General features: G+C 69.3%; 58 protein-coding genes (2 of these 58 only partly in view). 32 read left to right on the top strand and 26 right to left on the bottom strand.

Annotation, left to right across the window (positions count from 1 at the left end; translation table 11 throughout):
- A protein-coding gene (locus tag QRN19_RS18515; RefSeq protein WP_350224034.1) for a GrpB family protein crosses the window boundary here: on the bottom strand, window positions 1-644 show its 5' portion. It extends 430 nt beyond the left edge of the window; the window shows 644 of its 1,074 coding nt (coding positions 1-644); the start codon lies at window positions 642-644; its stop codon lies beyond the left edge, outside the window.
- 59 nt (window positions 645-703) lie between these two features.
- Here QRN19_RS18515 and QRN19_RS10690 point away from each other — a divergent pair, with 59 nt between their 5' ends.
- Window positions 704-1,288, top strand: a complete 585-nt coding sequence (locus QRN19_RS10690) for an NADPH-dependent FMN reductase (RefSeq protein ID WP_285026853.1) — start codon at window positions 704-706, stop codon at window positions 1,286-1,288.
- 114 nt (window positions 1,289-1,402) lie between these two features.
- Here QRN19_RS10690 and QRN19_RS10695 read toward each other — a convergent pair whose 3' ends face one another.
- Entirely contained in the window at window positions 1,403-2,518 is a 1,116-nt protein-coding gene (locus QRN19_RS10695; RefSeq protein ID WP_285026855.1) for a zinc-binding alcohol dehydrogenase family protein, read from the bottom strand.
- Between the two features lie 100 nt (window positions 2,519-2,618).
- Between QRN19_RS10695 and QRN19_RS10700 the strand changes: the two genes are divergently transcribed.
- Complete coding sequence (locus tag QRN19_RS10700; protein ID WP_285026856.1) at window positions 2,619-3,185, top strand: TetR family transcriptional regulator; 567 nt, start codon at window positions 2,619-2,621, stop codon at window positions 3,183-3,185.
- Here QRN19_RS10700 and QRN19_RS10705 read toward each other — a convergent pair.
- Window positions 3,182-3,382: a hypothetical protein gene (locus QRN19_RS10705; protein WP_285026857.1), complete on the bottom strand. Its 201-nt coding sequence runs from the start codon at window positions 3,380-3,382 to the stop codon at window positions 3,182-3,184. The two genes, QRN19_RS10700 and QRN19_RS10705, sit on opposite strands and share 4 nt — an antisense overlap.
- A gap of 100 nt (window positions 3,383-3,482) precedes the next feature.
- On the bottom strand, window positions 3,483-4,628 hold the full coding sequence (locus QRN19_RS10710) for a hypothetical protein (protein ID WP_285026858.1): 1,146 nt from the start codon (window positions 4,626-4,628) through the stop codon (window positions 3,483-3,485).
- Window positions 4,629-4,701: 73 nt separating this feature from the next.
- Between QRN19_RS10710 and QRN19_RS10715 the strand changes: the two genes are divergently transcribed.
- Window positions 4,702-5,298 carry a hypothetical protein gene (locus QRN19_RS10715; protein ID WP_285026859.1) on the top strand — a complete coding sequence of 199 codons (597 nt, stop codon included), beginning with the start codon at window positions 4,702-4,704 and terminating at the stop codon, window positions 5,296-5,298.
- 27 nt (window positions 5,299-5,325) lie between these two features.
- On the opposite strand, the gene QRN19_RS10720 is transcribed toward QRN19_RS10715, so the two are convergent.
- Complete coding sequence (locus QRN19_RS10720; protein WP_285026860.1) at window positions 5,326-5,595, bottom strand: hypothetical protein; 270 nt, start codon at window positions 5,593-5,595, stop codon at window positions 5,326-5,328.
- Window positions 5,596-5,665: 70 nt separating this feature from the next.
- On the bottom strand, window positions 5,666-6,712 hold the full coding sequence (locus QRN19_RS10725; protein WP_285026861.1) for a LacI family DNA-binding transcriptional regulator: 1,047 nt from the start codon (window positions 6,710-6,712) through the stop codon (window positions 5,666-5,668).
- Window positions 6,713-6,871: 159 nt separating this feature from the next.
- On the opposite strand from QRN19_RS10725, the gene QRN19_RS10730 reads away from it, so the two are divergent.
- The 5 genes from QRN19_RS10730 to QRN19_RS10750 all read left to right on the top strand — a co-directional run bounded on the left by QRN19_RS10730 (window position 6,872) and on the right by QRN19_RS10750 (window position 12,888).
- On the top strand, window positions 6,872-8,167 hold the full coding sequence (locus QRN19_RS10730) for an ABC transporter substrate-binding protein (RefSeq protein ID WP_285026862.1): 1,296 nt from the start codon (window positions 6,872-6,874) through the stop codon (window positions 8,165-8,167).
- 75 nt (window positions 8,168-8,242) lie between these two features.
- Window positions 8,243-9,160 (top strand): carbohydrate ABC transporter permease, encoded by a 918-nt coding sequence (locus QRN19_RS10735; RefSeq protein ID WP_285026863.1) that lies wholly within the window; start codon window positions 8,243-8,245, stop codon window positions 9,158-9,160.
- A gap of 2 nt (window positions 9,161-9,162) precedes the next feature.
- A complete protein-coding gene (locus QRN19_RS10740) occupies window positions 9,163-10,086 on the top strand; it encodes a carbohydrate ABC transporter permease (RefSeq protein WP_350224035.1) in 924 nt (307 codons plus the stop codon).
- Window positions 10,087-10,088: 2 nt separating this feature from the next.
- Window positions 10,089-12,068: a glycoside hydrolase family 127 protein gene (locus QRN19_RS10745; RefSeq protein WP_285026864.1), complete on the top strand. Its 1,980-nt coding sequence runs from the start codon at window positions 10,089-10,091 to the stop codon at window positions 12,066-12,068.
- A 52-nt stretch (window positions 12,069-12,120) separates the two neighbouring features.
- Entirely contained in the window at window positions 12,121-12,888 is a 768-nt protein-coding gene (locus QRN19_RS10750) for a DUF805 domain-containing protein (RefSeq protein ID WP_285026866.1), read from the top strand.
- A gap of 8 nt (window positions 12,889-12,896) precedes the next feature.
- On the opposite strand, the gene QRN19_RS10755 is transcribed toward QRN19_RS10750, so the two are convergent.
- Window positions 12,897-14,156, bottom strand: a complete 1,260-nt coding sequence (locus tag QRN19_RS10755) for an RNA polymerase sigma factor (protein ID WP_285027070.1) — start codon at window positions 14,154-14,156, stop codon at window positions 12,897-12,899.
- A gap of 37 nt (window positions 14,157-14,193) precedes the next feature.
- Entirely contained in the window at window positions 14,194-14,637 is a 444-nt protein-coding gene (locus QRN19_RS10760) for a YciI family protein (RefSeq protein ID WP_285026868.1), read from the bottom strand.
- A 214-nt stretch (window positions 14,638-14,851) separates the two neighbouring features.
- On the opposite strand from QRN19_RS10760, the gene QRN19_RS10765 reads away from it, so the two are divergent.
- Window positions 14,852-15,055, top strand: coding sequence for a three-helix bundle dimerization domain-containing protein (locus QRN19_RS10765; protein ID WP_064295795.1), 204 nt, complete (start codon window positions 14,852-14,854; stop codon window positions 15,053-15,055).
- Window positions 15,056-15,090: 35 nt separating this feature from the next.
- Here the strand turns inward: QRN19_RS10765 and QRN19_RS10770 are convergent, their stop codons facing one another.
- Entirely contained in the window at window positions 15,091-15,279 is a 189-nt protein-coding gene (locus QRN19_RS10770; RefSeq protein ID WP_285026871.1) for a hypothetical protein, read from the bottom strand.
- Between the two features lie 188 nt (window positions 15,280-15,467).
- Between QRN19_RS10770 and QRN19_RS10775 the strand changes: the two genes are divergently transcribed.
- Window positions 15,468-16,268: a sugar phosphate isomerase/epimerase family protein gene (locus tag QRN19_RS10775; protein ID WP_285026873.1), complete on the top strand. Its 801-nt coding sequence runs from the start codon at window positions 15,468-15,470 to the stop codon at window positions 16,266-16,268.
- 245 nt (window positions 16,269-16,513) lie between these two features.
- Here QRN19_RS10775 and QRN19_RS10780 read toward each other — a convergent pair whose 3' ends face one another.
- Window positions 16,514-17,803 (bottom strand): HNH endonuclease signature motif containing protein, encoded by a 1,290-nt coding sequence (locus tag QRN19_RS10780; RefSeq protein ID WP_285026875.1) that lies wholly within the window; start codon window positions 17,801-17,803, stop codon window positions 16,514-16,516.
- Between the two features lie 313 nt (window positions 17,804-18,116).
- Complete coding sequence (locus QRN19_RS10785; RefSeq protein WP_285026877.1) at window positions 18,117-20,153, bottom strand: beta-galactosidase; 2,037 nt, start codon at window positions 20,151-20,153, stop codon at window positions 18,117-18,119.
- Between the two features lie 228 nt (window positions 20,154-20,381).
- On the opposite strand from QRN19_RS10785, the gene QRN19_RS10790 reads away from it, so the two are divergent.
- The 5 genes from QRN19_RS10790 to QRN19_RS10810 all read left to right on the top strand — a co-directional run bounded on the left by QRN19_RS10790 (window position 20,382) and on the right by QRN19_RS10810 (window position 26,323).
- On the top strand, window positions 20,382-21,683 hold the full coding sequence (locus tag QRN19_RS10790; protein ID WP_285026879.1) for an ABC transporter substrate-binding protein: 1,302 nt from the start codon (window positions 20,382-20,384) through the stop codon (window positions 21,681-21,683).
- Between the two features lie 184 nt (window positions 21,684-21,867).
- On the top strand, window positions 21,868-22,737 hold the full coding sequence (locus tag QRN19_RS10795) for a carbohydrate ABC transporter permease (RefSeq protein WP_285027071.1): 870 nt from the start codon (window positions 21,868-21,870) through the stop codon (window positions 22,735-22,737).
- A 4-nt stretch (window positions 22,738-22,741) separates the two neighbouring features.
- Window positions 22,742-23,644 (top strand): carbohydrate ABC transporter permease, encoded by a 903-nt coding sequence (locus tag QRN19_RS10800; protein WP_079000706.1) that lies wholly within the window; start codon window positions 22,742-22,744, stop codon window positions 23,642-23,644.
- 73 nt (window positions 23,645-23,717) lie between these two features.
- Window positions 23,718-24,731 carry a LacI family DNA-binding transcriptional regulator gene (locus QRN19_RS10805; protein WP_138945928.1) on the top strand — a complete coding sequence of 338 codons (1,014 nt, stop codon included), beginning with the start codon at window positions 23,718-23,720 and terminating at the stop codon, window positions 24,729-24,731.
- Window positions 24,732-24,886: 155 nt separating this feature from the next.
- The gene (locus QRN19_RS10810) at window positions 24,887-26,323 is read left to right on the top strand and encodes a glucose-6-phosphate dehydrogenase (RefSeq protein ID WP_285026882.1); all 1,437 of its coding nucleotides are present in this window, start codon (window positions 24,887-24,889) and stop codon (window positions 26,321-26,323) included.
- A gap of 155 nt (window positions 26,324-26,478) precedes the next feature.
- Here the strand turns inward: QRN19_RS10810 and QRN19_RS10815 are convergent, their stop codons facing one another.
- Both QRN19_RS10815 and QRN19_RS10820 read right to left on the bottom strand, forming a co-directional pair.
- A complete protein-coding gene (locus QRN19_RS10815) occupies window positions 26,479-27,660 on the bottom strand; it encodes an alcohol dehydrogenase catalytic domain-containing protein (protein ID WP_285026884.1) in 1,182 nt (393 codons plus the stop codon).
- Window positions 27,661-27,750: 90 nt separating this feature from the next.
- The gene (locus QRN19_RS10820; protein WP_285026885.1) at window positions 27,751-28,674 is read right to left on the bottom strand and encodes a LysR family transcriptional regulator; all 924 of its coding nucleotides are present in this window, start codon (window positions 28,672-28,674) and stop codon (window positions 27,751-27,753) included.
- Window positions 28,675-28,746: 72 nt separating this feature from the next.
- Between QRN19_RS10820 and QRN19_RS10825 the strand changes: the two genes are divergently transcribed.
- On the top strand, window positions 28,747-29,685 hold the full coding sequence (locus QRN19_RS10825; protein ID WP_285026887.1) for a DMT family transporter: 939 nt from the start codon (window positions 28,747-28,749) through the stop codon (window positions 29,683-29,685).
- A 6-nt stretch (window positions 29,686-29,691) separates the two neighbouring features.
- Here QRN19_RS10825 and QRN19_RS10830 read toward each other — a convergent pair whose 3' ends face one another.
- Genes QRN19_RS10830 through QRN19_RS10845 form a run of 4 tightly spaced genes read right to left on the bottom strand, consistent with a single transcriptional unit; the run spans window position 29,692 to window position 31,550 of the window.
- Entirely contained in the window at window positions 29,692-30,075 is a 384-nt protein-coding gene (locus tag QRN19_RS10830) for a hypothetical protein (protein WP_285026889.1), read from the bottom strand.
- Window positions 30,075-30,692: an Asp23/Gls24 family envelope stress response protein gene (locus QRN19_RS10835; RefSeq protein ID WP_285026891.1), complete on the bottom strand. Its 618-nt coding sequence runs from the start codon at window positions 30,690-30,692 to the stop codon at window positions 30,075-30,077. Before QRN19_RS10835 ends, QRN19_RS10830 begins: the two co-directional genes overlap by 1 nt.
- Window positions 30,689-31,240, bottom strand: coding sequence for an RNA polymerase sigma factor (locus QRN19_RS10840; RefSeq protein ID WP_285026892.1), 552 nt, complete (start codon window positions 31,238-31,240; stop codon window positions 30,689-30,691). Before QRN19_RS10840 ends, QRN19_RS10835 begins: the two co-directional genes overlap by 4 nt.
- 7 nt (window positions 31,241-31,247) lie before the next feature.
- On the bottom strand, window positions 31,248-31,550 hold the full coding sequence (locus QRN19_RS10845) for a hypothetical protein (protein WP_285026893.1): 303 nt from the start codon (window positions 31,548-31,550) through the stop codon (window positions 31,248-31,250).
- A gap of 131 nt (window positions 31,551-31,681) precedes the next feature.
- On the opposite strand from QRN19_RS10845, the gene QRN19_RS10850 reads away from it, so the two are divergent.
- Complete coding sequence (locus QRN19_RS10850; protein ID WP_285026894.1) at window positions 31,682-32,203, top strand: MarR family winged helix-turn-helix transcriptional regulator; 522 nt, start codon at window positions 31,682-31,684, stop codon at window positions 32,201-32,203.
- Between the two features lie 284 nt (window positions 32,204-32,487).
- Here the strand turns inward: QRN19_RS10850 and QRN19_RS10855 are convergent, their stop codons facing one another.
- Together QRN19_RS10855 and QRN19_RS10860 are read right to left on the bottom strand one after the other, a co-directional pair.
- On the bottom strand, window positions 32,488-32,844 hold the full coding sequence (locus QRN19_RS10855; protein WP_285026895.1) for a DUF7882 family protein: 357 nt from the start codon (window positions 32,842-32,844) through the stop codon (window positions 32,488-32,490).
- A gap of 62 nt (window positions 32,845-32,906) precedes the next feature.
- Window positions 32,907-33,221, bottom strand: coding sequence for an ArsR/SmtB family transcription factor (locus QRN19_RS10860; protein WP_285026896.1), 315 nt, complete (start codon window positions 33,219-33,221; stop codon window positions 32,907-32,909).
- Window positions 33,222-33,304: 83 nt separating this feature from the next.
- On the opposite strand from QRN19_RS10860, the gene QRN19_RS10865 reads away from it, so the two are divergent.
- Window positions 33,305-34,540, top strand: a complete 1,236-nt coding sequence (locus QRN19_RS10865; protein ID WP_285026897.1) for an MFS transporter — start codon at window positions 33,305-33,307, stop codon at window positions 34,538-34,540.
- Between the two features lie 5 nt (window positions 34,541-34,545).
- Here QRN19_RS10865 and QRN19_RS10870 read toward each other — a convergent pair whose 3' ends face one another.
- On the bottom strand, window positions 34,546-35,037 hold the full coding sequence (locus QRN19_RS10870) for an Lrp/AsnC family transcriptional regulator (protein ID WP_285026898.1): 492 nt from the start codon (window positions 35,035-35,037) through the stop codon (window positions 34,546-34,548).
- A 91-nt stretch (window positions 35,038-35,128) separates the two neighbouring features.
- On the opposite strand from QRN19_RS10870, the gene QRN19_RS10875 reads away from it, so the two are divergent.
- Window positions 35,129-35,770, top strand: coding sequence for a YitT family protein (locus QRN19_RS10875; protein ID WP_285026899.1), 642 nt, complete (start codon window positions 35,129-35,131; stop codon window positions 35,768-35,770).
- A 33-nt stretch (window positions 35,771-35,803) separates the two neighbouring features.
- Here the strand turns inward: QRN19_RS10875 and QRN19_RS10880 are convergent, their stop codons facing one another.
- Window positions 35,804-37,030 carry a pyridoxal phosphate-dependent aminotransferase gene (locus tag QRN19_RS10880; RefSeq protein WP_285026900.1) on the bottom strand — a complete coding sequence of 409 codons (1,227 nt, stop codon included), beginning with the start codon at window positions 37,028-37,030 and terminating at the stop codon, window positions 35,804-35,806.
- A gap of 78 nt (window positions 37,031-37,108) precedes the next feature.
- Window positions 37,109-38,182, bottom strand: a complete 1,074-nt coding sequence (locus QRN19_RS10885) for an ankyrin repeat domain-containing protein (protein WP_285026901.1) — start codon at window positions 38,180-38,182, stop codon at window positions 37,109-37,111.
- Window positions 38,183-38,410: 228 nt separating this feature from the next.
- Between QRN19_RS10885 and QRN19_RS10890 the strand changes: the two genes are divergently transcribed.
- The 5 genes from QRN19_RS10890 to QRN19_RS10910 all read left to right on the top strand — a co-directional run bounded on the left by QRN19_RS10890 (window position 38,411) and on the right by QRN19_RS10910 (window position 45,132).
- A complete protein-coding gene (locus QRN19_RS10890) occupies window positions 38,411-39,397 on the top strand; it encodes a 3-oxoacyl-ACP synthase III (RefSeq protein WP_194718740.1) in 987 nt (328 codons plus the stop codon).
- The gene (locus QRN19_RS10895; protein ID WP_350224036.1) at window positions 39,391-42,069 is read left to right on the top strand and encodes an alpha/beta fold hydrolase; all 2,679 of its coding nucleotides are present in this window, start codon (window positions 39,391-39,393) and stop codon (window positions 42,067-42,069) included. Before QRN19_RS10890 ends, QRN19_RS10895 begins: the two co-directional genes overlap by 7 nt.
- A complete protein-coding gene (locus tag QRN19_RS10900; protein WP_285026902.1) occupies window positions 42,066-43,034 on the top strand; it encodes an NAD-dependent epimerase/dehydratase family protein in 969 nt (322 codons plus the stop codon). Before QRN19_RS10895 ends, QRN19_RS10900 begins: the two co-directional genes overlap by 4 nt.
- Before the next feature lie 257 nt (window positions 43,035-43,291).
- Complete coding sequence (locus QRN19_RS10905) at window positions 43,292-44,569, top strand: alpha/beta fold hydrolase (RefSeq protein ID WP_285026905.1); 1,278 nt, start codon at window positions 43,292-43,294, stop codon at window positions 44,567-44,569.
- 26 nt (window positions 44,570-44,595) lie between these two features.
- Complete coding sequence (locus QRN19_RS10910; protein WP_285026907.1) at window positions 44,596-45,132, top strand: GNAT family N-acetyltransferase; 537 nt, start codon at window positions 44,596-44,598, stop codon at window positions 45,130-45,132.
- Here the strand turns inward: QRN19_RS10910 and QRN19_RS10915 are convergent.
- Together QRN19_RS10915 and QRN19_RS10920 are read right to left on the bottom strand one after the other, a co-directional pair.
- Complete coding sequence (locus QRN19_RS10915) at window positions 45,129-45,713, bottom strand: hypothetical protein (protein WP_285026909.1); 585 nt, start codon at window positions 45,711-45,713, stop codon at window positions 45,129-45,131. The genes QRN19_RS10910 and QRN19_RS10915 overlap by 4 nt on opposite strands.
- Window positions 45,710-46,291, bottom strand: coding sequence for a helix-turn-helix domain-containing protein (locus QRN19_RS10920; protein WP_285026911.1), 582 nt, complete (start codon window positions 46,289-46,291; stop codon window positions 45,710-45,712). Before QRN19_RS10920 ends, QRN19_RS10915 begins: the two co-directional genes overlap by 4 nt.
- Before the next feature lie 109 nt (window positions 46,292-46,400).
- Between QRN19_RS10920 and QRN19_RS10925 the strand changes: the two genes are divergently transcribed.
- The gene (locus QRN19_RS10925) at window positions 46,401-47,531 is read left to right on the top strand and encodes an epoxide hydrolase family protein (RefSeq protein WP_285026913.1); all 1,131 of its coding nucleotides are present in this window, start codon (window positions 46,401-46,403) and stop codon (window positions 47,529-47,531) included.
- A gap of 8 nt (window positions 47,532-47,539) precedes the next feature.
- Here QRN19_RS10925 and QRN19_RS10930 read toward each other — a convergent pair whose 3' ends face one another.
- On the bottom strand, window positions 47,540-47,986 hold the full coding sequence (locus QRN19_RS10930; protein WP_285026915.1) for a MarR family winged helix-turn-helix transcriptional regulator: 447 nt from the start codon (window positions 47,984-47,986) through the stop codon (window positions 47,540-47,542).
- 63 nt (window positions 47,987-48,049) lie between these two features.
- On the opposite strand from QRN19_RS10930, the gene QRN19_RS10935 reads away from it, so the two are divergent.
- On the top strand, window positions 48,050-48,418 hold the full coding sequence (locus QRN19_RS10935; protein WP_285026917.1) for a VOC family protein: 369 nt from the start codon (window positions 48,050-48,052) through the stop codon (window positions 48,416-48,418).
- Window positions 48,419-48,530: 112 nt separating this feature from the next.
- Here the strand turns inward: QRN19_RS10935 and QRN19_RS10940 are convergent, their stop codons facing one another.
- Window positions 48,531-49,763 carry a Rab family GTPase gene (locus QRN19_RS10940; RefSeq protein WP_285026919.1) on the bottom strand — a complete coding sequence of 411 codons (1,233 nt, stop codon included), beginning with the start codon at window positions 49,761-49,763 and terminating at the stop codon, window positions 48,531-48,533.
- 124 nt (window positions 49,764-49,887) lie between these two features.
- On the opposite strand from QRN19_RS10940, the gene QRN19_RS10945 reads away from it, so the two are divergent.
- The 6 genes from QRN19_RS10945 to QRN19_RS10970 all read left to right on the top strand — a co-directional run.
- Entirely contained in the window at window positions 49,888-50,421 is a 534-nt protein-coding gene (locus tag QRN19_RS10945; RefSeq protein WP_285026921.1) for an AAA family ATPase, read from the top strand.
- A gap of 143 nt (window positions 50,422-50,564) precedes the next feature.
- Window positions 50,565-51,611, top strand: a complete 1,047-nt coding sequence (locus QRN19_RS10950) for an NAD(P)-dependent alcohol dehydrogenase (protein WP_285026923.1) — start codon at window positions 50,565-50,567, stop codon at window positions 51,609-51,611.
- A gap of 192 nt (window positions 51,612-51,803) precedes the next feature.
- Complete coding sequence (glnT, locus tag QRN19_RS10955) at window positions 51,804-53,165, top strand: type III glutamate--ammonia ligase (protein ID WP_064295821.1); 1,362 nt, start codon at window positions 51,804-51,806, stop codon at window positions 53,163-53,165.
- Between the two features lie 5 nt (window positions 53,166-53,170).
- On the top strand, window positions 53,171-54,169 hold the full coding sequence (locus tag QRN19_RS10960) for an alpha/beta fold hydrolase (protein WP_285026926.1): 999 nt from the start codon (window positions 53,171-53,173) through the stop codon (window positions 54,167-54,169).
- Between the two features lie 101 nt (window positions 54,170-54,270).
- Window positions 54,271-54,660, top strand: coding sequence for a hypothetical protein (locus QRN19_RS10965; RefSeq protein WP_285026928.1), 390 nt, complete (start codon window positions 54,271-54,273; stop codon window positions 54,658-54,660).
- Window positions 54,660-54,825: the beginning of an RES domain-containing protein gene (locus tag QRN19_RS10970; RefSeq protein WP_285026930.1), read on the top strand. 566 nt of this gene lie beyond the right edge of the window; 166 of the gene's 732 nt are visible here — the first part of the coding sequence; its start codon is at window positions 54,660-54,662; its stop codon lies beyond the right edge, outside the window. Before QRN19_RS10965 ends, QRN19_RS10970 begins: the two co-directional genes overlap by 1 nt.

Raw genomic sequence — 54,825 nt, forward strand, 5'->3', positions numbered from 1 at the left:
ATGCACCGCCGGTGACGGTCGAACTGCTCCGGCCACTGCGGGTCGGCCTCATGCAGCTCGACCCGGACCGGCTCGGGGCCTCCGACCAGCTCGAGTGTCGTGACGTCCGGGCGGCGGGGGCGTCGGCCCAAGCCGTTCTGGATGGCGCGGATGTTGTCGCCCAGCACCCCCGATGCCAGGAGACCGGAGCCGAGCGGACCCGACGGATCGGTTCCGAGGCCTGGGAGGAGCCGGAGTGCCGAGCGGACCGGGTCGCTCAGGTGGTCGAGCTGCCAGGCGATCTCGGCCGTGCCTGCTCCGGCCTGATGCAGCTCGGCGGCCTTCGCCGCGTAGGCGGCGGCGCCGAGCGCGTGGGCGCCCATGTGCGCGACACCTGCTGCCTGCCCGGCCGACCACGCGGCGGCTTTGGCGGCGGGTGAGGACACCACCTGCGAGGCCCGGTTGGCGACGAAGCGTCGGCGGATCTCCCCGGCGGTGTCGAGGTCACCGGATGCGAACGCGCGAGCGCGCGCGATGGCGTCACTCGGACGATCGTCGTCCGGCGCCTCCGCTTCGAACAGCGGCAGGACCCGCTCGGCGCAGTCCGCGGCCCAAGCGGCGACGAGACGGCGGTCGGCTTCACTGAGGGACTGCGGGGAGAGCATGCTCCACCCTCGCACACTCGCCGCGGTCGGAGCATGGGCAGGGGGGTTAGCGTAGAGGGATGGCCGCCCTGAACCTGCCCGTGATCTCCTGCAGCCTCGATCCGGCGAGTCGAAGCCGGACCCTCGCTTCGGCGAGCGGCGAGCTGTTGCGCGAGCAAGGCCATGACTCGTCCGTCATCGATCTGGCCGAGATGGAGCTGCCGGCGTTCGACAACGACCGGGTCTTCGCGAGCCCCGCGTTCCGGAGGCTGCACGAGCTGATCACCGCGGCCGACGGGGTCGTCCTCGCCTTCCCGGTCTACAACTGGGCGCCGGCCGCGTCGGTGAAGTCGCTCATCGAGGCGACCGGCGCGACCGGCGAGGACGGCAGGGTCGCCGCCTGGTTCGACAAGGTCGTGACCTTCGTCTGCGCCGCCGGCCTGCCGCACAGCTACATGGCGACCGCCGCGCTCGGGCAGTCGCTCATGCTGGACTTCAAGTGCGTCATCAACCCGTACACGGCCTACCTGTCGGAGCGGGATTGGGAGGCGGCCGGCCTGCTGAAGACGGATCGTGCCGAGCGGCTCGCCAAGACGATGACCGTGCATGCGGAGTTGTCTGCGCTCCTCGCCGAGCGGAGCTACCGCTCGGTGTGGGAGGTGTGAGACCTGGTCTCGCCAGGACGATGAGCGTGCATGCGGAGCTGTCCGGGCTCCTCGCCGAGCGGAGCTACCGCTCGGTGTGGGAGGTGTGAGGGCGGAGCGTCACGATCCAGTGCCTCACAGGCGCACGACGAGCTTGCGGGCTGAGACGCCGTCATGGAGTCGGTCCAGGGCCGGCTGGATCGCCTCGAGGCCGTCGCCCACCACCTCGGGAGCGGGCGCGCAGACGTGGCGTCCATCGGCGAGGGCGCTCGGCAGGTAGTCCTCCCACAGCATCGGCCCGACCTCGTTGGTCATGAGCGAGCTGCCCCACACGTACCGTGCCGAGATCCCCGCCCGACGGGCGCGGACCTGGAGCGCGACGTTGGCCGCGACGAGCCGGGTCATGGTGCGGACGAACGTCAGGCTCGGACCGGCCCGACGCGGCAGCGATCCGAATGACACCGACGGGCTCGCGAGCGCGACGCGGCGTGCACCCGTGGCGGCGGCGACGGCGACGGCTGGTTCTGCGGAGCCGGTCCCGACGGCGAGGACGCCGACGACCGAGGAGCCGCGGAGGGCGCTGATGAGATCCGCCACGACGGTCGGGCTGCGGTAGTCGAACACGAGGTCGGCGCCGAGCTCGCGCACGCGGTCGTGGTTGTGCGGAGAGGCGGTGGTCGCGACCCGGTGGCCGGAGGCGACCGCGAGCTGGATGGCGTTGCTCCCGACGCTCGTGGCGCCGCCCCAGACGACGACGGTCGTCCCGGTGGGCGACGGGTGCTCCGAAGGGTGGGGGAGTGCGAGGTGGTCGCTCTGGAAGAGCGCGGTCGCGGCGGTCGAGATCCCGAGCGGGAGGACGACCGCGTCCTCGTCGCGCAGTGCGTCCGGGATCGGGGCCGCGAGGTCCGCTCGCACGACGGTGAACTGCTGGAACCCGCCCTCGGCGTCATGGCGCCGTCCGCGCTCCATGCCGACCGCGTACGCCACGACGCGGTCGCCCACCGCGAAACGATCGACACCGGGCCCGATGGCCACGACCTCGCCCGCGATGTCCTCACCGAGCACGGCGGGCGAGGGGAGCCAGCGGTACATGAGGTTGCCGGTCCGCTGTTTGACGTCGTCGAGCGGGTTCACCGCGACCGCGCGGTTCCGGATGAGGAGTTCGCCCGGGCCGGGTTCGTGCATCGCGGCCGGACCGACGACGAGGTCCGCGCGGGGTGCTGGCAGCCAGGCTGCGGTGTTCGTCGGCATGAGGTCTCCAAGGGTGTTGCGGATTGGCGTGGTGATGATGACACGGTGTGCCATCACTCTACACCCGACGACACGACGTGTCATCGGCTATCCTGATCGCATGGCACGCTGGGCTCCCGACGCCGCTCTCCGACTCGAGGGCGCTGCGATGGCGCTCTTCGCCGAGCGGGGCTTCGCAGCGACGACGGTCCCGGAGATCGCCGAAGCCGCCGGGCTCACCACCCGCACGTTCTTCCGTCATTTCGCCGACAAGCGCGACGTGCTCTTCCTCCGCGAGCGCGAGCTCCCGACCGTGGTCGGACGGCTGGTCGCCGCGGCGCCACCAGGACTCGACCCGCTCGCGCTGGTGATGTCCGGCCTCGAGACCGTGGCCGCCGGCGAGCTGCAGCGCTGGCGGGACGACATCGCCGCCCGCCGTGCTGTCATCCGGTCGGAACCGCAGCTGCGCGAGCGGGAACGGCTGAAGTCGGCGGTCCTCACCGACGCGATGCGCGATGGCCTCATGGAGAGTGGTGTCACATCAGCCGACGCGGCGCTCGCAGCGTCCATCGGTTCGGCACTCTTCGACGCCTCCCTCGAGCAGTGGCTCGCCGGACCGGACGACGCGCTCCTCGTCGACGTGCTCCGCGCGATGCGCGCCCGACTCGGCGACCTGGCGGGTCGCTAGGGCCAATCACGGCTCCGCGCCTGCTGCTCCGGGAGCCCGACCTGCCACAGGATGAACGCCACCGCGCTGCAGACCGCGAGCGCGGCGCCGATGATCAGTGCAGCCGTGCCGGTGGAGGCGAGCCAGTCGTGGTGGCTGATCCAGCCGGGATCGTCCTGCGGGAAGTCGAGGAACGAAGCGTAGGTCGAGATGCTCACGACGCCTGCCCCCAGGAACGCCGCGGCCAAGACTGATGCGCACCAGGACAGGGTCAGCCAGCCTCGGGAACGGCCCGCGCTTCGGGTCATCGGTAGCTTCTCACTCGTGCCGACCGACACCCGGACAGGCTGGCGCCTGGGCGAGCCACCAGGCTGCGATCGCCCGATCGGCCTCGCTGGGGTCGCGTGGTGCGTCCAGCTCGTCGTCGGCGGTGCCGCACGGCTGGGCCGTGAAGCCGGCGATCCGCGGATTGTCGGCGCTCATCGTGAACGAGATGGCCGTCTCCGAGGCGTTCGCGAGCGTCGTCACCTGCTGGTAAGCCGCCCACTGCGGACTCGCCTGCAGTTCCGCGAAGGGCATTCCCCCCAATGGTGTGTCCTCGGGGAACACGACCGAGACGTTCAGCTGATCGGGCCGGTTGCTGCCTGCGCCGCGTTGCTCCGCGTACCAGTCGATGGCTGCCACCGAGCCACCGAGGGGCGCGAGGACGGCGGTCGTCCCCTCGATCGCCGCGATGGTCTCCAGCACGGATGCCGGCACCGGCAGGCCCCATGCCAGGACGTGCGCGCCCGCCGATCCGGGGTCGAGGTTGGTCAACACGAGCGAGGTCTCCGCCGACGCCAGCGGCTTCGGGAGCTCTGCCTGGAATCCGCCCAGGAGTCGCGCGGCATCCGTCGGCGTCAGCGGGTCGTCGTACAGGAACAGGACCTTGAGCTCGGACGATGCCGGCCGGATCTCGTGGGCGGCGATCGCGATGAGCTCGACCTCGACGGATGCGACCCGGACCGCATCGACCTCGACCGGATCCGTGTCGGCCGCCCAGTCGCGCCAGGCCGTCACGGTCGCATCGATCGTCTTCGCTGGTGCACCGGTGTCGAATCGGACGGAACCCCCTGCTGCGTCCTCGATGATCAACTCGCCGGATTCCTTGCCGTCGGTCGCCTGGGCCGCCGCCGCCGCGACGCCGGTGTAGGACTCGGGTGGAGCGCCGCCGGCCATCTCGACGGTGATCCTGGCGCTGTAATACGTCTCGAGCCCGCCGCCGTTCGACGCCTCGACCGTCCCGGTGACGTCCGCCACATCGGGCAGACCCTCGACGGCCTCGACGAGCGACGCTCGTGCCCCATCGGCGTCAGCGCTCGAACCGCATCCGGTCAGCAGGACGGCGGCTGTGATCGCCCCGAGTCCGACGGCGATCGCCCGGCGTGCGTTCCGGCGCGCGCGGGCGCCTCGTGATTCCCCCATGCAGGGAGGCTATCGCGACGCCGCGCTCGTCGTCCGGCGGGCGGCGGGGCATCCGATGGTCGAGGATGGAGCCATGCCGAACCGGGAGTCGTCCACCACCAACCCGTATCGGATGAGCCGTCGTCGCATCACGACGTGGACTGGCGCGCTCATCGCCTCCGTGGTGCTGCTCGTCGTCGTCGCGATCGTCTTGGCCGCAATCGGCGGCGACAGTGCAGAGTCCTGGGTCGCGATCGTCCTGTTCGTGGCGTTCGGCGTACCCGTCGCCGCGGCCGCCGTCATGGGCGGGTTGGCGATCGCCTCATGGGGGTGGGTGGCCGGCACGGTGTTCGGTGTGGGGTGGCTGACGCTGCTCGTCGTCATCGTGAACAACGGGTTCCATCTGCTCTTCGACGGGCAGGCCGTGGGGCCCGTGATCTACGACGAGGCGATCTGGCAGATCGGCGGAGTGGGCGGGCTGGTCGTCGGTGGGGTGTTGTTCTTCGTCGCCGGCTGGCAGGGCGATGTCCCGATGTGGATCGGCGGGCCGGCCGGGGGTATCGACATCTCGCGCAGGCGCTTGTCGGGTAGAGGCGACGATTCGACAGGCTCTGGCGCGGTGGTCCCGCCACCGAAGCGGAAGCCGCGTCCGAAACCGAAGCGTCGCCCGAAGCAGCAGCGACGTCGCTGACGATCTGGCGTGGTCCGGGCCGACCGATCAGTCGCCGCCGCCCCCGCCGCCCCCGTCTCCGCCGCCGCCGGAGTCGCCGCTGCTCCCACCGTCCCAACCGCCGGAGTCGCTTCCGCCGTGGTGGCCGCCGCCGTGGTGACCGTCGCTGCCGACGATGAACGGCATACCGGAGTCCGACGTCGTACCACCGCGATGCTTCGACCCGCCGGCACGTCGTCTGGCCTGCACGGTGATCGTGAAGACGATGACCGCGACGGCGGCGAGGACCACGAGCATGATGACGGTTGAGCTGTCCATGGCTCGACCGTAGCGATGTCCGACGGCTGTCGCATCTCCCGCGCGGCGAGTATCGGCGTCCGACCGGACCTCAGCGCCTCGGGATCGTGGAACCGCGGAGGACGAGGCGGCCCGGCAGGTACTCGACCCCCTGCGCGACCTCCGTGCCCTCGATCGCCTCGAAGATGCGGGTGGCGGCGAGTCGGCCGAGCTGTTGCAGGTTGGCATCGATCGACGACAGCTCCGGGCGGGAGTTGGTGGCCAGGATCTCCCAGTTGTCGAAGCTGACGACCGCGACGTCGCTCGGGACGTCGCGCCCGAGGTCGCGGACGGTGTCGAGCACGCCGCGGGCGATCTGGTCGGAACCGGCGACGATGCCGTCGATCTCCGGGTGCTGTGCGAGCAGCATCGCCGCCGCATCGCGACCCCAGTGCTCGGTCCACTCTGAGAACATCGGCGTACCGACGAGGTCCAGACCCGCCGCGGCGAGGGCGTTCTGCACGCCCGTCACGCGGTCCCTGGCCGCCGCGTACTGCGGTTCACCCGTGATCATCGCGATGCGGGAACGCCCGCACGCGATCAGGTGCTCGACGGCGAGGCGCCCGCCGTCGCGGTTGTCGGGGGTGATCGACACGTCGGTCGGGTCGTCGGACGGCGCGTACGCGTAGACGACCGGGACGGGCAGTTTGTGGCCGAGCGAGGGGCGTGGGTCCGTCGTGCGGCCCACGACGATGATGCCGTCGACGCGCCGGGTGAGGAGGGCGTTCAGGTGATGCTGCTCGCGGATGGCGTCCCCGCGGGCGTCGCACAGGAACACGTTGACCTGCCCGGCGCCGAACGCGTCCTCGGCGCCCATGAGGATGGGGATGACGAAGCGGCCCTCGAGGTCGCTCGTCAGGAGACCGACGGTGCCGGTGCGCCCGTTGATGAGACTGCGGGCCAGCTCGTTCGGGGTGAAGGCGACTTCCTTCGCGGCGTCGAGCACCCGCTGCCGGGTCTTCGGGGCGACCTCGCTCCGTCCGTTGATGGCCTTCGAGGCGGTGGCCATCGAGACGCCTGCAATCCGTGCGACGTCGCCCAGGGTCGCCGCTCGGCCGGGGGTACCGGTTGCCGACGCACCGACATCACTGTCTGGCATTGCTCCCCCTCTTCGTTTCCGAAACGTTACCGGACTTCGCTCTTGACGCTACACCGATCCCAGGCTAGCTTTACCGAAAGGCGTTTCGAGAGTTTCGAAAACCTCCCATGCACCGCCGGACCCGACCGGTCCGCTCAACGATGAGTCAGAGGAGTCACCATGCGCAGCACGCACACCAGACGGATGCAGCGGGTCGGAGGGGTGTTGGCCGCCAGCGCCCTCCTCGTCGGCCTCGCCGCCTGTTCCTCCGGGGGCGTCGGGAGTTCCCCACTCGCCAGTGCCGGGCCCGAGGGCGTCGACGACGGGTCCGAGCTCACGCTCTGGACCCGCGCCCCACTCGAGAAGCAGGCGAAGCTCCTCGTGGAGGCCTACAACGCCTCGCACGAGAACCAGGTGAAGCTCACCGTGGTCCCGAACGACGACTACGTCGCGAAGGTCGGCGCGGCGGCCGGCTCCGACAGCCTCCCCGACCTGTTCGCCGCCGACATCGTGTACGTCCCGAACTGGGTCGAACAGGGCCTCTTCCAGGACCTCACTGCGAACATCGACGGGCTCGACTTCAAGGACGAGATCAACCAGGGCCACCTCGCCGCCGGCACCGCGGACGGGAAGGAACACGTGCTCCCGTTCGTCCTCGACCTCTCGATGCTGTTCTGGAACAAGGAGCTCTACAAGGAGGCCGGCCTCGACCCCGAGCAGGGCCCGACCACGTTGGCCGAGTTCGCCGAGGACGCGAAGGCCGTCCAGGCCCTGAACAAGCCCGACACCTACGGCACCGCCACCGGCCTCAACTGCGGCGGCTGCCTCGTCTTCACCTGGTTCCCCAGCGTGTGGGCCGACGGCGAGCAGGTCATGAACAAGGAAGGCACCGAGTCCCTCCTCGCCGAGGACGGCGCGAAGGAGGTCTACAGCACGTGGGCCGACCTCTGGAAGTCCGGCGCCGTGCTCCCGTCCTCGAAGGACGAGGCCGGACCGACCTGGACCGCCGGCTTCACCGAGGGCAAGGTCGGCGTCATGCCGTACCCGGCGACCCTGCTCTCCTCCACGCCATTCGACGTGGGTGTGTCCGGCATCCCCGGACCGAAGGGCGGTGACTCGACCTTCGTCGGTGGCGACGGCATCGGTGTCTCGAAGGACAGCAAGAAGGCCGCCCAGTCGTGGAACTTCCTCAGCTGGCTGATGTCCGAGGACGCCCAGGTCGGCGTCCTCGCGAAGGACAACGACGTCGTCTCCCGCTCCGACCTCGCCGAGAACGAGTACTCGAGCAAGGACCCGCGCCTCGTCACGATCAACGAGGTCGCCTCGAAGGGCGACACCCCGTACTCGCTGAACTTCCAGGAGGCCTTCAACTCGCCGACCAGCCCATGGCTGACGCTCGTGCGGAACGCGGTCCTCGAGGGCACCGACACCGTCGACGCCGACAACCATGCCATCACGGACGTGCTCTCGCAGTAGTCCGATCCGCCGGTGCGCCGCCGTATCCTCACCGCGACGGCGCACCGGCACCCACCCGCTTCGAAAGGTCCACCCATGAGTACCACCCTCGCCAGACGAGGCCCGACGGACTCGGTCGGTGCCCGGAAGCGTCGAGCCGTGCACGCCCGCACCGGCTGGCTGTTCGCGCTCCCCACCGCCGTGTTCGTCGTCCTCCTGTTCCTCGTCCCGCTGGGGCTCGTGTTCCAGATGGCGGGCTCGGACTGGCCGCTCCTCGGTGGCAACCAGGGGTGGAACCTCCCCGAGAACTTCCCGAAGGCCATCGACAACCGCTTCTTCCTCGACTCGGTGGTCTTCACGCTCAAGTACACGGCCATCGCGACGGTCCTGCTCATCGGACTCGGCCTCGGTCTCGCGCTCCTCGTGCAGGAGTCCAGCCGGTGGAAGGGCTTCCTCCGCACCGCGTTCCTCATCCCGAGCGCCCTCGGCCTCGCCTCGGCGTCGCTCCTCTTCTACGTGCTGTACTCGCCGATCGCTGGTCCCTTCGCCGGGCTGACCAAGGCGATGGGGTTCACGTTCCTCGGCACGCCCGACGCGGCGCTCTGGTCGACGGTGTTCCTCATCGTCTGGCGCTTCGCCGGCTTCTACATGCTGCTCATGCTCGTGGGCCTGCAGGGCATCCCGGAGGAGGTCTACGAGGCGGCGCGCATCGACGGTGCATCACGCTGGCAGACCTTCCGCGACATCACGGTCCCGCTGCTCAAGCCGACACTCGCGCTCACGACGGTGATGTGCGTCACCGGCTCACTCCTCGCGTTCGAGCAGTTCTACATCCTCACCAAGGGCGGGCCCGACAACAGCACGATCACCATCGTCCAGCTCATCTACAACGTGGCGTTCCAGGGCCCGAACAACCTCGGCGTCGCCGGCGCGCTGTCGGTCATCGTGCTCGCCGCGCTCATCGTCATCAACATCGTGCAGATCCGCGCGTTCAGCAAGAAGGTCGAGAACTGAGCATGACCATCACCCGAAAGGAACCGGCCACCGTCACCTCGACGATGCCCGACGTCCGTGGTCACGGACGAACTCGCGGCCGCGGACGAGACGGGAAGCCGACGAACTTCTTCGGTATCGCCGTCCGGATGCCGTTCTGGATCTTCACCGCCGCGCTCGCCGTGATCTTCCTCTACCCGCTGGTCTGGACCGCCGTCCGCTCGGTGTCGCCGCTCGCCGGTACGAACCAGACCGAGGGCTGGGGGCTTGGCAACTACATCACCCTCGCCGGGTACCAGGACGGCATCCTGCAGTACATCGGCAACTCCGCGTTCGTCTCGCTGCTGACCGTGGTCCTGACGCTCGTCATCTCGCTCTTCGGCGGGTACGCGTTCGCCAGGTTCCAGTTCCGCGGCAAGAACGCCCTGTTCCTCGCCACCATCGCGATCCTCATGGTCCCGTACGCGACGCTGCTCATCCCGCTGTACGTGCTCCTCAACCTGGTCGGGCTGTCGAACTCACTCGTCGGCGTGGCGCTCGTGCTCACCATGTTCCAACTGCCGTTCTCGACCTTCATGATGCGCATCGCATTCGAGTCGATCCCGAAGGAGCTCGACGAGGCCGCGATGGTCGACGGCTGCACATCCTGGAGTGTGCTGTGGAAGGTCCTCGTGCCGGCCGTGAAGCCGGGGCTGATCACGGTCGGCCTGTTCGCGTTCCTCGCGGCGTGGAACGACTTCATGGCGCCACTCATCCTCATCAACGACTCGGCGAAGATGACCCTGCCGCTCGCGGTCTCGAACCTGCGCGGCCAGGTCCAGGGCGTCGTCGACTACGGCGCGACCGAAGCCGGCGTCGTGGTCCTCGCGCTGCCGTGCATCCTCCTCTTCCTCATCCTCCAACGTCACTACGTGCGCGGCTTCATGTCCGGCGCCTTCAAGGGGTAACCATGACCACCACCACCACACCCACCACGTCCACTACGCCAACGACGTCGGTGACCGTCGCAGCCCCGGTCGTCCCCACCACCGGCGCGCTCACGCCGCTCGGCCTCGACGAGGTGCGCATCACCGACGGCTTCTGGGCCGACCGTCAGCGGGTCAACGGCACGGCGACGCTGCCGCACGTCGAGCACTGGCTCGAGCGGGAGGGCTGGCTCCGCAACTTCGACCTCGCCGCCGCCGGGACGCTTCCCGAGGGCCGCCGCGGACGCGAGTTCGCCGACTCCGAGGTCTACAAGTACGTCGAGGCCGTCGCGTGGGAGCTCGGACGGCTCGGTGGTGACGAAGCGCTCGAGTCGCGGTTCCGCGCGATCGTCGACCGGGTCGCCGCCGCGCAGGAAGCCGACGGCTACGTGAACACCCGCTTCGGTCGCCCGGGCCAGGGTGAGCGCTGGTCGGACCTCGAGTGGGGGCACGAGCTGTACTGCCTCGGCCACCTCTTCCAGGCGGCCGTCGCCCGGGAGCGGACGAGCCCTGGCTCCGACGACGGGCTCCTCGGGATCGCGACCCGGGCCGCCGACCTCATCTGCGAGGTCTTCGGCACCGACGGCATCCAGTCCGTGTGCGGGCACGCCGAGGTCGAGGTGGGCCTCGCGGAGCTGTCGCGGGTGACGGGCGAGCCGCGCTACCTCGAACTCGCGTCGCTGTTCGTCGAGCGTCGCGGCACCGGCGTGCTCCAGGACATCGAGTGGGGCCGTGCGTACTTCCAGGACGACGTCCCGATCCGCGAGGCGGAGGCGTTGCGTGGCCACGCGGTCCGCGCGAACTACCTCGCGGCCGGTGCCACCGACATCGCCGTCGAGCACGGTGACCAGGGCCTGCTCGACGCCCTCCGCGGTCAGTGGGACCGGACGATCGCCCGCCGCACCTACCTGACCGGCGGGCAGGGATCGCACCACCAGGACGAGGCGTTCGGCGAGGACTTCGAGCTCCCGTCCGATCGCGCGTACTCCGAGACCTGTGCCGGCATCGCGTCGATCATGTTCAGTTGGCGGCTGCTGCTGGAGGACCGCGACGTCCGCTACGCCGACCACATCGAGCGCGTCCTCTACAACGTCGTCGCGACCTCACCGTCGGCCGCCGGTACCGCGTTCTTCTACGCCAACACCCTGCACCAGCGCACGCCGGGGAAGTCGAGCCCGGACGACGAGGTGTCGCCGCGGGCGTCGTCCTCCGAGCGTGCGCCGTGGTTCGACGTGTCGTGCTGTCCACCGAACGTGGCGCGGACACTCGCGAGCCTGGCGGCGTTCGTCGCCACGAGCGACGACCACGGTGTGCAGATCCACCAGTTCGCGTCGGCGTCGATCGACACGACCATCGGCGGTGAGCACGGCGGGCGGTTCCGGGCTGAGCTCGTGACCGACTACCCGCGCTCCGGCGTCGTCACCATGCGCATCGTGGAGGCGCCCAGCGGACCGGTGACTGTCTCGTTGCGCGTCCCGTCGTGGGCGGATGACGCGGTGGTGACCGTCCGGCCCGCCGCGGGCGAGTCCACGGATCGCGCTGTCACCCCCGGCTACGCCGACGTCGAGCGGTCCTTCGTCCCCGGTGACGTCGTGGAGCTGACCTTCAGCCTGCGTCCTCGGGTGACCCGGCCGGACCCTCGCATCGACGCCATCCGCGGCAGCGTGGCGATCGAGCGGGGGCCGGAGGTGTACTGCGTCGAATCGGTGGACCTCCCGGGTGGTGACGAGGCGATCGCTTGCATCGAGATCGATGCGGACGCGGGGATCGAGGAAGCGGTCGACGGGCGTCTGTCCGTCGCGCTCCGTGCGCGCCCCGCCGTTGACGCAGCCTGGCCGTACGGCGAGGCGTTCGACACGGCACATGACGCCGAAGCGTTCTCCGCGACGATCGCGCCGTACCATTCCTGGGCCGAGCGCGGGCCGTCCACGATGCGTGTCTGGATCCCGATCACCCGGGCGTGAGGGCGGGTCACGTCATACTGGTGTCTCGTCGACCAGCGATCCGGAAGCAGCCATGACGTATCCTCCGAACCCTCAGGTCCCCTCCGGCCAGCCGTCGTATGGCCAGCCACAGTCCGGCCAGGCGCCTTACGGGCAACCGTACGGACAGCCCCAGTACGGCCAAGCACCCTCCGGCCAGCCGCAGTACGGCCAGCCGCAGTACGGCCAGCCGCAGTACGGCCAGCCGCAGTACGGCCAGGCACCGTACGGTCAGTCGCAGTACATCGCGCCCCCGCCCCGCGGCGCCAGCTCGCCGGACGACCTCTCCCTGCCGCTCTACGGGGCGACATTCGGCCAGGCCAGGAAGCGGTTCTTCAAGCAGTACGCGAACTTCTCGGGTCGCGCGTCGCTCAGCGAGTACTGGTGGAGTTCCTTGTTCACCACCATCATCATGCTCGTGCCGACGCTGTTGGTCACCATCGGTGCGATTCTCGTCACAGTCACCGCCACGACGACGGCCGTGCAGCAGCAGGCTCGATATGACAACGGGTACGTCGGGGAGTTCGACGGGGTCGACCTGGGTGCCACGGGCATCGGTGTCAGCGCGGTCGTCCTCATCGTCGGGGTGGTTCTGACGCTCATCGCCTGGGTTGCGCTCTTCGTGCCGAGCCTCGCGATCACGTGGCGGCGCCTGCACGACGCCGGCTTCCCCGGCACCTACTACTTCCTCACCCTCGTACCATCGGTGGGCAGCGTGATCCTGCTCGTCCTCGTGCTGTTGCCGTCGAAGCCGGAAGGGCAGCGGTTCGACGTGCCGGCCCAGGTGCCGGCCAAGAGCTGAGCCGCACCTCACGCCGGCAGTTCGGAGACCTTCCGCAGCAGGACCTCGCGCTCGCGGTCGTTCGCGGCGAGGTGCGCGGCGGTCAGGAGTTCCGAGCGCGCCTCCTCGGTGCGCCCCAGTCGTGCGAGTAGTTCGCCGCGAACGCTCGGGATGAGGTGCGAGCCCCGCAGCGATGGATCGTCGGCGAGGCCGTCCACGATGCGGAGTGCCGTCGCCGGGCCGGTCGCCATCGACACCGCGATCGCGCGGTTGAGTTCGACGACCGGATTGGGGGCGATCCGTCCGAGTGCCTCATAGAGGATCACGATCTGCTCCCAGTCGGTCGCCCCCACGCTCGGCGCGACCGAGTGGCACTGCGCGATGGCCGCCTGCAGTGCGTAGGCACCGCGACCCCGGCCGAGGGCGTCGGCGCGGCTGAGCGCCGCCGTCCCACGGAAGATCTGCGCCCGGTCCCAGCGGTCGCGGTGTTGGTCGGCGAGCAGGATCGCGGAGCCGTCGGGTGCGACGCGGGCGGCGAATCGTGAGGCCTGGAACTCCATGAGGGCGACGAGCGCGTGCGCCTCCGGCTCGCGCGGGACGAGCGCGACGAGGCGTCGGCCCAGCCGCAGGGCCTCGTTCGCGAGGTCGCCGCGGATCCAGGTCGGTCCGCTCGTCGCCGCATACCCCTCGGTGAAGAGCAGGTAGACGACGCCGAGGACGGCCGACAGGCGCCGGGGCCACTCGGCCGGGTCCGGCGCCTCGAAGTGGACGTTCGCCGCGGCGAGCGTCTTCTTGGCGCGGGTGATCCTCGCCTGCACCGTCGGCACCGGGACGAGGAGCATCCGGGCGATCTCCTGCGTGGTGAGCCCGCTGACGACTCGCAGCGTCAGCGCCACCTGCGACTCCCGCGACAGCACCGGGTGGCAGGCGGTGAAGACGAGCCGCAGGACGTCGTCCCCGATCGGCTCCCAGTCGAGGTCGCTCGCCTGCTCCAGGTCACGGGCGAGCGAGCGGTACCGCTCGTCCAAGGCTGCCCGGCGTCGCCAGCCGTCGATCGCGCGACGCTTCGCCACCATCGTCAGCCACGCACCCGGGTTACGCGGCACGCCGTCACGCGGCCACTGCTCGAGGGCCTCGAGGAGGGCTTCCTGGGCGAGGTCTTCGGCGAGACCGAGGTCGCCGGTCAGCTTCGTGAGGGTGGCGACGATCTGTGCGCTCTCGATCCGCCAGACGCCGTCGACCACGCGGCGGGCGGCTTCGTCGCCGTCCGCCGCGTCGGTTGCGGTCATGTCGGCGTCGGTCATGTCCGTCTCGAGTCGGTCGTGCTCAGGCCGGGTCGGCTGCGGACTTCGCCGCGCCCTCCTTCGCCCGCCACTCCTGCTCCTTCTGGAGGTACTCGTTGTCGGCGTGGTCGGCGAAGTCCGTCTCGTCGGTCACGCGGCGCACCTCGATCTTGTTGCCGGGGCCGAGCGGCGCACGGCTGGCCCATTCGATCGCCTCCTCGCGCGTGGCGACCTCGATGGTCCAGAACCCGTTGAAGAGTTCGTGGAGTTCACCGTAGGGGCCGTCGGTGACGATCGGGGCCTCGGTCGTGAACTCGACGACGGCGCCCTGGGCGGCATCGGTGAGGCCGTCGCCGCCGACCATCACACCGGCGCCGATCATCGACTCGTTGTAGGCGCCCATCGCGTTGATGACCGCTTCGACGTCCATGTCCTCGAGCTTCTCGACGGACCCGCTGTTGCGCATGATGAGCATGTATTTCGACATCGTCTTCTCCTGTCGTCAGGGGCGCTGATCGCCCGCCTCACTCTGACGTCGAACGGCGAACACGGAGATCGACATCGCGGTCAGAATATCCTCGGCGGGTACCCGATGGGGAGGGTGAACGGATCGCGGCGGCCAGGTGTCCGGCGGGAGAACAGCGGCGGACGCAAGTCGCGATTCACAGCCCAGGCAACAACTGTGGGTCGATACTGAGTCCATGGCAACTGAAATCGACCACGAAGAGATCATCCGTCAGCTCACCGCGAAGCTGAGCGAGAAGTACTCGGGGGTCGATTCCGCTCGGATCGGCGAGCTCGTGCGCGAAGAGGTCAGCGCACTCGCCGAGCGTCCGGTCCAGGATTACGTGACCGTCCTCGCCGAGCGTGCGGTCAAGAAGTCCCTCAAGCGCTCAGAGAAGTAAGCGCTCCGAGAAGTAACGGTCCCGCCACCGGTCGGCTACGGCCGATCGGGTCTGCTCGTGAGTGCCTCGATCGAGACCACGATCACGATGCAGACGACGAGCAGGGTGAACACGTTCGGATTCAGGGTCAGTCCGTAGACGACGACGGCGATCAGGACCAGGACGCCGATGATGACGATCGCGCGCAGGGGTGATCTCCGCCTCGTCCGGTTCAGGTCTGACATGGTGCCCCCTCGCTGATGGTCGGTCGAATCCCCAGACTATGAGTGCCCGGCGACCCGCGCGTCCAGTCGCTGTCGATAGACTCACCTCGGGTACTTTTGTCGATGAGTCGACAGAAGCGGTTCCGTGCCGTGTGGAACACGCGGGGAAGCGCCCCTCGGTGCCCGCCCGAAGCTACGAAGGAGTACCCATGAGCGCACCGTCCGTGCAGCTGTACACCGTCCGCGACGCCATCGCCGAGGACCTGCAGGGCGCCGTCGCCCGCATCGCCGAGATCGGTTTCACGAAGGTCGAGCCCTACGCGTTCGTCGAGCGCGCGGCCGAGTTCGAGACCGCCTTCACCGCCGCCGGTGTCACGGCCCCGTCCGGCCACGCGCCCGTCATCGACACCGCCGACCCTGCGGTCGCGTTCGACGCGGCGTCGCGGCTCGGGATCGGGACGGTCATCGACCCCTTCATCCCCACCGACCGCTGGCAGACCGCCGACGACGCCGCACGTCTCGCCGAGCGCGTCAACGAGCTCGCTGTCCAGGCGGCGGCATCCGGCCTGAAGTTCGGGTACCACAACCACAACTGGGAGTTCTCGACCCACGTCGACGGCCGCCCGATCTTCGAGCTCTTCGTCGAGCAGCTGTCGCCCGAGGTCGTCCTCGAGATCGACACCTTCTGGTCGACGGTCGGCGGTGCTGACACCCCGGCGTTCCTCCGTTCGCTCGGTGACCGCGTGCAGTTCCTGCACATCAAGGACGGCATCATCTCCGGCGACATCGCCACCGCGCTGCCGAGCAGCGAGAGTGCGCTCGTCGTGCCCGACGCGCTCGCCCAGGCGTTCGCGAACCAGCAGCCCGCGGGTCAGGGGCAGGTCGACATCCCGGCGATTCTCGCTGCCGCACCGCACGCGACCCGTGTCGTGGAGTTCGACGGCTACAGCAAGGAGATCTTCGGCGGCGTCGCCGAGTCCTACGCCTGGCTCGCTGAGAACGACAAGTAGGCGCGCAGCTCGACAGGCTCGGTGACCGGGGCGCCCGTTCCCTGAGCTGCGCCGCACTGAGCCTGTCGACGTGTCGAAGGGCCCGCGGGGATGCGTGTTCTGGCCGTGGAGGTGTGTTCGGGGGCACTTCGACAAGCTCGGTGACCGAGGGCGCCTCGGTCACCGAGGTTGGCTCAGTGACCGGGGTCGGTTCGGTGAGCGGATTCCGGGTGGCTCGGGATCGACCGCGAGGACGGCGCACGCACTCAGAACGGCGGGACCGTGTCCGGTTCCGTGCGGTGTCGCCTGCCGTCGGGTGTGGTCCAGTCGAGGACGCCATCGGGTCGATGGTCGAGTGACCACCCGGGCAGATGCTTCAGTCGGTGGTGATGTCGGCACACGCACGCCAGATTGCCGACACTCGTCGTGCCGCCGTCGGCCCAGGCGACGGAATGGTCGAGATCGCACGCCCGAGCCCGTCTCCCGCAACCCGGTGCGCGACAGGTGACGTCCCGGAGGCGGACCGCTCGTTGCAGATCCGCCGGCACCCGGTACTGCTGCCGCCCGACCGAGAGGACCGCGCTCGTCTCCGGGTCGGTGAGCACCCTCGTCATCGAGGGCGCGTTGACCGCGAGCCGTGCCGCGGTCTCGGGGTCGATCGGGCCGTAGCCGTCGAGGGTCGCCGGGGCCTCGTCGACGCCCAGGATGCTGAGCACGGGCACGGTGAGGTTCACCGTGGGATGGATGTCGTTGAGCACTTCCACCGGCCGGGCGATCGGCGACCGCCGGCCCTGGTGGTCGGTCTGGTCGGCCGCGGTGACGCCGCTGATGCAGGGTGAGCCGAGTGCGTCGGCGCGCAGCTGCTGGCAGGTGCGGTCGTCGTCCGTCAGGTGGGCTGCACCGACGAGCGCGTCGAGGCGTTCTCCGATCGCGATGGCGACGGGCGCCGTGGTGAACAGGTGCACCCACGCCATGCCGTCTGCCGCGGGCTCGATCTCCACCCGTCGGTCGGCCTCCGACCGGGCTGCCCGCACGGTGATGGACTCGGGGTGCAGCCGCTCGCGGAGCGTGCGAGCCTGGTGCTGCAGTCGCGCGACGGTCGACTGTTCCGCGATGGGCAGGACTGCTTCGAGGAACGCGGCTCGACCGCGCTCCGGGATGTCTTGGAGCTGATCGGTGATGGTCCGCGCGTGCCGGTTCGAGATGCGGCCGTCCTCCAGCGCGCGGAGGACATCGGGGGCATCGGCGACGAGTCGTTCGGCATCGCCGGTGGCGCGTTGCACGGTCAGCTCGGAGGCACGTGTCGCCATGGCGAGCGTGGCGCAGGTGGAACGACGGATGAGCGCCTTCCGCTGTGCGGGTGTCTCGTCGTGCGACACGAGGCTGTCCGCCATGGCGTCGGCCAGGGCCGCCGACCTGGCGAGGAGACGAGCCTCCCGGGCGTCAAGTGCGGCACGCTCGCGGGCGATCGTGGTGAACTCGTCCGACAGTTCCGCGAGACGCTCTTCGAAGACGTCCACCGCGCGCAGCGGGAGCGTGGTGGAGGTCTCGGTCATGACTCCAGTCCATCACGGACCGCTGACATTTGAGATGCTCAGTCGCCGCGCCTCGACGAACCCGGCGGCCTGTCGGGGATGTGGAGCGGGGTCGCACTTCGACAGGCTCAGTGACCGAGTGTGTGGCTCAGTGACCGGGTGTGTGGCTCAGTGACCGGGTGTGTGGCTCAGTGGACGGGAACCCGGTCCCTGAGCTTGTCGAAGGGCGCGACTGGCGACCGGGAGCCCGGTCGCCGAGTGTGTCGAAGGGCGCGACTGGTGAACGGGACCCCGGTCCCTGAGCCTGTCGAAGGGCGCCCGAGCCGGACCCTGCTCAGCGGCCGACTGGGGTCCGGATCACGCGGAACGCACCCGCCGGGATGTTCACGACACCCGAGACCACCGGCTCGCCCGTCAGGAGCTCGATCGCACCGGTCGTCGCGAGCTCCGCATCCGCGTCGCCGTGGTTAATCGCGATCGTGAACGACGCCTCCTCACCCCAGCGGGTGACGACCTCCAGCCCGAGCGGCGGCACTGGCGGAGCGTCGACGCCTGCCTCCTCCAGTGCCCCGGACAGGAGCTCGGACAGTCCGGCGTCGTCGAGCTTCGTGGAGACGTACCAGGCGGTTCCGGCGCCGAACCGGTTGCGGGTCACCGCGGGCTGACCGGCGGCGGGGCCGGAGGCGTAGCTCGAGACGGCCTCGGCACCCTCGAGCACGATGTCGTCGGTCCAGCTCGAGCCCGTCCGTCCGTCGTCCAGCCGCACGGTCTCGTCCTCGTGCAGCGGCAGGAACTCGGGGACCGAGAGTCCCAGCACGCGACGGAACGCCCCCGGTGCGCCACCCTCCCAGACGGCGTCGTGCTCGTCGACGACGCCCGAGAAGTACGACACGACGAAGGCACCGCCGCCCTCGACGTACGCGGTGAGGTTCTCGGAGGTCTCGCGGTCCGCCAGGTACAGCGACGGGGCGAGGACGAGGCGGTAGCCGCTCAGGTCGTCGTGCGGGTGCACGAAGTCGACGGTGACGCCAGCGCGCCAGAGGGCGGCGTAGTAGGCCTCGACCCGCTCGCGGTGATCGAGCTCGACCGACGGACGCCACTCGAGGTCCTGGGCCCAGAACGACTGCACGTCCCAGAGGATCGCGACCTCACTCCGCACCCGCGAGCCCACCAGCTCGTCCAGCTTGCCGAGGTCGTGACCGAGCGCCATGACCTCGCGCCAGATACGACTTTCCGTCCCGGCATGGGGGAGCATCGCCGAGTGGAACTTCTCCGCCCCGTACCGCGAGGCTCGGAACTGGAAGTAGAGGATCGCGTCGGCCCCGCGCGCCAGGTGGCTGGCGCTGTTGCGTGCGAGCTCGCCGGCGCGCTTCGCGATGTTGCGCGGCTGCCAGTTCACCGCCGAGGTGGAGTGCTCCATGAGGATCCACGGGTCGCCGCCGGCGAGCGAGCGGGTGAGGTCCGAGTCGAGCGCGAGCAGGACGTGGTTGTCCTCCCGCTCGGCGACGAGGTAGTAGTCGTTCGCGACGATGTCGACCTCTCGGCTCCAGGCCCAGTAGTCGATCGAGCGGCAGTTGGTGGCCATGAAGTTCGTCGTCACCGGGGTCTCCGGTGCGTACCGCTTGATGATGTCGCGCTCGGCGACGTAGCACTCGAGCAGGATGTCCGAGGTGTAGCGCGCGAAGTCGAGTCGCTGCGTCTGGTTGACGACGGAGGCCGAAACGCGCGGTGCGTCGATCTCGTCCCACTCGCCGTAGTCCTGCCCCCAGAATCGGGTGCCCCAGGCGGCGTTGAGTGCTTCGATCGAGCCGTATCGCCGCTGCAACCACGCCCGGAAGGCGAGCACCGAGCCGTCGGAGTAGTCCTCGCTGATCGGTGCGCCGTACTCGTTGTGCACGTGCCAGAGGACGACGGCCGGGTGCGATCCGTACCGGGCGGCGAGCTGCTCGGTGATCGCGGCTGCCGCGCGACGGTAGGCGGGGGAGCTGGGGCTCGCGATGCCGCGTGAGCCGTGGCCGAGTCGCAGTCCCTCGCGGGTGACCGGGTGGGCCTCGGGGTGGCGCTTCCAGAACCAGGCCGGCGGCACCGTCGTCGGCGTCGCGAGGTCGACCGAGATGCCGGCGTCGTGCAGGAGGCCGATGATCTCGTCGAGGAATGTGAAGTCGTACTCGCGCTCGCGCGGTTCGAGGACCGCCCAGGAGAAGATCCCGACGCTCACGAGGTCGACGCCGGCCGACTGCATGAGGGCGATGTCCTCGAGCCAGGTCTCCCGCGGCCACTGCTCGGGGTTGTAGTCGCCGCCGTAGCGGAGGCCGGTGGTGCCGGGGATCCAGGTGGCCCGTGCGGTGAGCGGGTCGAGCTCGATGGTCATGCTGCGTCTCCTGTGACTCAGTGGGCCGAGAGCGGATCCATTCGATCGCCTGGCTGTGTGCGCTCCCAGTTCTATCACAGACCCAGGAGACATGTTTCGGTCGATTTTCGATGTTGACAACGTGAAACGGTTGTGAATAACTGTAACCGCTCACAGGTACAACGACGTTCTCCATCGAAGCGTCGCTGCCCCGCACCAGAGCGCTCCAGCTTTCGACAAGGAGGACGAATGCGCAGCACGCTTCGCCACATCGGCATCGCCACGGTCGCCACGACGGCCCTACTGCTCTCCGGATGCTCGGCATCCTCGGGCGGCACGGAGTCCGGCCCCGTCAAACTCACCTACTGGGCCTGGGCGCCCAACCTCGAGCAGGTCGTCGAGCTGTGGAACGAGGACCACCCCGACATCCAGGTAGTCGTGCAGAAACAGGACGGTGGCGACCCAGCTATCACCAAGCTGCTCACGGCGATCAAGGCCGGCAGCGGCGCTCCCGATCTCATCCAGGCCGAGTACCAGAAGATCCCGACGCTCGTCGCCTCCGACGCGCTCGCCGACATCTCGAAGCAGGGTGCCGCCGATCTCAAGGACGACTTCTCCGACGGCGTGTGGAACTCGGTCACGCTCGGTGGCGATGCGGTCTACGCCGTCCCGCAGGACTCCGGCCCGATGATGGCCTACTACCGCACGGACATCCTCGACAGCCTCGGCCTCAGCGTGCCGACGACGTGGGACGAGTACGCCGAGGTCGCCCGCGCCGTGCACCAGGCGGACCCGACGAAGTACCTCGGTACCTTCTCCGCGAACGACGCCGGCTGGTTCGCCGGGCTCGCGCAGCAGGCGGGCGCGTCATGGTGGTCGATCGACGGCGACAGTTGGGGTGTCGACATCGACGCCGGTCCGACCGAGCAGGTCGCCTCCTACTGGGGTCAGCTCGTCGAGGAGGGCGCGATCGACAACAAGCCGATGTACACGCCCGAGTGGAACGCCGGCTTGAACGACGGTTCACAGGTCGGTTGGATCTCCTCCGTCTGGGCGCCCGGCGTTCTCGGCGGCAACGCTCCCGACACGGCCGGCAAGTGGACCGCGGCCGAGCTGCCGCAGTGGGACGCCTCGAAGCCGTCGAACGGTAACTGGGGTGGGTCGTCCACCGCGGTGACCACGCAGTCGAAGCACGCCGAGGCCGCCGTCGAGTTCGCCACCTGGTTGAACACCGACCCGAAGGCCGTCGCCGCGCTCGCCGACGTGTCCGGCGTCTACCCGGCCGCGACGAAGGTCGCCGCCGACGCCCTCAAGACGTCGCCCGAGTTCTTCAGCCAGCAGAGCGACTTCTACGACATCGCGTCGAAGGCCTCCGAGACCGTCGCGCCGTTCACCTACGGCCCGAACGTCAACGTCGCCTTCAGCGCTTACAACGACGAGTTCGCGAAGGCGGCCGAGTCGAAGACCGCACAGGCGTTCTCCGACGCCGTCGCCGCGATGCAGTCCATCACCATCGACGACCTGAAGAAGAGCGGCTTCTCGGTCAAGTAGTCCCACGGGGCCGGCTCACCGAGCCGGCCCCGATCCCCGTTCCACGCCCTCGACCCAAGGAATCGGCATGGCTGCACCATCCGCGCTGGACACGATCCGGCCCACCCAGGATCCGACCACGGGCTTGCGCCCGCCGGCCCGATCGCGCAAGAACCTGAAGAGTCGGGTGCTCATCCCGTACGCGATGCTCGCCCCCGGCATCATCCTGTTCCTCGTGTTCATGGCGGCACCCATCGTCTACACGCTGTTCCTGAGCTTCCAGAAGAAGCAGGTCTCGGGCCTCGGCCTCGGATCCGGAGCACGGACGACCGCGTTCGCCGGCTTCGAGAACTACCTCGGCGCGTTCAGCGACCCGGAGTTCGCGGCGAGTGTCGGACGGGTGCTGCTCTACGGCCTCATCCTCATCCCGTGCATGCTCGGACTCGCACTGCTCTTCGCACTGCTGCTCGACTCCCGTCGCACCCGGGCGGTCTCGTTCTCCCGCATCTCGATCTTCCTGCCGTACGCGGTGCCCGCCGTGATCAGCTCGCTGCTCTGGGGCTTCCTCTACCTCCCGGCCGTGAGCCCCTTCTACGCGATCTTCGACAGCCTGGGCTGGAACGCCCCGGAGATTCTGTCTTCGGGCACGATCATCTTCGGCATCGCGAACATCGCCCTCTGGGGTGGCGTCGGCTTCAACATGATCGTCATCTACACCTCGCTCAAGGCCGTGCCGAGTGAGATCTACGAGGCCGCCCGCATCGACGGTGCGAGCGAGATCCAGATCGCGCTGCGGATCAAGATCCCGATCGTCGCCCCCGCGCTCGTCATGACGGCCCTGTTCTCCATGGTCGCCACCCTGCAGGTGTTCGCCGAGCCGACGACGCTGCGGCCGCTCACGAACAGCCTCTCCACGAGCTGGTCGCCGCTCATGCTCGTCTACCGCGACGCGTTCACCCGTGACGACATCTACTCGGCCGCCGCGACCTCGATCATCATCGCCGTCGCCACCTTCATCGTCTCCTTCCTCTTCCTCCGGGTCGTGCAGAAGCGAGCCTTCGGTCAGGAGGACTGACACCATGACCACGCTTCGACTCGACCGACCCGCCGGTGCGCGACGCCGCGAACGCGCGGGCAGTACGACCATGCGCTCCGACCGGCCCAGCGGCATCTCGACGGGCATCCTCATCCTCGGCGCGATCTACTGCCTCTTCCCCGTCTTCTGGGTGCTCATGGCGTCCACGAAGAGCAGCGGCGAGCTGTTCTCCACGTTCACCCTCGTGCCGAGCACCCATCTGTTCGACAACATCGTCGAGCTCACCCAGTACCGCGACGGACTCTTCTGGCGCTGGATGGTCAACACGGCGCTCTATGCGGGCATCGGCGCGATCGCCTCCACCTGGGTCTCCGCGATCTCGGGCTACGTGCTCGCCAAGTTCGACTTCCCGGGGAAGCGCACCGTCTTCAGTATCCTGCTCATGGGCGTGCTCGTGCCGGGGGTCATCCTCGCGATCCCGCAGTACTTCCTGCTCGCGAACGTCGGGCTGACGAACACCTTCTGGGGCGTGCTCCTGCCGCAGATCATCAGCCCCTACGGCATCTACCTCGCCCGCATCTACGCGGCCGCGGCAGTGCCGACCGACGTCATCGAGGCGGCGCGGACGGAGGGTGCGGGAGAGTTCCGCATCTTCGGACGTATCGCGATGCCGATGATGCTGCCAGGACTCGTCACGATCTTCCTGTTCCAGTTCGTCGCCATCTGGAACAACTTCATGCTGCCGTACATCATGCTCGGCGACGACTCGCTGTTCCCGATCACCGTCGGCCTCAACGGGCTGCTCAACCAGGGCGCCTCCGCCCCGGCGCTGTACACCCTCGTCATCACGGGTGCGCTGCTCGCCATCGTGCCGCTCATCCTGATCTTCCTCATCCTGCAGCGCTTCTGGCGGGTGGACCTCGCGGCCGGTGCCGTGAAGGCGTGAGCCGCCGAAGCCCGCGCGACGGCAGCAGGAGCCGCCGCCGTCGCGCGCGAAGCCTCAGCACTAGGCTGACGGGATGACCACCGTCCCGTCCCGTCGGCGCCCGACGATCGACGACGTCGCGGAGGCCGCCGGCGTCTCCCGCGGCACCGTGTCACGGGTGCTGAACGGCGGGCGTTGGGTCAGCCAGGACGCGAAGGCTGCCGTCGACGCGGCCATCCGGAAGACCGGGTACCGTGTCAACCCGCATGCGCGGAGCCTCGCGACGAACCGCACCGGATCCGTCGCGTTCCTGCTCACCGAGGACCACCAGCTGCTCTTCGAGGACCCCAACTTCTCGATGCTGCTGACGGGAGCCGCGCAGGCCCTCGCCGAACGGCAGCTGTCGCTCGTGCTCATCATGGCGGGCAGTGCCGCTGAGCAGGAGCGCGCTCTCGCCTACATCGAGGCGGGTCACGTCGACGGCGTGCTGCTCGTCTCGGCGCACAGCGGACAGCGGCTCATCAGCGACATCGTGGACTCGAAGGTGCCGGCCATCGCCTGTGGCATCCCGCTCGGGTTCCAGAAGCGGCTCGGCTATGTGGCCGCGGACGACCTCGAGGGCGCCCGGGAGATGGTGGCGCACCTGCGTGGCCTCGGTCGGGAGCGGATCGCGACGATCGCCGGACCCGAGGACACCCCGGGCGGTGTCACCCGGCTCGAGGGCTACCGGCTCGAACTCGGCGAGGCGTTCGACGACCGGCTCGTCCGGCACGGCGACTACGGCCGCGCGAGCGGTGAAGCGGCGATGCGCGAGCTGCTCGAGGCCGACCCGACGATCGACGCCGTCTTCGTCGCGAACGACCGCATGGCCGCGGGAGCCATCGACGCTCTGCAGGCGGCCGGCCGACGCGTGCCGGAGGACGTCGCCGTCGGTGGCTTCGACGACTCGAGCATCGCGGTCGGCACCGATCCCGCCCTCACGACGATGCGCCAGCCGTTCGAGCGGATCAGCGCCGAGATGGTGCGCCTCCTCCTGCAGGTCATCGAAGGCGAGCGGCCCGCGGCGATCACGCTCCCGACGGAACTCGTGGTCCGCGACTCCGCGTGAGCTGGCGGCGTCTGGTCCCTGAGCTCCCCGTCCGGTCCCTGAGCTTGTCGAAGGGCGCACTTCGACAGGCTCAGTGACCGAGTGCGGCTCAGTGACCGGGGTGCGGGCGCGCGCAACCCCACGACGATCGGCGGTCGCTCGGTCAGGATGGAACCATGAGCGACCAGTCCGACACCACCACCCAGCCCGATCCCGACACCGTACCCGGCATCCCGGACGCGGAGTCGCTGGAACCGACGAAGCGCACCATCGCGATCCTCGGCGCCAACGGCGACCTGGCCAAGCGGCTCCTGATCCCCGGCCTCGGTGAGGTCGTCGACGCCGCCCGCGACATCTCGCTGCAGATCATCGGTGCCGCCCGCACCCCGCAGCCGAACGAGGAGTGGCGTGCGACCGTCCGCGCCAGCCTCGAGGACGCCGGCATCGGCGACCGGACCGTCGAGGCGCTGGTGTCGACGACGGAGTTCATCCCCACCGACGCCTCCGACCCCGACGAACTGCGTGCACTGCTCGACGCCTGCACCGGCTCGCCGATCCTCTACATCGCGCTCCCACCGTCCGCCGGGCGCAAGGTCGCCGAGGCGCTCGCGCAGATCGACCTGCCCGACGACCTCCTCATCGCCATCGAGAAGCCGTTCGGCGACGACCTCGCCGACGCCCAGGCGCTCAACGCGGCGCTCGCCGAGGTCGTGCCGGAGGAGCGGCTGTGGCGCATCGACCACTTCCTCGGCAATGCGACCGTGCTCGGGATGCTCGGCCTCCGCTTCGGCAACCGACTCCTCGAGGCGGGCTGGAACGCGGATCAGATCGAGAAGGTCGAGATCCTCTACGACGAGGAGCTCGGGCTCGAGGGGCGTGCGGCGTTCTACGACCAGACCGGGGCGCTCCGCGACATGCTGCAGAGCCACCTGTTGATGGTCCTCGCCCTCACCGCGATGGAGCGGCCCGACGCGGTGACGCCGACCGACGTCCACGACCGCATCGCCGAGGTCCTCGGCGCCGTCCGACTGTGGAAGGACGACCCGTCGACCGCCCGTCGCGCCCGCTACACCGAGGGCCGGGTCGGCGACCGGCTCTTCCCCTCCTATGTGGACGAGCCCGACGTCGACGCCTCCCGCGAGACGGAGACGCTCGCACAGCTCCTGCTCCAGGTCGACACCCCGCGCTGGCAGGGGGTGCCGTTCGTCCTGCGCTCCGGCAAGGGCATCGGTGAGCCTCGCCGCGAGGTCGCCGTGCACTTCCGCAGCTCGGCGGCGCCGACCGGACTGGACGCTCCCGACGGACACGCCGACACCGTCCTCCGGATGTCGCTCAAGGGCGGCGCGGTGCACCTCGACCTCATCGTGACCGGTGCCGACGACGTCGACGGCCTACGCCGGGTCGAGCTCGAGGCGGACCCGGGCGCGGCAACCCTGAGCGCCTACGCGCAGGTGCTCGCCGGCCTCCTGCAGGAGAACACGCTGCTGTCGGTGCGCGGCGACATCGCCGAGCAGTGCTGGCGCATCGTCACCCCGGTCGTCACCGCTTGGGCCGCTGGCGAGACGCCGCTCGAGGAGTACGAGGCGGGGAGTGCCGGTCCGTCGGACTGGTGACCGGGCCCTGACGCACTGCTGACCGCCTGAAATGAGACGACCCGCGCCGGTGATCCGGTGCGGGTCGCTTCGTACCAGGAGTCGCTACGCCGACGGCTTCAGGACGACCGTGATGCAGCCGTCTCGGTGCCGTCAGGTCACGCCGAGAACTGCAGCTACGCCGACGGCTTCAGGACGACCTTGATGCAGCCGTCCTCCTTCTTCTGGAAGGTCTCGTACATCGCCGGAGCTTCGGCGAGCGGCACCCGGTGGGTGGCGAGGTCGAGCACGCCGAGCGGATCGGTGCTGTCCTCGACGAGGGGGAGCAGCGTCGGGATCCAGCGGGCGACGTTGCACTGACCCATCCGGAGCGAGACCTGCTTGTCGAACATCGACTTCATCGGCATGATGTCCGCTTCACCGGCGTAGACGCCGCTCAGGGACACGACGCCGCCACGGCGGACGAGCTCGAGCGCGGTGTGCAGGGCGGCGAGCCGGTCGATGCCGGCGTGCTCCATGGCCGGTCGCGCGATCGCGTCGGGCAGCACACCGACGGCCGTCTGTGCTGCAGCAGCGATCGGTGAGCCGTGGGCCTCCATGCCGACGGCGTCGACGACCCCGTCCGGGCCGCGTCCGCCGGTGGCGTCCCGGAGCTCAGCGACCACGTCGTCCGAGAGGTCGAGAGCACGGATGCCGTATCGCTCGGCGAGGGCACGGCGCTCCGGTACCGGGTCCACGGCGAAGACCTCGAGGCCGCGGTGCTTGGCGATGCGAGCCGCCAGCTGACCGACCGGGCCCAGGCCGAGCACGGTGATCGAGCCGCCGTCCGGCACTTCGGCGTACTCGACGCCCTGCCAGGCGGTCGGGAGGATGTCGCTCAGGTAGAGGTAGGACTCGTCGGGCAGGTCGCGACCGACGACGATGCAGTTCGCGTCGGCGAGGCGGACCTGCAGGAACTCGGCCTGTCCGCCCGGCACCTGGCCGTAGAGCTTCGTGTAGCCGTACAGGGAGGCGCCGCTGCCGTGCTCCTTCACCTGGGTCGTCTCGCACTGCGACTGCAGCCCGTTGCGACACATGAAGCACTCGCCGCATGCGATGGTGAACGGGATGACGACCCGGTCGCCGACCGCGACGCGGGTGACCTCGGAGCCGACGGCTTCGACGACGCCCATCGTCTCGTGGCCGAGGACGTCGCCGCGGTCGAGGAACGGGCCGAACAGTTCGTAGAGGTGGAGGTCGGAGCCGCAGATGGCTGCCGAGGTGACACGGATGATCGCATCGGTGGGGGCGGTGATCGCGGGGTCCGGGACGGTCTCGACCGACACCGACCGGCGACCCTGGTACGTGAGTGCGCGCATGGATGCTCCTTCGTCGTTGTCCGTCCACCCTGCGCCTCCCGGGCGTCGGTCGACTGGGGGTGGACGTCTCGTCGGAGGGCTGATACGAGCTCAGCGTGTCGCGTCGGCGGCCACGCGCTGGAGGCTGGCGAGCACCGACCGGACAGCGGACCGCGCCATCGCCTCCGGTCTCGCCAGGACGTCGACGTGCCGGACGAGGACCGCGCCGGCGACCGGCCGGAGGACCATGCCGTCGACGGCCAACGGTGCCGCCGTGGTGCGCGGCATGACCGCGATCGCAGCCCCCGTGCGGACGACCTGGGCGGCGACCGAGAACTCGTTGATGCGGTGGTCGATCCGCGGCGCCCGGCCGCTCAGCGCGCCGAGATGGTGGAGGACGCCCGCCAACGGGAACCCCTCGTGCGTGGATATCCAGCGTTCGTCCCGCAGGTCCTCCGGTCGCACCTCCGACCGTGCGGCCAGCGGGTGCGTCTCATGCATCGCGATGTCGAGGGGTTCGACGAGCAGCGGGGTCACGACGAGGCGGTCGAGCGGCCACGCCGGCTCGTGCGGGAGGCGGTGGGCGATGACGAGGTCGTAGTCCGCCGTGAGGCCGGCGAACCGGTCCTGCGCGACGTCGGCATCGGCGAGCAGCATCTGCGGAACCGGACGGGTCGCATCGGCGTCAGGCATGGGATCGGCGTCGAGCAGCGGTCCGAAGAACGCCAGCCCCGCGCTGTGGAATGCGGAGACGCTCACGGGGCGCTGCTCGTGCCGGAGGAAGGAGCCCACGGCGTCCCTGGCCTCGGCGAGTGCCTCCTCCACGCGCGCGGCGGCGACCGCGAGGGCTTCGCCGGCCTCCGTGAGGACGAGCCGACGTCCATGCTTCTCGGTGAGCGGCACCGGCGTGGTGGCCTGCAATGCGGCGAGCTGCTGCGACACGGCTGAGGCGCTGACGTGCATGGCCGCGGCGACCGCGGCGACGCTGCCACGGTCGCCGAGTTCGCGGAGGAGGCGGAGGCGCACGGGATCCATAAGTTCTTCCTTCATCGTCGATCCAGACACTGCCTGTTGTTCTGTCGTGTCCGTCTCCTGGAGAGTAGCGGCATGGCCCGCCGCGCACCCTCCGAACTCATCGTCGACGTGCTGCTCGTCGGGGTCGCGGCGGTGTGGGGCGCCAGCTTCCTCGCGGCGAAGGACCTCGCCGCCGTCACCGGTGTGCCGGCCGCGGTCGCCCTGCGGTTCCTCGTGGCGGTGATCGCCATCGGGCTCATCTGCCTCGTGCGGCGGGAGCGGCTCCCGCGCGGACGGGGCCTGCTGATCGCGGCGGGTCTCGGCTGCTCGCAGGCCGCGATCATCGGCCTCGAGACGTGGGGCGTGCACCTGACCTCGGCGACGAACGCCGGGCTGCTGATCAGCCTCGCGCTCGTCATGACGCCGGTGCTCGACGGTGTCGCGTCGCGGTCCTGGCTCCCGAGGTCCTACTTCGTCGCCGCGGTCGCAGCCGTGGTCGGTGTCGCGCTGCTCGTGTCGGACGGCGGCTTCCGCGCACCCACCGCGGGCGACGCGCTCGTGATCGCCGCCGCGGTCGTCCGCGCGGTGCACGTGACGTCGAGCGCGCACCTGACCCGAGGTCGCACCGACAGCACGCTCGGCGTGGTCTTCGTCCAGATGCTCGTGTGCGCCGGGGCGTTCAGTCTCATCGCCGGTGACGGACTCGCCGCAGCCGTCACCCGACTCGACGTGCGCGGCTGGCTGGACGTGCTGTTCCTCGGTCTCCTGTGTTCCGTGTTCGCATTCGTCGTCCAGCTGTGGGCGGTGCGGCGGACCTCGGCCTCACGTGCGAGCATCCTCATGGGGACGGAACCCGTCTGGGCGCTCCTCGTCGGCGTGCTCATCGCGGGGGAGGTGATCGGCCCGCTGGGCGCGCTCGGAGCGGCGCTGATCATTGTGGCGAGCTATGTCGGCCAGGCGATCGAACGCCGCCACCGGGCGAGGACGACCGGCACGGCACCCACGGTGCAGCAGGAGCCGGCGCCTGTCTGACGGGGTCTACAGCGTGGTCACCGCGCTCGTGAGCGGCGTCCCCAGCGGCGCTGCGTCCTCGATCCGGCACACGCGGACGTCGATCCCGTGGATCGGCGTCCCCGCCATCGACGTCGCGAGTACCCCGCGGATCGCATCACCGACGAGACGCAGGGTCGTCGGCACAGGAGTCCCGTCGGTCACGCCGATGGTCACGCCGATCGTCAGCGCGCCGTCGACTCCACGACCGACGGCCACCTTCGTCGGCGCCTCGTCGGTACGACCGACGGCGTCGGCGACCGTCCTCAAGACGGCACGGATCGGCGACCCGGACGCGTAGACCGTCGTCACCCCCGGTGTCGCGGCGAGGACGGCGTTGAGCTGCTGCGAGAGTGCGGCTTCGGTGTCCATCAGGAGTCCTCCGGCCCGGCGACGCGCTGCGTGTGGATGTCGATGATCGTGACGTCGACGGCGACCACGTTGAGCTCGGTGTGCGTGGCCAGTTCCGCCACCACGCGATCCCGGATGAGCTGCGACAGCCGCTCGAGGTTGTTGCCGAATGCGGCCGAGGCGGTGATCGCCACCGTGATGGGTGCGTCCAGGGTCGTCACATCGCCGTCGAGGCGGACCCGACCGACGATGACCCCGCTGACACTGTCGCCCACTCCGCGGATCAGGGTGCGGACCGAGCCTTCCGTGATGCGCAGGTGCACCTCGGGGTCCGGGTGCCTGAGCGGGATGTCCCGACCGGCGTGCGCCTCGAGCGAGATGTTCTGGAGCACCGCGTGCATCCAGGAGCGGTCCTGCTCGGAGTGCGTCGCCGCCTCCGACTTGAGCAGCGCCCAGGTCTGGGTGCGCAGACGGAGGAGGGCGTCGAGGGCGAGTTGGCAGCCGGGGGAGGCTTCGATGTGTGGGTCGAGGGGCTCGCGGCCGCTGTCGAGGTAGTCGGAAAGCTCGTCGATGGTGTGCCCGTCGAGGTCGGCGCCGGCCAGGCCGTCGAGCATGGACTCGTGGTCGTCGTCGTTCATCGCCACACCTCCATCTCCCGCAGCACGGTCTGTCTGGCCCGCGCGAGCTGCCCACGCACCGTCGACGCTGGTACGCCGAGCGACTCCGCGATCTCGACGTACGACAGCCCGCCCGTCTCCTTGAGCATCCAGCACTCGCGTTGCATGGCGGGCAGGCGGTCGAGGACTGATGCGAGGGCGCTCATCTGCATGCGCACCTCGACGACCCGTTCCGGGGACTGATGGGACGGGGCGGGGGCATTCCAATCCTCGATCTCGATGTGTTCGCGGCGGCGTCTGATGCGGTCGATCGCCCGGTTCGAGACCATGCGCATCAGCCAGGACTTCACCGCGTTCGGGTCGTTCAGCCGGTCCAGCTGGCCCCACGCCTGGATGAGGACGTCCTGCACGACGTCTTCCGCTTCCGACTGATTGCCCAGCACGCGGACGGCGTAGGCGCGCATGAGGGAACCGTGCCGGAAGACGAGGACCTCGAAGGCGGTGGCGTCTCCGTCGGCCGCGCGCTCGGCGAGGATGCCGTCCGGAAGGACGTCGAGCGAGCGCTTCACGGAGTGGCTAGAGGACGGCGAACGCGGTGAACGCGACAGCGGTCGCGGACACGATCGCGGACGCGGCGACCGCGGCGACATACGGAAACTGGGGCGTCTTCGCCGGGCCGTTCTCCACCGCCTCCTTGGCGCGGAGCAAGGAGACGAAGACCCCGAGGTCCTTGCCGGTGCTCGAGGCTGCGACGAAGCGGCCGTCCCGGAACTCGACCATGCCGGCGTACTCGCCGTCGACCGAGGCGACCCAGAGGGTCGCATCCGGCTCAGCCCAGGCGACCGCGGTCCCCGTGCCTCGCTCCAACACCGTGCTCATGATTGCTCCTTGCTCAACGTTCGTGTTGTTAGAGAATCTAGTTATTCATGCGTCTGCATGTACCCCACTTGACATCGGGATCCGGACTCCGCTAGACAATCTCGTTACGAGACCCACTACTGTTGGACTTCATGACCGCCCAAGCCGTTGACGCGCAGCACTACTGGTACGAACAGGACGAGCACGAGCGTGGCCGACGCATGCTCGAGGCCATGCGTCTGTACCGTGCCGCCGAGGCTGCCATGCGTCGTCGGACGCGCGACGAGATGCACATGGGCGAGAACGACCTCCTCGCGCTGCGCTTCATGCTGCGCGCCAAGCAGGAGCACCGCCTGGTCAGCCCGACGGACCTCGGTGCCTACCTCGGCATCAAGACCTCATCGGTCACGGTCATGCTCGACCGCTTGGAGGCGGCGGGCCACGTCGTCCGTCAGCCCAGCGAGACCGACCGTCGCCGTGTCACCGTCTCGACCACCGACTTCGCCGACGCCGAGGTCCGCAAGACGCTCAGTCACATGCACCACCGCATGATGGAGGCGACCACCGGGATCGAACCGGAGATCGCGGCAGGCATCGTCGACTTCCTCGACCGCATGCGCGAGGCCGTCGACTCGATCGACCGCACCGAGCCCGAGGGGCAGCCGCGGCACTGAGCCGCGGCACTCAGCCGTCGATGCGCCGGGAGGCCACTCGGTCTTCCCCACCTGGTCTCAGGGGAAACAGCGAGGCGGGCCGCACGGTCTGATCCGTGTGACCCGCCTCCGAATGTCTTCGACGATTTCGACCGCGCGCTGCGGGCCCTCCAGGCACCGCTCGAGCCGACTCTCAGAAGTCCCCGACCTTCGATGATCCGATGGTAATCGAGCACGTGTCGGACGGCCGATGCTTGAACGGTCGGACCGCTTGTGCTACTCGGGATCGTGCCGGTGGCCGCGCCTCAGTCGTCGGCGGACGGCTCCGGGTGGTCGGTCTCCGGCATCAGCTCGAGCCCCGCCGGCGTGTAGGTGCGGTCGAGCATGGCCTGTAACCAGGCGCGGTTGAGTGCGACCGGGCGGGAGCCGGTGAACCGGAAGACGATGGGGACGCCGGTCTCGATCCAGATCGCGTAGCGCCCCGAGCCGTGTGCGGGGTCGATCGTCCACGAGAGGAGGAACGCCTCACCCTTGCGGAGCTTCGAGACGACGACCATCTGCACATGGGCGAGGGTCCGGTCCTCGAGTTCGAGTGCTTCGTTCCCGTACCGCAGCGTTCCCATGTTCCCCAGCCCCCTGTCGTCGTCTGTGCGGTCGATCACCGCGCCGACAATTCTGGCAGTTCCTGTTCACGAGCTGCGAACCGGAGGGGTGGGAGCACCGGTCAGTCGGCGTCGAGGACGGCGTCGAGGAGGCCGGGGAATCGGGCGTCGAGGTCGTCACGCCGCAGGGTGAGCGTGCGGTGGCGACCGTTCGGCTCGTTCCGGATGACGCCGGCCTCGCGAAGGACCTTCATGAGATGGGACTTCGTCGACTTCGGGATCGTGGGGTCGAGGGCGGTGCAGTTGGCGGCGTCCATCGGGCCGTCCCGGAGTTGCCGCACCATCTCGAGTCGGTCGGGATCGCTGAGCGCGAAGAGCACTGCCGGCAGCTCGATCGCCTCGCGGTCGGGGTGCGTGAGATCGGCTGGTGCAGGCATGGTTCGATAATAGTTGAACAATCGGCGGAAACCGCGTATCGTCCAACCGTTCGATATTTTTGGAACCGAAGGATGCCCGCCCCGTGCAGACGACGACCCCGTCACCCCAGACCCGACCCGTGCCCACCGCGGCTGCTGGCGCGCCCGTGCTGCCGCGCCGTCGCTTCGGCTTCGTCCTCGCGGGGCTCGGCAGCACGCTCATGCTCGCGGGCGCCAGCGCTCCGTCACCGTTCTACCCGGAGCTCCAGGAACGGCTCGGCATCGGCCCGATCGGCGTCACCATCGCCTTCTCGGCCTACGCGCTCGCCCTGCTCGTCGCGCTCCTCACGATCGGCTCGGTCTCGGACCACCTCGGACGCCGCCCGGTCATCACCGCCGGGTTCGTCGTGCTCGCCGCGAGCATGCTGCTCCTCTGGCACGTCGACTCCGGTGCACTGCTGTACCTCGCGCGCGTGCTCCAAGGGCTCGCCAGTGGGGCGCTGCTCTCGACCCTGTCGGCGACGATCATCGATCTGGCCCCGCCCGAGCGGCCACGAGCGGCGACCCTGCTGAACGCCATCGCACCGATGATCGGTCTCGCCGCCGGCACGATCCTCGCGGGCGTCCTGCTGCAGACGGTCGCCGATCCGTCGAGCTGGACGTTCCTGCCGCTGGCGGTCGCCTATCTCCTCATCGCGGCGTCCATCTGGATCGTGCCGGAGACCTCCGCCCGCGCTCCCGGATGGGCCCGTGCCATCCGGCCCCGCGCAGCCGTCCCCGTCGATGCCCGACGGTTGTTCGTCGTGAGCATCCCGATCGTCCTCGGCGGGTGGGCGACCGGCGGGCTCTTCCTCTCCCTCGGGCCGAGCATCATGCACACGGAACTCGGCGTCGACGGCCAGCTCGGGGGTGCGCTGCTCATCGGGCTGCTGCCGGCCGCTGGGGCGGTCGCGGCCGCGGCGCTCCACCGTCGCCGACCCCTCGTCGCGGCCGTCTACGGGGCGTCCGCACTGTCCGCCGGGACCGTCCTCCTGCTCGTCGCGCTGATCCTCGGGTCGCTCCCGATCGCGGTGGTGGCCGTCGTGATCGCGGGCACCGGCTTCGGCACGGCGTTCATGGGCACGATCGCCTCGCTCGTCCCGCTCGCGCCGGCCGACGAGCGCGCTGAGCTGTTCGCCGCACTGTACATCGTCGCCTACCTGTCCTTCGGGATCCCGGCCGTCATCGCGGGTCTCCTCGCCTCGGCCATCGGGCTCCACGCCACGGTGCTCGGTTACGGCACGGTCGTCGCGATCGCCGCGGGCACGGCCGCCGTGGTGCGTGCCCGGTCAGCGCGCTGACGGCTTCAGTGCACTGACAGCCCTTCGGCGAGGCGATCGAGGAGGGTCGACGCGCGGTAGGGGATGACCTCGATGAGTGAGACCTTCGTGTTCGTCCGGACCACGCCCGGCGCCGCGAGCAGCACTCCGGCGATGCGGTGCAGGTCCTCCGTGTCGTGCGCGACGACCTTCGCGAAGAGGTCGGCGTCTCCGGTGGTCGCGTGCACTTCGACGATCTCCGGGATCGACTCGAGGGCCGCGTAGGCCTCGGTCGCGAGGTCCTGCCGGATGGAGATCTCGATGAACGCGGTGAGGGGGTAGCCCAGCGCCGACAGTCGCACCCGGCGACTCGGAGCGCCGAGTGCGCCGCTCGTCTCGAGTCGGCGCAGGCGGGCGTGGACGGTGTTCCTCGCGACGCCGAGGGTGCGTGCCAGGGCGAGGGCCGTCATGGACGGGTCGTCATCGAGCGCGGTCAGGATGCGCGCGTCGAGGTGGTCGATGGTCGCGGGATGAGGCATGTTGCTCACTCTCAGGCTGGGAATCGAGCACGATGACCACTGCACTCTACTCGTGTTGCGCAAGACGATGAGCTGACGCATCGTTGGCGGAATGAGCACCCAGCAGCAGACACCCGCCTCGCCGGTCCAGACGGCGTCGCCCATCCGACACGGGGTGGTCGAGGACATCCTCGGGCTCCTCGTCGGCGTCACGGTCGTGTCGTTCGGGCTGTTCATCCTGAAGGCGGGATCGGCGGTGACCGGCGGGACGGCCGGCCTGTCGCTCCTCGTCAGCTACCTCGCGCCCGTGCCGTTCCCGGTGCTCTTCATCGCGATCAACCTGCCGTTCTTCCTGCTCGCCATCCGCGGCAAGGGCTGGGTGTTCACGCTGCGGAGCGGTGGCGCGATCGTGCTCGTGTCCGTCCTGTCGGGGGTGCACCCGCTGTTCCTGCCGGTCGGGCACATCGACCCGTTCTACGCGGCCGTGGTCGGCAACGTGCTCTGCGGCGTCGGCATCCTCATCCTGTTCCGACACCGAGCCAGTCTCGGTGGGTTCAACATCGCGGCACTGATCCTCCAGGACCGGTTCGGCATTCGCGCGGGCTACGTCCTCATGGCCGTCGACACCGTGGTGGTGCTCGTGTCGCTCGTGGCCGTGCCGCCGCTCAACGTGCTCGTCTCGGCGCTCGGCGCGGTCCTGCTCAATCTCATCCTCGCGCTGAACCACCGGCCGGGCCGCTACCTCGGGGTGTAGCGGACCGGACGTTCGAGCGCGTGCCCGCCGTGCCTACTGCTTGTAGGACGACAGGAAGTTGCCGAGTCGCTCGATCGCGTCGGTGAGGACACGCTCCTCCGGCAGGGTGACGACCCGCAGGTGGTCGGGGTCCGGCCAGTTGAAGCCCGTGCCCTGGACGAGCAGGATGTGCTCCGCCACGAGCAGATCGTGGACGAGCAGCTCGTCGTCGTGGATCTCGTGGACCTCGGGGTCGAGGCGCGGGAAGGCGTAGAGGGCACCCATGGGCTTGGTGCAGGAGACACCGGGGATCGAGTTGAGGCCGGCCCAGGTGGCGTCGCGCTGCTCGAGCAGACGGCCGCTCGGCGCGATGAGGGCGTCGATCGACTGCACGCCGGAGAGCGCCGCCTGCACGGCGTGCTGCGCCGGCACGTTCGGGCACAGACGCGTGGAGGCCAGGAGGGTGATGCCCTCGAGGAAGCCCTTGGCGTGGTCGCGCGGCCCCGTGATGACGAGCCAGCCGGACCGGTAGCCGGCGACGCGGTAGGTCTTCGACAGGCCGTTGAACGTCAGGCAGAGGAGGTCGGGGGCGACGGTCGCCATCGGGATGTGGACGGCGTCGTCGTACAGGATGCGGTCGTAGATCTCGTCGGCGAGCAGCAGCAGCCCGTGCTCGCGTGCGACCCCGGCGATCTGCTCCAGCACTTCGCGGGAGTACACCGCACCCGTGGGGTTGTTCGGGTTGATGACGACGATCGCCTTGGTGTTCGGCGTGATCTTGGAGCGGATGTCCTCGATGTCCGGCGCCCAGTCTGCTTCCTCGTCGCAGCGGTAGTGCACCGGGGTGCCGCCCGCGAGGCTCGTCATCGCCGTCCACAGCGGGTAGTCGGGTGCGGGGATGAGGACCTCGTCGCCGTCGTCGAGCAGGGCCTGCATCGTCATCGTGATGAGCTCGGAGACGCCGTTGCCGAGGAACACCCACTCCGGATCGACCCGCGGGAAGCCCTCCATCTCCTCGTAGCGGTAGGAGACGGCCTGGCGTGCGGAGAGGATGCCGCGGCTGTCGCTGTACCCGTGGGAGTGGGGGAGCGCGGCGATCATGTCGCGCACGATCTGGTGCGGTGCCTCGAAGTCGAAGATGGCGGGGTTGCCGGTGTTGAGCTTGAGGATGCGGTGCCCGTCGGCCTCGAGACGCACGGCCTCGACGAGGGCCTTCCCCCGGATCTCATAGAGGACGCTTTTCAGCTTGGAGGACTGGTCGAGGGTGCGGCGGGTGGTCATCCCCACAGGCTACTGCGGTGACCTGCGCGCGTGGCAGTGCCGATTCGGGGATCGCGGCTCCCGCGGTCGGCTCCGGTGTCAGTCGACCAGGGCCTCGAGGCGGGCGAGGAGCACCGGACGAGGAGGACGTGCCGTGCGGACGACGTCGAGCGCGGTTCGGCCGTCGGCGAGGACGACGGTCGGGTCGAGGCCAGGTGCGGCGAGCAGCGCGTCGTACAGCGGTTCCAGTCGCCCCTCGGGGAAGTTGCCCTGCCCGGCGAGCGCGGTCAGCGGAACGCCGTTCGAGGGCGACGACGCATTGACATCGGCGCCCGCGCTGATGAGTGCGCGGAGCACCCGGGCGTCCTGCTCCGCCTCGCGCGCACCGGAGCGATCGAGCGCGAGGTGGAGGACGCTGTCACCCTCGGCGGTGCGGAGGGTGACGTCGGCACCGTCGGCCAGCAGCTGCGGGACGAGCGCGGAGCGGACGGCGAGATCAGGGTTGCGCAGGACGGCGTGGAGCAGGCTGTCGCCGTTCTCGTCGATGGCGGACGCGAGTCCAGGGGTGTACACGGCACGGATCTCATCGAGGTTCTGCCAGGTCGCCGTGCGGGTCAGGGCCTCATCCGTGGGAGCGAGTCCGGCCGCGTCCAGGTACGCCGTCACCAGGTCGAACAGCTGCGGGCGCCGGAAGCGACTCGAGCGCGCCCGGTCGAGCACCGACCGCCCGTGCGGGTCGGGCGCGAGGAGCTCGAGGCCCGGCTGGTCGAAGAACGCACGGTAGTAGGGTTCGAGCTCCTCGGCAGACAGCTTCGGGTGGTCGACTTCCTCCACCGGGCGGCGCTGGTGTCGTCCGGCGGGTCGGTTCACGTCCGTGCCGGCGGCGATGAGGCGGCGGATCAGTGGAGGGTCGACCTCGGGGTCCCGGGCACGCTGCGCCAGCAGGACGTGCAGCAGGGTGTACCCCTCGTCGAGGACGACCGTCGCGTCCGCACCGTCGTCGAGGAGCCGCCCGACGATGAACGCACGGGTCGCCGGATCCTGGTTGGACATCGCCTCGGCCACGAGCGGCAGGCCGGTCGAATCGGTGTACGAGGGCCACGTCCCGGGGTCGTAGGCCGCCTCGAAGTCCTCGATGCTCGCGCGCTTCAACCAGTAGGGGCGGACCACCATCGGGACATCCTCCGATCAGGCGGCACCGGCGGAGTGGGCCGCGTCCACCAGCCTAGGCGGACGCCCCGCGCGCTGTCCCGCTGGGCACCCGCTGTCAACAACGGGGACACGATTCGTCCACGTTCAGGGTAGAGGAGTACCGTCAGACGCTGGCGGTCAAGACTGCCTGGTCAGAGGCACGGAGGAATCGTGACCGGAAACGCAACTACCCGATTCGACAATGTGGCCATGTTGTCGGTGGCGAGCACGCTGCCGTCCGCAGTGGTGACCTCGGTCGAGATCGAAGAGGGCCTCGCGGCCGCGATGAAACGCGCCCGCCTCCCGAAGGGCATCCTGCGACGCGTCGCCGGTGTGGTCGAGCGACGGCACTGGGGGCCCGGCGAGAACTCGGACGACGCCACGGTGTCGGCCGGTCGACGTGCGCTCGCCGAGGCGGGTATCTCGCCCTCGCAGATCGGGCTCATGATCAACACCTCGGTGACGAGGCAGCACCTCGAGCCCTCCGTCGCCGTCCGCATCCACGACGGCCTCGGCTTGCCGAGTTCGGCCATCAACTTCGACATCGCCAACGCCTGCCTCGGCTTCGTGACCGGCATGACGATGGCGGCCGCGATGATCGAGTCCGGCCAGATCGAGTACGCGCTCATCGTCAACGGCGAGGACGCGAGCGAGGTGCACGCCAACACGATCGAGCGCCTCAGCGGCAGCACGATCGACCGCGACGACTTCATGAGCGAGTTCGCCTCCCTCACCCTCGGCTCCGGGGCCGCCGCCGCCGTCATCGGGCCGGCCGACCGTCACCCCGAGGGACACCGCATCCTCGGCGGCGTCACCCGCGCGGCGACGGAGTTCAACCACCTCTGCGTCGGCAGTGTCGACGGCATGTTCACCGACGCCCGAGCGCTCCTCAAGGGCGGGCTCGACCTCGTCGTCTCCGCCTGGAAGGAAGCCGCCGGCGACTCGTGGCGTTGGTCGAAGATGGACCGCTACATCACCCACCAGGTGTCGTCTATCCACACGGACTCCATGGTGAAGGCCGCGTCGCTCGACCGCAGTCGCGTGCCGGTCACCTATCCCTACCTCGGCAACGTCGGACCGGCCTCCATCCCGATCACCCTCGCCGATCAGCAGTCGACCCTGAACAAGGGCGACCGCGTCCTCCTCATGGGCGTCGGCTCGGGGCTGAACACCGGCCTGATGGAGCTCGCGTGGTAGCGGGCACGGTCGCCGCGAACATCGGGCTGCGGACGATGGGCGTGCGCGCCGCCGGTCTGCCGGGCCTGCCCGCGCGGTACTCGCACCGCATCGACGTCCCCGGTCGGCTGGCGGACGACGGCGTGACGAGGAACTGGCACTACCTCGACACCACCGACGCGCTCAGCGACGCCGGTGTCGAACCGGTCGGCACCGTCCTCGCCGTCCACGGCAACCCGACCTGGTCGTACCTCTGGCGCTCGCTCATCACCCGGTCCGTCGAGCAGGCCCAGGCCGGCGGGACCGCCTGGCGCGTCGTCGCCGTCGACCAGCTCGAGATGGGCTGGTCGGAGCGCACGGAGGTCACCCGCACCCTCGAACAGCGGATCGCCGACCTCGCAGCCTTCTCCGAGGCGCTGGGCCTCACCGGTCCCGTCGTCACTCTCGGTCACGACTGGGGCGGTGTCGTCTCCCTCGGCTGGGCCACCGAGCACCCGGAGCTCCTCGTCGGGTCGATGCTGCTCAACACGGCCGTGCACCACCCGGAGGGCACCCCGATCCCCGCGCCCCTGCGGCTCGCCGGCGCTCGCGGCATGCTCGGCGCCGGCTCGGTCCAGACGACCGCCTTCCTCGACACGACGCTGTCGCTCGCGTCCCCACCGCTCGACCGCGACGTCCGCGACGCGTACCGCAGCCCGTACTCCGCCCCTGCGCGCCGTCGCGGCATCGGCGCGTTCGTCGCCGACATCCCGGCGACCCCGGAGCATGTCAGCTTCCCGCGCCTCGAGCGCCTCGCCGACGACGTCGCCCAGCTCCGCGTCCCGGCGGTCATGCTGTGGGGTCCGCGCGATCCGATCTTCAGCGACCGCTACCTCGACGACCTCGCCGACCGCCTCCCGCACGCCGAGGTCCACCGCTTCGCCGGCGCGGGTCACCTCGTCATCGAGGACGCCCCGGTCGCGGAGTCGTTGCTCACGTGGCTCGACGACAGCCTGCCGCAGGGTGCGCCTGTTGCAGCGGTGCCGGTGGAGTCCGCCGCCGCTGCGACCGAGCAGCCCGACTTCGAACCACTCTGGCGGCGGTTGGACGAGCGGCGCACTGACGACGGCGACGCGATCGTCGAACAGCGCGGGGCGGGTGCGGCTCGTCGCGTCAGCTGGCGGCAGCTCGACGACCGCGTGACGCGCCTGGCCGCCGGTCTGCACCGCATCGGTGTCCGGCGAGGCGACCGCGTGTCCCTGCTCGTCACCCCCGGCGCCACGCTCACCGCCGTGATCTACGCCTGCCTGCGCATCGGCGCGGTCGTGGTGGTCGCCGACGCCGGACTCGGCGTACGCGGTCTCTCCCAGGCGGTCCGAGGGGCATGGCCGTCCTACGTCATCGGCGAGACCAAGGGGCTCGCCGCCGCGCGGGCACTCGGCTGGCCGGGCGTGAAGATCTCGGCGGCCCGTCTCCCCGGCGCGACCGCAGCGGCCCTCGGCGTCTCGCACAGCCTCAAGGACCTGCTCGACACCCGTACGACGCCTGAGCTGCCCAGCGAACCCGGCCCGACCGACCTCGCGGCGATCCTCTACACCTCGGGATCGACCGGCCCGGCGAAGGGTGTGAAGTACACCCACGCCCAGCTGTCGTCGTTGCGCGACGTCCTGTCGGAGCACTTCGCGATCACCGCGGACTCCGGGCTCGTCACCGGGTTCGCGCCGTTCGCGCTGCTCGGCCCGGCGCTCGGAGCCCGTTCCTCGACGCCGGAGATGGACATCTCGGCGCCCCGGACGCTCACCGCCCGGGCGGTCGCTGCCGCCGTGGCCGAGACGGACGCCGACATCGTCTTCCTCTCGCCAGCCGCCATCCTGAACGTGGTCGCGACGGCCGACGCGCTCGACAGTGCGGACCGTCAGGCGCTCCAGGGCGTCAAGACCGTGCTCTCGACGGGCGCACCCGTCAGCCGACAGCTCCTCACCGCGCTCGTGGGTGTCCTGCCCAACGCCTCCGCGCACGCGGTCTACGGCATGACCGAATGCCTGCTCGTCTCGGACATCACCCTCGACACGCTGCCCGACGAGGACACCGAGCACACGGGCGTGTGCGTCGGGACGCCGATCGGTGGTGTCGACGTGCGCATCAGCCCGCTCGACGAGGCCGGCCGCGCCACGGGTGCGCCGACGCAGGACGCCGACCGCCTGGGTGAGGTCATCATCTCGGCGGAGCACCTCAAGTCGCAGTACGACCGTCTCTGGTTGACCGATCGGGCCGCCGTCCGCGACGTGGCCGAGGGCGGGCGCTGGCACCGCACCGGCGATGTCGGGCATCTCGACGCCGATGGCCGCCTCTGGATCGAGGGCCGCCTGCCGCACGTGATCGCGACTCAGGACGGCCCGATCGCTCCGGTCGGACCGGAGCAGGCGATCGAGACGGTGCCGCTCGTTCGCCGTGCCGCCGTCGTCGGTGTCGGGCCCGAGGGCCTCCGCCAGTGCGTCGCGATCGTCGAGACGACCACGGGCACGAAGCGGGTCCAGCTCGCCGACGCCGACCTCGCAGCACAGGTGCGCGACGCTTCGACGCAGCCGCTCGTCGCGGTGTTCGTCGTACCCGAGCTGCCGACCGACATCCGCCACAACTCCAAGATCGACCGCACCCGCCTGTCGGTGTGGGCGGAAGGCACCCTGGCCGGTGAACGGCTGAGCACCCCGTGACGGTCCTCGTCACCGGCGCGAGCGGCATGCTCGGCCGTGAGGTCGCCCTTGAGCTACTCCGCAACGGACATCGGGTCCGGGTATTGCAGCGTGGGCCATCCGCCCTCACCGACGTCGAGGAGGTGCGCGGATCCATCACCGACGCGGCCGTCGTCGAGTCGGCGATGGACGGTGTCGACGCGGTCGTCCATCTGGCCGCGAAGGTCTCGTTGGCGGGCGACCCGGCGGAGTTCGAGCGGGTCAACGTCGCCGGGGCCGAGGTCGTCCTCGACGCGGCCGAGACCGCGGGCGTCTCACGGTTCGTCCACATCTCGTCGCCGTCCGTCGCGCATGGAGGCTCGGCGCTCGTGGGTGTCGGCGCGGAACCGGCCGACCCGGACGCAGCACGCGGGGAGTATGCGCGGACGAAGGCGCAGGGCGAGCTGCTCGCCCTCGCGCGGGACCGTCGCGGCTTCGCGGTCGTCGTCGTGCGGCCGCATCTCGTCTGGGGTCCGGGCGATCCGCAGCTCGTCGAGCGCATCGTCGACCGCGCGCGCCGCGGACGGTTGCCCCTGCTCGACGACGGGACAGCCCTCATCGACAGCACGTACGTCGCGAACGCGGCGTCGGCCATCGCGGCGGCCCTCGAACACGCGGAGACGGCACACGGGCGGGCATTCGTAGTGACGAACGGCGAGCCGCGTCCGGTCGGCGAGCTGCTCGCGGGCATCTGTCGTGCTGCCGGCGTGAAGCCGCCCGCCTTCAGCGTCCCCGCCGGCGTCGCCCGAGCTGCCGGTGGGCTCGTCGAGCGCCTGTGGAGCATCCGCCCCGGCGCCGATGAGCCGCCGATGACGCGCTTCCTCGCGGAACAGCTGTCGACCGCTCACTGGTTCGACCAGCGCCAGACCCGCGCGGCCTTGCACTGGACACCGGCGGTCTCGATCGACGAGGGCCTCGAACGCCTGGCGGCGCACTACCGCGCCTGAGCCGGAGACGAGTCGGTCCCGGACCACTGGCAGCGTCTGCGTACCAGCCCCCGCCGCCGCACATCCAGACACCCGTGGGCCGACATGAAGCGGCGGCGGGGTCTGGGCCACACCCGGGCGAGGGAGCCCGGTAGTGAGCATGTTACCGGTTGGCGGCATCCGTGTCGTCGAGCGGAACACGTGATAGGCGAGATGTTCGCGTATCCCGAGGTTCTCACCCGTCGCGCCTGTCCAGACGACGGTCTACCGTGTGAGCTATGACGACGCGAGACGATTCCGACCCGGCAACCGGGGACGGATCCGCCCCGCCCCATCGCGTCCATCCGCCCCGTCGTCGAGTTGTCGGGCGGATCATCGGCGTTGCTGCGTTGGTCGCGTTCATCGTGGCGGCACCCGCCGTCGCGCGTCTGCTCGACTTCGGCGTGCGTGTGGGGGAGGGGGCGGCGGTCGAGTCCTCGGTGGAGGGCTTCTACGGCTCCGCAACGCCCACACCGGCCTCGACCGCAGCACCTCCAGGCACGATCGTGCGGAGCGAGCCCGTCGTCGGTGCGCCAGACGGTGCCGCGGCGCTGCGGGTCGTCTACCACTCGACCGATGTCGACGGCGCCGACATCCTCGTCTCCGGTCTCATCGTCGCGCCGGGTGAACAGGTGGCGGCCGGGACCCGGACGGTCGTGTCCTGGGCGCACCCGACGACCGGGATCGCACCGCATTGTGCTCCATCGAGTGGTATCGCGCCGTTCGCTCTCATCGAGGGACTCACCGACCTGCTCGCGGACGGCAACGTCGTCGTCGCCACCGACTACGCGGGTATGGGGGTCCCCGGCCCGGCGTCGTTCCTCATCGGAGCGACCGAGGCGGCGAACGTCCTCGACATCGCCCGTGCCGCGCAGCACGTCGAGGGCATCGGCGCCAGTGACCGCGTCGTGCTGTGGGGGCACTCGCAGGGCGGACACGCGGCCTTGTTCGCGGCGCAGCGTGCCGCCACCTACGCGCCCGAGCTCGACGTACGGGGCGTCGCGGTGGCGGCTCCGGCGAGCGACCTGGCGGCGCTCCTTCAGGACGACATCCGCGACGTCTCCGGCGTCACGATCGGGGCCTACGCCTTCAACGCCTACGCGGAGGCCTACGCCGACCGGCTGCCGACGGACCCGCTGAGCACCATCCTCTCCCCGGCCGGGGTGGTAGCGGTGCCCCAGATGGCGAAACTGTGCCTCCTCGGGCAGAACAAACGGTTGCACGACATCGCCGACCCGATGATCGGCTCGTTCTTGTCGGCTGATCCGGCGACGGCGCCCGTGTGGAGCGAGCTCCTGCAGGAGAACACACCGACCGAGCGGATCACCGTGCCGCTCTTCGTCGCACAGGGGTCGAAGGACACGCTCATCCGGCCTACCGTGACCGCCGCTTACGTCGCCGCGCAGGAGCAGGCCGGCGCGACGGTGACCTCACACGTCTACCCCGAAGCCGATCACGCCACCGTCGCCCTCACCGCCCTCGCCGACCTGCGGGCCTGGATGCGCACGGTGGGTTGAAGCGCAGCGGATGCCAGACTGGGCGGATGGTCGATACGTTCCTGCGCCCGTGGGTCGCTGACGATGCGCAGTCCCTCCAAACCGCCTACGTCGAGAACGTCGACCTGGCTCCGCAGTTCGGCCACGCGGACCTGTCAACGGTCCAGGACGCCGTCCAGTTCATCGAGCGGGCGCTGACCCCCTCCGAGTCCCGGCTCAACTGGGCGATCATCCGCAACGGCTCGGTGGTGGGCAACGTCGGTGTCTCCGCGATCGACCGGCGGCACGCCACCGCGTGGCTGTCCTACTGGCTGATCATGGATGCGCGGGGTGGCGGTCTCGCAACGCGAGCGGTCAGGACGGTCGCCGATCACGCATTCCGCGAGGGGCTGTTCCGCTTGGAACTGGGTCATCGGGTCAACAACCCGGCGTCCTGCGGGGTCGCGACACGGGCCGGCTTCCTCCCCGAGGGCATCGAACGGCAGAAACTCGCGTACGGTGCCGATCGCTTCGATGTCGAGCTGCACGCCCGCTTGGCGACGGACCCGGCGCCTGAAGGCGATATGCTTCTTCCGGTTCGTTAGGAGGTCCGGTCTGGCGGCGTCGATCTACCTGTCGCACGAGTTGCCGCGGCCATGACATCGACGGCGAGGCGGTACACGTCTTCTCGGCTGTCCGTCAGACTCATCGATTCCTCGCCATAGATGTCGAAGGCGATGTCGACGAGGGTTTCCGCAGCGGTGATTCCCAGGTGTCTCACCAGCAAGACGAGGTCGCTGAGATCCTGTTCCCGAGCGCTCGCGAGCTTCATCGCGACGAGCACTTTCGGATCTGCAAGAGCGACGACGAAGCCTTCGGAGTGTGCTTTGACGTCTCCTCGGCCGTCGGGGATGAACGGCCTTGCATTCGAGTTCAACCAGGTCGGCGAAAGTGAATAGCGCTCCGCCAGCCTCGCTGCTTCTTCCCGCACTTCAGTGTCCGGCCAGAAGACCGCGTCGACATCGGTCGTCACACGTATGTCGTGATCATCCGGGTACTGCAAAGCCAGTGCAGCCCCTCCGACCACGTACATTCGTCCGTTCACCTTCCGCTCGGTCAGAGCGCCTTCGAGCTCCCGCATCAACTGGCGGACGAAACCTGGATCCAACTGCGGCTCACGGCTCACGCGCGGCTCAGGCTCTGCTCGTCGATAAAGATGTTGAGGCGCCGCAAGTGCTCCGGCGAACGGGTGCGCGCACGCTCCCGCAGGCTGTCGAACTGGGAGACGAACCATGGCTCGGGCAATGGCGTCAGCTCGGGCCATCGTGCGGTGAGCGCATCAGGCAGTGCTCGGCCGTAATGGGCCCGGAACAGGGTGTCCCATCCGGTGTCCGGGAGTCGCTCTGGAGGTCTGGCGAACAGCGGATCAGTCGCAAGGTCGGGCTCGACTGCGACCTTCTGCGCCGCTTGCGTCAGCAGGCGGAGGGCGAAGGTGCGATCTCCCTCGATGAGTGCGTCGCTCATCGCCCGGGAGACTCCGGCGGGCGAGAACCGAGCGGCGGGTGATGACGACTCGACCGCGTTGATGACGATGTCCTTCCCCAGGGCGCGCAGTGCCCGCTCGAGCGATGCCAGCTTGATCGTCGCGTCCTCCTCGGACTTCAAGAGCTGCGAGATCGCCCCAGGCGTGACCTGCAGGCGCCGAGCCAGTTCGGCCCCGCTCGTCCCCGCAGCGCTCATCGTGTCTCGAATCAGCGTACTCATCGACTCCCCCGATCATTAGCTATAGCTAAATGATACCAGGGCGTCGTGGTCACACACCGTCGCTGGGCGTCGTTCATCCTTGTCGGACGTCTGCTCTAGCGTCGAGCGCATGCGTTCGTTCCGGATCCAGGTGCCCGATGCCGACCTCGAGGACCTGCGGCGGCGACTCGACGCGGTTCGCCTCCCCGCCGCGATCGGTGACGCCGGCGAGGAGAGCGCCCTCTCGCTCGACCGGTTGCGGGCGCTCGTCGACCACTGGCGGGACGGCTTCGACTGGCGGCGCATCGAGCGCGAGCTTCAGGATGAGCCGCAGTTCGAGGCTGAGGTCGACGGGCAGCGGCTGCATGTCGCGCGGCTGATGGCACCGGACGGCGTCACGGTGACGGTCCCGGTGATCGCGTTCCACGGCTGGCCCTACTCCTTCATCGAGATGCTGCCGCTCGCGAGGGAACTCGCAGGGCGTACCGTCGACCTCGGTGACGGCCGGACGCTCGGCTTCGAGGTCGTCGTCCCCTCCCTGCCCGGGTACGGGTTCTCAGCGCCCCTCGCGGACCGGCCGTTCACCGGCCCGGTGGTCGCCGAACTCATGCACGCGCTCATGACCGAGGTGCTGGGGCACGCGAGCTACCTCACCTATGGCGAGGACGTGGGGTCGACGACGAGCGACTGGCTCGCGGCACTGTATCCCGAATCGGTCATCGGCCAGTTCGCGACGCACGCCGCCTTCCCGTCGGCGTCCCGAGCGCGCGACCTCACCGCCGAGGAGCAGGACTGGCTCGACCGACACGACGAGGAGTGGGCTCGCGGTCTCGCCTATGCCCGCGTGCAGGCGACCAGGCCCGAGATCCTCGCGACGGCCCTGAACGACTCGCCGGTAGGCCTCGCCGCGTGGATCGCGGAGAAGCTCCTCGCCTGGGCGGGAGACGGCGACTGGTGGACCGACGATGAACTGCTGACCACGGTCTCGCTGTACTGGTTCACGCAGAGCATCGGGTCATCGTTCCAGCCGTATCGCGATCACCCCAAGCAGCCCGAACTCCCGCCGATCGAGGTGCCCGTGGCCGTCGCCGTGCAGACGGGCGAACGCGGACTCCCGCGCTCCTACGCGGCGAGGGCCTACAGCGATATCCGGAGCTGGACGGAGCTGGATCGCGGGGCGCACTTCACGGCCTGGCAGGTGCCGGTCGCCGTCGCGGACCGGATCCAGGCCTTCGTCGAGACGCTTCCCGTCACCGACTGACGGATGCCTCAGCGCTCGTCGTCGCGAAGTGACCGGATCATGCTGCGCAGAACGACGAGTGCCTCCCGCTGCTGTTCTGCGGACAGGCCGCTCAGCATCCGGACCTCGACCGACCGCACTGCGGCGGTCGCCTGCGCGAGATGCTCACGACCGAGCGGCGTGAGTCGGGTCGGCAGCGCCTTGCCGACGGGGGCCTGTTCGGGACGGCTGACGAAGCCGTCGCGCTCGAGGGCCTGCAGAAGCACGTTCATCGACTGCCGGGTGACGAAGGCGCCGCGGGCCAGCTCGGAGTTCGACAGCCCAGGTCGCTGGGCGAGGAGTTCGAGGCAGGAGTAGTGCGTGATCGTCATGCCGAGTGGTCGCAGCACGGCCTCCATCGCTGAGCGGAGCGCGCTCGACGCCTCCTTCAGGAGGTACCCCAGCGAGGTGTCCAGATCGATCCCGTCTTGACTCATGTCAGTATTCTGACATAGGCTGAGTGTGTCAGATAACTGACACGACAGAAATGGACGCACATCATGCCCGTTACCGGACCAGACTTCATCTCCCTCCAGGTCGCCGACCTCGACGCATCGCAGGCCTTCTACGAGCGGTACCTCGGCCTCGTCCGCTCGCAGGCCGGCCCGCCGCACGCGGTCGTCTTCGAGACGATGCCGACCGCCTTCGCCCTGCGCGACATCGTCCCCGGAACTGATCTCGCCTCCGCGCCCCAGCCCGGGATCGGCGCGGCGATCTGGCTGCACGCCACCGACGTCCAGGAGATCCACGACACCCTCGTCGCCGACGGGCACACGATCGTCTCGGCTCCCATCGACGGCCCGTTCGGTCGGACCTTCACCTTCGCCGACCCCGACGGCTACCAGCTGACCCTCCACGACCGCGCCTGAGCTGTCCGGTGCCCGAGTCCGTCCGCGCCTGACGCGCTCTCCGCCACCCGCTCGCATGCGATGATCATCGTCCGGCCGGTGACGACGGGTTCAGAGCGGATGTGATGACGGATCAGTTGACGCGCGGCCAGTCCGTTGTCAGATAGGCCTCGACTGCCCGATTGCGGAACGAGTACGGCTTTCCTCGAGAGATGATGCCGCGCACGGTGTCCAGTCGCTGCGACGTCGGACCGACCTGCGTCGCTGCTGTCATGCCCATCTGCTCGGCGATCTTGGTCAACTTCCGGTCTGCAGGCGGCAGAGCCGCCATCGCGTCGATGAACTCGTGCTCGCGAGTCGGGAGCCGGTTCAGGATGCGTTCGACGTGCGCCAATGCCTCGCCCTCCGCTCCACTCCACCCGGTCACAACCTGATCCTCTGAAATGACCGAGGTCTGCGCTGCGTTCCAGGCGCGCTGTCCGGCGAGCTGGAACAGGAACGGTTCCCCACAACACAGGGCCACGATCGCTTTGGCCGCCTCTTGGCTCATGCTCACTCGCGCGATGCCGTGTTCATCGTCGTGGGTCTCCCATCCCTCGAGGACGAATGGCTGCAAAGCTTCGAGCAGATCGTCCTCGTCGAGCGCTGTCAGTGTGGTGGTACGGAAGCGCCTCGCGAATGTTGCTCCTTTTCGAGCGCCGGCCATGTCCTCGAAGTCCGGTAGTCCGGTGAGGTATACGGCGATCGGTAGGAATCGGGTTACGTAGAGCCCACCGGGGGCTGAGACCTCCACCTCATAGGACAGGGCGTCGCCGAGCGCGATGAGCAGTTGCGACAGTGCGGCTTCATCAGTGATGTTCTGCACCTCGTCGATGTGAATCAGAATCACCGCATCCTGATCGATCGCTGCCTGCCCGAGTTCGATCAGGAGGTCGAACAGCGCGGTGAAGGGCTCCGGCCCTTCACCCCCACCCATCGCGAGGGAAAAGCCTGAAATCGCCACCTGCTCGACCCTGCTGAGGAGGTCCATGACCCGCTGCCGGGTCGAGGTTCGAAGACCTGCCATATCAGCGAGTCGCAGCACTGCGGAGGCGACGATCTTCAGTGGATCAGCTCCGGAGGGTATCCGCAGTTGCGGTGTCACCCAGTCTCCAGCGTCCGCCGCGTCGCGGGCGATCTTGCGGACCAGGCTCGATTTGCCGGTTCCGGGTTCGCCGAGGATCGTTCGGCCGGTCTCATACAGGCCTGCATGTCTGCGCGGACGAACCGCATCCCGCCAATCGCTCAGTTGCTCGACGCGGCCTGCCCAGACATCGGGTACCACGTCTGAACCGGGCTGAAAGGGATTCGTGACAGGTGATCGCATGACGATAACTTTATCACCGACCTATCACGGCGGAGATAAACTTATCAATACCCGTCGCCAGGATCCGAGTGGGATGGCTCTCTCGCTCGAGCCTCCAAGGTCGGGGGTGTCGGAGAATGGACGGATGCGACGATCGAGAGTGCACGTGATGGGCGCCAGTGGCAGTGGCGTGACGACGCTCGGGCGGGCGCTCGCCGACCACTGGTCCGTCCCGCACGCCGACGCCGACGACTACTTCTGGGTGCCGACGGACCCGCCCTACGTGACCAAGCGTTCGGACGCGGAGCGGGTGCGGCTCATGCGCGAGCTGTTCGTACCGCGCGAGGCCTGGGTCCTGTCGGGCTCGATGCCCGGCTGGGGTGACGAGATCGTCGCCGAGTGCGATGCGATCGTCTTCGTGACCCTCGACCCGTCGGAACGTCTGCGGCGTCTTGAGGCTCGAGAGATCGAGCGGCGGGCAGGCGAACCGCACGACGACCGTGCGTGGCGGGAGTTCCGTGAGTGGGCGAGCGGCTACGACGACCCCGCGTTCGACGGCCGGAGTCGGGCGTCGCACGAGGCTTGGCTCGCGACCCTGTCGCTGCCGGTCCTCCAGGTCGACAGTGGGCTTTCGCGATCCGAGCTCCTCGAGGCCGTCCTGGCTTGGGAACCGCGCTGACGGGTGTCGGCGTCAGCGCGCTGTCAACGGGGTGCCGGCCGCCGGATCGAGGCGCATACTGGAACGGTCAAACTTATCTGACACACGTCGCTTAGTGAGTGACTGCGGCGTGCGGTTCCGACGCTCGAGGAGGATGTCCCACCATGAAGGCACTGCGGTACACGAAGATCGGCTCGGCCCCAGAGGTCGTCGAGATCGAGAAGCCGACGCCGGGGCCGGGTGAGATCCTCCTGAAGGTCACCGCCGCCGGTGTCTGCCACTCCGACGACTACGTCATGAGCCTCCCCGAGAAGGACTACCTCGAGCAGCAGTACCCGCTCCCGCTCACCCTCGGGCACGAGGGTGCCGGCGTCATCGAGTCGTTCGGTGAGGGTGTCGAGACGGGTCTGCAGATCGGAGACGCGGTCGCCGTCTACGGGCCGTGGGGCTGCGGTCACTGCCTGAACTGTTCGCAGGGCAAGGAGAACTACTGCACGAACGCGGTCGCCGAGGGGATCCGTCCTCCCGGACTCGGCAGCCAGGGCTCGATGGCCGAGTACATGATCGTCGACGACGTGCGTCACCTGGTGCCGATCGGTGACCTCGACCCCGTGAAGAACGTGTCGCTCACCGACGCCGGTCTCACGCCGTACCACGCGATCAAGCGCAGCCTGCCGAAGCTCGGCGCCGGCACCTTCGCCGTCGTCATCGGATCCGGTGGCCTCGGCCACGTCGGCATCCAGATGCTCAAGGCGCTCTCCGGCGCGACGGTGATCGTCCTCGACGTCAACGACGAGAAGCTCGAACTGGCGAAGCACGTCGGTGCCGACGTCACGCTCATCAGTGACGAGTCGGCAGCGGGCAAGATCCGTGAGCTGACCGGCGGTGTCGGGGTCGACGCGGTGTTCGACTTCGTCGGCGCCAATCCGACGATCGCCACGGCCACCGCGGTCGCCGCCATGGAGGCCGACGTGACGATCGTGGGCATCGGCGGCGGATCGGCGACCATCGGCTTCGGTTCGATCGCCTATGACGCAGCCGTGCGCGTGCCGTACTGGGGTTCGCGGAGCGAGCTCATCGAGGTCTTCGAGCTCGCGAAGGCGGGCAAGGTCGACGTCGAGGTGCAGCCGTACTCGCTCGACGACGCCCCGAAGGCCTACGAGGACCTGCACGCGGGCACGATCGGCGGGCGTGCGGTCATCGTCCCGTAACCACGACTCCCGGAACCGGCGCCCCTCGCACCCGCGACGGGCGCCGGTTCTGTGTTTTCTGCGCACCACGACGCAGGCTTCACACCCCGGAAACAATTTCGACACTGCATCGAAACTCCATCCACGCATACTTTCAATACAGTATCGAAATGAGTCGCGGCGAGGGCAGCGACGCAACCGGAGGAGCATCCCATGACCGTCGTCGAGACCGTTACCACCGTGGAGTCCGTCCGCGCTCGCCTGCAGGAGGCCGGCGTCAAGTATGCGATGGCGAGCTTCGTGGACATGCACGGCAGCATCAAGACCAAGTTCGTCCCGCTGTCGCACCTCGAGCGCATGGCCGGGGGATCGGAGCTCTTCACGGGGGCCGCGCTCGACGGCCTCCCGCAGGCGATCAGCGACGAGGAGCTCTCCGCTCGCCCTGACCTCGACAGCGCCGTGCAGTTGCCGTGGCGGAAGGACGTCGCGTTCTTCGCGAGCGACCTCTACACGAAGGGTGAGCCGTTCGAGGCGGCGTCGCGCAACATCCTCAAGCGCCAGCTCGATGCGGCGGCCGAGATGGGCTTCACCTTCAACCTCGGGATCGAGACCGAGTTCTTCGTCCTGAAGGACACCCCGGAGGGCGTGACCGAGGTCAGCGACCGCGACGACCTCGCGAAGCCCTGCTACACGGCGACCGCCGCGCTCGACAACCTCGATTGGCTCACCGAGCTGGTCGAGGCGATGACCGAGATGGGCTGGGGCGTGTACTCGTTCGACCACGAGGACGCCCCGGGGCAGTTCGAGATCGACTTCAACTACTCCGACGCGCTCACCATGGCCGACCGCGCCGTGTTCTTCCGACTCATGGCCAACGAGATCGTCCGCAAGCACGGCTACTTCGCGACCTTCATGCCGAAGCCCTTCGCCGACCGTAGCGGCTCGGGTGCGCACTTCAACATGTCGCTCGCCGACATCGAGACCGGTGAGAACCTGTTCGAGACCGACGACGACCCGCGTGGTTGCGGCATCTCGGAGCTCGGATACAAGTTCATCGCCGGAGTCCTGAAGCACGCGCCGGCGCTCTCGGCGGTCATCGCGCCGACGGTCAACAGCTACAAGCGGCTCGTGCGTCAGGGCAGCATGTCGGGCTCCACCTGGGCTCCGGTCTTCGTGAGCTACGGCAACAACAACCGGACCAACATGCTGCGCGTGCCACTCCAGGGCGGGCGCGTGGAGTGCCGGGCGGCCGACATCAGCTGCAACCCGTACCTCGGGGCGGCGCTGATCCTCGCCGCGGGCCTCGAGGGCATCCGTGAGGACCTCGACCCGGGAGCGCCGCACACCGAGAACATGTACGACTACACCGAGGCGCAGGTCGCGCAGCTCGGCATCGGCATGCTGCCGCGCAGCCTCGGTGAGGCGGTCGACGAGTTCGCCACCGACTCGCTGTCGCGTGCCGTCTTCGGCGAGGCGATGTACGACGCGTTCATCGACTACAAGCGCCAGGAGTGGAACGAGTACCAGGCGCACGTGTCGGACTGGGAGACCGCCCGCTACCTGAAGTTCTTCTGATCCCGATGCACCAGGTCCTCGACCTCGGGAGGTTCGCGCTGGAGTCCGGCGCGGACCTCCCGGAGGCGCGGCTCGCGTACACGACGCAGGGCGCGCTGAACGCCGACGGTGACAACGCCGTCCTGCTCCCGAGCTACTACACCGGGACGCACGCGAGCTACGAGCCGTGGATCGGGCCGGGCCGGGTGCTCGACCCGGCCCGCTGGTTCATCGTCTCGGTGAACCTGTTCGGAAACGGCGTCTCGACGTCACCGTCGAACGCGGCTGAGGAGGTGCGCGGTGCCGCGTTCCCCGAGGTGTCGATCGGCGACGACGTCCGCGCGCAACGGCGGCTCGCCGAGCACCTGGGTGTCCGCCGCTGGCGGCTGGTCGCCGGTTGGTCGATGGGCGCACTGCAGGCGTACGAGTGGGCGGTGCAGTATCCGGAGTTCGTCGACGCATTCCTGCCCGTCGCCGGTGCCGCGCGGTGCTCACCCCACAACGCCGTCTTCCTGGCTGGCGTCGAGGCGGCGCTCCGGGCGGATCCAGCGTTCGACGGCGGCCGCTACACGACACCGCCGCGGGCCGGACTCCGCGCATTCGGGACGGTGTACGCGGGGTGGGCCTACTCGCAGGCGTTCTTCCGGGACGGCGCCTACCGCGACCTCGGGTACGCCGACGTCGCCGACCTCCTCGAGGACTGGGCGGCCGACCACGAGCGGTGGGACGCGAACGACCTGCTCGCGATGCTGCGCACCTGGCAGCGGGCGGATCCCGGGCGAGGGGTCGAGGGCGGTTTGGCCGCTGCCCTCGGGGGCGTGCGTGCGCGGAGCATCGTCATGCCGTCGTCGACCGACCTCTACTTCACCGTCGAGGACAACGTCCTGGAGTCGGCGATGATGCCTCGGAGCGAGGTGCGGGTCATCGAGTCCGATCTCGGCCATGTCGCGGGGCGGCCTGGCGTGCGTGCGGCCGAGACGGCCGTGATCGAGGCGGCCATGCGCGAGCTGCTGGGCGAGAGCTGAGCTGCTGCTGGAGCTCGTGGTCACGCTCACCAAGAACGGTTGACGTGCGAGGTGTGTGATTTCGGATGTGATTCAGCTTGGTAACGCACTAAACTCGGAGCATGACGATCACGAACTCGACTCCTGGTCTGGGCGCGTTCCAGCGATCGATCCGTGCGGAAGTACCTGAACTCGTTGAGGACCTCCGTGGAATCCTCGGAGCCCAGCTGCTCGCCTACCTTGGCAATGTGCGCGAGACGCGCGCCGTTCGGCAGTGGGCGGAGGGCACACGCGTTCCGTCGGCCGCCACCGAGTTGCGCCTCCGGACCGCGCTCCAGGTTGCCGGCATCCTCCTCGAACGTGACCACCCGCGTATCGCGCAGTCTTGGTTTCAAGGGCTGAATCCTCAGCTCGATGACGAGTCGCCAGCTCGCCTGATCCGCGAAGGCGACATCGACGAGGTCGGTCCGCGGGTGATCGCAGCCGCACGCGCGTTCACTGCGGTGGGCTAGTGCCGACTGCGTCCGAGTCAGGACCTCGATTCGTCGTCCGAGACAGCCCAGGAACGGTCTTCAGAGTCGGATTCGGACCCGACCCATGGGCTTGGACCGACTGGATCCACGCCAATGGAGGCCGATTCACCGGGCGATGGGACTCGGAAGACGGCTCCTACCGGA

The organism is Plantibacter sp. ME-Dv--P-122b (genome assembly GCF_030209375.1).
Lineage (GTDB): Bacteria > Actinomycetota > Actinomycetes > Actinomycetales > Microbacteriaceae > Plantibacter.

Bases quoted from the DNA above. Each gene is read 5' to 3' on its own strand.
- QRN19_RS10695 (WP_285026855.1), bottom strand. From the start codon at position 2,518: ATGCCGACGAACACCGCAGCCTGGCTGCCAGCACCCCGCGCGGACCTC.
- QRN19_RS10770 (WP_285026871.1), bottom strand. From the start codon at position 15,279: ATGTCAGACCTGAACCGGACGAGGCGGAGATCACCCCTGCGCGCGATC.
- QRN19_RS10930 (WP_285026915.1), bottom strand. From the start codon at position 47,986: ATGAGTCAAGACGGGATCGATCTGGACACCTCGCTGGGGTACCTCCTG.
- QRN19_RS10715 (WP_285026859.1), top strand. From the start codon at position 4,702: ATGCCGAACCGGGAGTCGTCCACCACCAACCCGTATCGGATGAGCCGT.
- QRN19_RS10820 (WP_285026885.1), bottom strand. From the start codon at position 28,674: ATGGATCCCGTGCGCCTCCGCCTCCTCCGCGAACTCGGCGACCGTGGC.
- QRN19_RS10725 (WP_285026861.1), bottom strand. From the start codon at position 6,712: ATGCCAGACAGTGATGTCGGTGCGTCGGCAACCGGTACCCCCGGCCGA.
- QRN19_RS10765 (WP_064295795.1), top strand. From the start codon at position 14,852: ATGGCAACTGAAATCGACCACGAAGAGATCATCCGTCAGCTCACCGCG.
- QRN19_RS10745 (WP_285026864.1), top strand. From the start codon at position 10,089: ATGACCACCACCACCACACCCACCACGTCCACTACGCCAACGACGTCG.
- QRN19_RS10940 (WP_285026919.1), bottom strand. From the start codon at position 49,763: ATGCGATCACCTGTCACGAATCCCTTTCAGCCCGGTTCAGACGTGGTA.
- QRN19_RS10800 (WP_079000706.1), top strand. From the start codon at position 22,742: ATGACCACGCTTCGACTCGACCGACCCGCCGGTGCGCGACGCCGCGAA.
- QRN19_RS10825 (WP_285026887.1), top strand. From the start codon at position 28,747: ATGGCCCGCCGCGCACCCTCCGAACTCATCGTCGACGTGCTGCTCGTC.
- QRN19_RS10790 (WP_285026879.1), top strand. From the start codon at position 20,382: ATGCGCAGCACGCTTCGCCACATCGGCATCGCCACGGTCGCCACGACG.
- QRN19_RS10780 (WP_285026875.1), bottom strand. From the start codon at position 17,803: ATGACCGAGACCTCCACCACGCTCCCGCTGCGCGCGGTGGACGTCTTC.
- QRN19_RS10755 (WP_285027070.1), bottom strand. From the start codon at position 14,156: ATGACCGCAACCGACGCGGCGGACGGCGACGAAGCCGCCCGCCGCGTG.
- QRN19_RS10720 (WP_285026860.1), bottom strand. From the start codon at position 5,595: ATGGACAGCTCAACCGTCATCATGCTCGTGGTCCTCGCCGCCGTCGCG.
- QRN19_RS10815 (WP_285026884.1), bottom strand. From the start codon at position 27,660: ATGCGCGCACTCACGTACCAGGGTCGCCGGTCGGTGTCGGTCGAGACC.
- QRN19_RS10885 (WP_285026901.1), bottom strand. From the start codon at position 38,182: ATGGTGGTCCGCCCCTACTGGTTGAAGCGCGCGAGCATCGAGGACTTC.
- QRN19_RS10740 (WP_350224035.1), top strand. From the start codon at position 9,163: ATGACCATCACCCGAAAGGAACCGGCCACCGTCACCTCGACGATGCCC.
- QRN19_RS10845 (WP_285026893.1), bottom strand. From the start codon at position 31,550: ATGAGCACGGTGTTGGAGCGAGGCACGGGGACCGCGGTCGCCTGGGCT.
- QRN19_RS10700 (WP_285026856.1), top strand. From the start codon at position 2,619: ATGGCACGCTGGGCTCCCGACGCCGCTCTCCGACTCGAGGGCGCTGCG.
- QRN19_RS10850 (WP_285026894.1), top strand. From the start codon at position 31,682: ATGACCGCCCAAGCCGTTGACGCGCAGCACTACTGGTACGAACAGGAC.
- QRN19_RS10830 (WP_285026889.1), bottom strand. From the start codon at position 30,075: ATGGACACCGAAGCCGCACTCTCGCAGCAGCTCAACGCCGTCCTCGCC.
- QRN19_RS10925 (WP_285026913.1), top strand. From the start codon at position 46,401: ATGCGTTCGTTCCGGATCCAGGTGCCCGATGCCGACCTCGAGGACCTG.
- QRN19_RS10730 (WP_285026862.1), top strand. From the start codon at position 6,872: ATGCGCAGCACGCACACCAGACGGATGCAGCGGGTCGGAGGGGTGTTG.
- QRN19_RS10875 (WP_285026899.1), top strand. From the start codon at position 35,129: ATGAGCACCCAGCAGCAGACACCCGCCTCGCCGGTCCAGACGGCGTCG.
- QRN19_RS10860 (WP_285026896.1), bottom strand. From the start codon at position 33,221: ATGCCTGCACCAGCCGATCTCACGCACCCCGACCGCGAGGCGATCGAG.
- QRN19_RS10750 (WP_285026866.1), top strand. From the start codon at position 12,121: ATGACGTATCCTCCGAACCCTCAGGTCCCCTCCGGCCAGCCGTCGTAT.
- QRN19_RS10870 (WP_285026898.1), bottom strand. From the start codon at position 35,037: ATGCCTCATCCCGCGACCATCGACCACCTCGACGCGCGCATCCTGACC.
- QRN19_RS10835 (WP_285026891.1), bottom strand. From the start codon at position 30,692: ATGAACGACGACGACCACGAGTCCATGCTCGACGGCCTGGCCGGCGCC.
- glnT (WP_064295821.1), top strand. From the start codon at position 51,804: ATGACCGTCGTCGAGACCGTTACCACCGTGGAGTCCGTCCGCGCTCGC.
- QRN19_RS10805 (WP_138945928.1), top strand. From the start codon at position 23,718: ATGACCACCGTCCCGTCCCGTCGGCGCCCGACGATCGACGACGTCGCG.
- QRN19_RS10890 (WP_194718740.1), top strand. From the start codon at position 38,411: ATGTTGTCGGTGGCGAGCACGCTGCCGTCCGCAGTGGTGACCTCGGTC.
- QRN19_RS10880 (WP_285026900.1), bottom strand. From the start codon at position 37,030: ATGACCACCCGCCGCACCCTCGACCAGTCCTCCAAGCTGAAAAGCGTC.
- QRN19_RS10810 (WP_285026882.1), top strand. From the start codon at position 24,887: ATGAGCGACCAGTCCGACACCACCACCCAGCCCGATCCCGACACCGTA.
- QRN19_RS10760 (WP_285026868.1), bottom strand. From the start codon at position 14,637: ATGTCGAAATACATGCTCATCATGCGCAACAGCGGGTCCGTCGAGAAG.
- QRN19_RS10920 (WP_285026911.1), bottom strand. From the start codon at position 46,291: ATGAGTACGCTGATTCGAGACACGATGAGCGCTGCGGGGACGAGCGGG.
- QRN19_RS10735 (WP_285026863.1), top strand. From the start codon at position 8,243: ATGAGTACCACCCTCGCCAGACGAGGCCCGACGGACTCGGTCGGTGCC.
- QRN19_RS10950 (WP_285026923.1), top strand. From the start codon at position 50,565: ATGAAGGCACTGCGGTACACGAAGATCGGCTCGGCCCCAGAGGTCGTC.
- QRN19_RS10935 (WP_285026917.1), top strand. From the start codon at position 48,050: ATGCCCGTTACCGGACCAGACTTCATCTCCCTCCAGGTCGCCGACCTC.
- QRN19_RS10785 (WP_285026877.1), bottom strand. From the start codon at position 20,153: ATGACCATCGAGCTCGACCCGCTCACCGCACGGGCCACCTGGATCCCC.
- QRN19_RS10945 (WP_285026921.1), top strand. From the start codon at position 49,888: ATGCGACGATCGAGAGTGCACGTGATGGGCGCCAGTGGCAGTGGCGTG.
- QRN19_RS10960 (WP_285026926.1), top strand. From the start codon at position 53,171: ATGCACCAGGTCCTCGACCTCGGGAGGTTCGCGCTGGAGTCCGGCGCG.
- QRN19_RS10965 (WP_285026928.1), top strand. From the start codon at position 54,271: ATGACGATCACGAACTCGACTCCTGGTCTGGGCGCGTTCCAGCGATCG.
- QRN19_RS10910 (WP_285026907.1), top strand. From the start codon at position 44,596: ATGGTCGATACGTTCCTGCGCCCGTGGGTCGCTGACGATGCGCAGTCC.
- QRN19_RS10795 (WP_285027071.1), top strand. From the start codon at position 21,868: ATGCTCGCCCCCGGCATCATCCTGTTCCTCGTGTTCATGGCGGCACCC.
- QRN19_RS10690 (WP_285026853.1), top strand. From the start codon at position 704: ATGGCCGCCCTGAACCTGCCCGTGATCTCCTGCAGCCTCGATCCGGCG.
- QRN19_RS10775 (WP_285026873.1), top strand. From the start codon at position 15,468: ATGAGCGCACCGTCCGTGCAGCTGTACACCGTCCGCGACGCCATCGCC.
- QRN19_RS10905 (WP_285026905.1), top strand. From the start codon at position 43,292: ATGACGACGCGAGACGATTCCGACCCGGCAACCGGGGACGGATCCGCC.
- QRN19_RS10710 (WP_285026858.1), bottom strand. From the start codon at position 4,628: ATGGGGGAATCACGAGGCGCCCGCGCGCGCCGGAACGCACGCCGGGCG.